Genomic DNA, 57,671 nt, shown 5'->3' with positions numbered 1-57,671 from the left:
GTATATTCAAGTCAGAAAACAAAGAGACTTACCTAAAGGTATATCCTGAACAAGGGGCTTTCACCTTGGAATATGAGCAGGAGGCAATCAACATCAACAAGTTGGACAAAGGATGTATTATCATCAATGTGGAGGAAGAGGAAGGGTATAAGGTGCTTGTACTGGATCAGACCAATAGACAGCAGGAAGCGGTGTATTGGAAAGACGAGTTCCTAAAACTGCGTGTGCGTAATGACAATTTCAATCAGACAGGCAACTACTTAAAAGTCTATAAGAATTTTGTTCAGGAGAAACTCGATGAAACGTTTGAACTGGAGAAGGCCGATAAGATTGATTTGATGAATAAATCAATGAACTACTTTAAGGAAAAGGAAACTTTCGTTCAGGAGGAATTTGAAGAGGAAGTATTGGGAAATCCCCAGGCGATAGCCATGTTCCAGGATTATAAAGCTGGTTTTGAAAATGAATTTGATTCACCCTTCCAGTCAAGTTTTGAAATAGCGGATAAAGCCGTCAAAAAGATGGAATCATCCTACAAGTCTGTATTAAAATTGGATAAGAACTTTCATATCTATGTGCATGGAAAACGGGAATACCTTGAGAAGGGATTTGATGAAGATAAAGGTATGAACTATTATAAGGTCTATTTCGAAAACGAAAGCTAATAATTTATGACAAAGCGCGATAAAATAGCTGTTTTTATTTTTGGATCATTTATTGGCCTGCTATTCGTTTTATCATTGATCGAAAGCAATAGTCTATGGATAGAGGAATTTTATGCACAGGGATTTTATCGATTTTATGGCCATATCCCGAAGTATATTTTTGGTTACATTCCCATTAGCATAGGAGATATTTTTTACGCTTTCACGATTATTTTTCTGCTCTATTGGCTAGTTAATCTTATACGCAAGGTCTGGGGTAAAAAATGGTCGGATGCTTGCCGAACCTTTTTATCTATCGTAAATCTATTGCTTGGGCTATATATCTTCTTTTATGTCTCCTGGGGTTTGAATTATTATCGGAAACCGATCAGTGTGAATGCACACCTGCAGGTTGATAGCCTGAAGCTTGCGGATTATCTCATGGTACTCGATGAATACCTGGATAGTACAAATGCTTTGCGGGAACAGGTCAATCCGGCACAGTGGGCGGATCGGAAAGATGATATACGGACGGATTTGGCAAATTGGGTAAAAAAGGATACTACTTTTTCTTCTTTTTTATCAAGAAGCCAGGTGAAGGCCAAATCGCCTTTAAATAGTGTGGTTGTTTCGTATTTCGGTGTTTCAGGTTATTTCAATCCGTTTACACACGAAGCGCAGGTAAATTATGCCATGCCAGCTTTATCTTTTCCGTTTACTTATATACATGAGCTCGCCCACCAACAGGGGGTAGGTTTTGAGGATGAAGCTAATTTTATTGCTTTTGTTCGCTTACAGCATCATCCGCAATCCTTTTATCGCTATTCAGCTTATTTGCAAACAACTTTATATATGCTGGGAGAATTGCGGGGCATGTATCCAGATCTTTCGAAGGATTATCAAACAAGATTAAGCAAGCCGGTGCTGGCGGATATAGCCGATGAACGCTTATTTTGGAGCAACTATACCGGTTGGATCAACGATCTGATGGGATTGTTTTACAATCAATACCTAACACATAACAATCAGAAGGAGGGAATTGCGAGATATGACCGGATGACAAGATTGGTGTTAGCCTATGAACTAAAAAAGAGAGGCTGTCATTGAAGTTAGTATAAAAACGCGTAGCACTAAAAAAGCATCAATGTGAGAATTGATGCTTTTTTAGCGTTATATTGTTTCGGTCTTCCTATTGGGTAGAAATCAGTTCAAAAGAACCTTCTGTACCGGCACTGCCGGAATAAATCTGCCCTTGTGGTAAACCTCTAAGACCTGTCGGTGCAGTTTTGATCCGATCATAGATATTTCTCAAGTCTGTGTTTGCATTGACCGCTCTGCCGCCTGCTACGACATCGGCATAGATATAATTTGGTGACTTCTTATTTGTCGCCTGCGGTTTTATACTTCCTGTTGCCAGGGTAACTTTCACTTTGCCACCATTTCCATTGGGGAATGTTTTGGTTCCATTAAAAGCATCATCGCCTTTTGCGATAATATACAGTGAACCCAATTTTTGAAAATTGACGTTAATATCAAAATTGGCACCATTATTCTTTCCGTCGGTTCCATAGAAAGTTGCTTTGTTTCCGATCTCAGCGTAACCAATGGTGATTTTTACATTTTTCTTTCCGTAAAAGGACAAGGTGGAGTTATCCTTCATGATCAATGTGTCAATATGGATAACTGCCGTGGAGTCTTTACTGTCAATATTTTTCTTGGCTTTTTTCCCAATTTCGAGCTTGGAAAAATGCTGTGTTTCTTGCGCTTTGCCAACAAAGGTAAACGCGACACAAAAAAGAAAGCCTAAAATAAGTTTCGATTTCATAAAGCTTTAATTATATGTAACTAATTAGTAGTTTGACAATTGAAAGCCCAAAGAGTTTAATTTTTACTAAGATATTTTACAATTAATTTAGCCGTTTTCTCCGAGGCACCCGGTGTGCCCAGTTTTTCGGCGAGGATATCGTAATTTTCTAATACACTTGCCCGATGCGCTTTGTTGTTGATCAATTCACCCACTTCATAGGAAATATCATATGCTGTGCAATCTTCTTGAATTAACTCTCTTACAGAAAGAAAGTTGTTTATTAGGTTTACCAGTGAAATAAACTTTACTTTAACCACTAATTTGGCGATCCAAACCGATATTGCATTTGCTTTATATACCACAACTTGCGGAACTTTCAATATACCTGTTTCCAGTGTGGCGGTACCGCTGGTGACTACTGCGGCTTCAGCATTGTTTAGGATATCATATGTTTGATTGAAAATGACCGGAATGTCGATACCCCTCATGAACTGTTTGTAATAAGATTCGTCAAAATTCGGCGCACCGGCGATGACAAACTGATGTACTGGAAAAAAATAGGGGAGTTCGGCCATAATGGGTAAAAGTTTGGAAATCTCCATTTCTCTACTGCCTGGCAATAAGGCAATAAGTGGTTTGTCTGTAAAACCATTTTCATCCCTGAATTTCGGATTAAAAGAATAGGCTGAAATAGCATCGAGCAGCGGGTTGCCCACATAATCGACCGGCATGCGCCATTTTTTGTAGAAATCAACTTCAAATGGTAGAATACAAAACATATGGTCGACAATTTTTTTGATCTTTTTCACACGACCCTGATTCCACGCCCAGACCTTTGGTGAAATATAATAACATGTTTTGATACCATGCTTTTTGGCAAATTCGGCAATTTTTAAATTGAAGCCTGGAAAGTCTATAAGTATAACAGCATCAGGTTTTTCGTTCAACAGATCACTTTTAACTGCTTTCAAATTTTTAGCTATTTTGCCCAGGTTTTTCAAAACTTCCACAAAACCCATAAAAGCCATCGCTGAAGTGTGTATCAATGCTTTTTCTCCAGTGGCTTCCTGCATTAGATCACCACCAACGATTTTGAATGTAGCCGTCGGATCCTCTATTTTAAGTGCTTTGATGAGATTGGCTCCATGTAGGTCACCTGATGTTTCGCCAGCAATGAGATAGTATTTCATATGTAAATGATTTATTCTTTAATGGCCAGATGGAATATCCACTTTATTTTTAAGGCTATTTATGCTTTTCAAATACGGATATTTCATCGGAATATTAATGTTGTTTCGAATTGTTAAAGATAAGATTATTCTAAGTATATGATGAATTTGAGTACATTATTCCATATCTTTATTAAAGATGATTAACTTTGGAAGAAAATATCAGGAGTATAAAAGCTAAATAGTATTTTTGTCCTATGCAACGATTATGGTCTTTAATAAGAAATAAGTATTTATTAGCCACTTTGGCTTTTTTAGTGTGGATGTTGTTTTTTGATCGAAATGATTTTGCTACACAATACAGTTATCAAAAGCAAAGAGCCAACCTGGAGACAGAACGGTCTTTTTATCTGAAGGAGAATGCAGCAATTATAAAAACGATAAACGACATTCGATCCAATCCGCAGGAGGTGCAACGTATCGCAAGAGAGAAGTATAAGATGAAGAAAGATAATGAGGATATCTATGTGGTCTCTAAAGTTGCGCCCAAAGAAACCCCTTAGTTTTTAACGGAAAAGAGCTATCCCATTATAGAGATGGCTTGTACCAAATAAAGAAAGACCATCACATGAATGCGATGGTCTTTTTCAGTATATAGAAAACGGGGTATTCTAATTTGCGGCCTGCGCTACCAAACCAAGGTATAGTGGTTTTTTCTCATCATTGATCTTGCCGATTAATATCAATGAATAGTAATAATTCTCAACCAATTTGATATCCTTGCGAGTAGCGATGGTTTTTCCGGCTTTATCTTTCGCAATAACAGTAAAGGTTCCACTTTTTTGCGCGATAAAACCTTGGTGTGCAGTCGCTGAATTTTGTGTTTCTTTTGCTCGGTTGGTCCATTCTGTAGGTGAAGTCTGGCTACCGATTTGAAGGGTTACCTGATCGGTTCCTTCAGCAAAATTAAAGAAACGTACACCAGATTCTGTGTTCTTAATATCTTTATTGACTTTATCCGTTGTGATAACCTGAACCGCTTTTGTTTTGTTTCCATAAACAAATGACGTATAAATTGTACTGTCTTTGATAGTAACTGTAGTATCAACCAAAACATTGTTATACTCTGATGATATCGCTATTTTTCTAGCCCCCGTAAATAGGCCAACTTGGCTATAGCTTTTAAAATCCAAGGGATAATATGGACTTTGTAAGGGTCCTCCGTCGGCATAATATACAACCGCATTGGCGTCAGTGTATCCATTGACCATTGTAAATAACGCACCTGGGATTCTTTGGTCGTCATTATCTTTTAAGCAACTGGATAGGAGGAATGTCGCTACTGCGATGGCAATAAAATTAAATAATCTATAGTTTTTCATAACCGTGTAATATTAAAATCTTTTTTTGTGTAAAACACATTGCGCTTGTGTTGTCTATTATACGGAGATGACCTACACTTTGCTACAGTTAGTTGTAAAAATAATAAAATTATGGTTTTATTGCTATTAGTATAGCAAGTTTAAAGATCATTCTATTCATTGAGATTTAAGAGTTGACATTATAGAGAGTTATTAAAACACATTGGCCAATAAGCATGATAAATAATGCTTATTGGCCAATGTGTTTTATTTGTAATTCTTTAATATTTGTATACCGGAACCATTACGATTTCAAAGTTATTATTATAAACTTTATTAAAGTTAGATAATGAATATACATTTTTAGCTGTTGCTTTGATGTCATTCTGCTCTGCTGAATAAAATGGAGGTGGATCTGTTCTATTTCTTCTATTTATGTCAACAGCATTTACATATTTTGTAGCAGATTCCCTTCTCGCCTTGGTCTTAAGATCTACTATAAATGAATTTATCTGAGTATCTTCCAATTTGTTCCCAGAAGTTAGTACTGCGTCGCCAAAATTAACTAGAGCATCACCTATAAAATCATTTTCTTGTGTTCTTTGAACGGTAGATGTTACTTCGTCTACCCTTTCAGCAGAAGCTCCAAATTTAAGGCCTATTTTGTTCAATATCCCTGTAGAAGGTTCTATTGAAAAATTAGTCGCAAATTTGGTAGAAACTTTTTCACTATCCATGTAAGTTGTCGCTTTATCGTTTTCTCTAACTGAAATTTTCCAAGTGTACCCCATATGTTGCAGATTCCACTCCTTAATTGGAATGTTACAGTAATAATATTTTGGTAAAACTTCCTTAAAAGTATAAACCGTTGTGTAATCGCCGGATGTAGGTCTTCCATAAGTTTGCGTTGTATACTGAACATCAAAGAGTTCTATTGCTGGGATAGACAGAACCTGTGAAGTTGCTGATCCACCCCCTTGAACATCACTGGTAACTATATCTATTTGAATGTCAAAGTTGCCTTCTGTCCACATTTTGGCAGTGGAATAGATATTTTCACTGCTATGGATCGCAAAATTTGTATTGTAAGTCGGATCTCCTTCATCTTGTATTATCTTCAATGCACCCGGGTTAATTTTTATTGCCATTATGCTCTCAGTCATTGTTTGATTTAAGCCACCCTTTGCATTTGGAGTATTGTCCAAATTATAATAGATATAATCCCTTTGCCAACCACCATTTTGAGGTAGAAATTTGTTATACGCATCGGTATGGATTTGAGGCGACTCAAAATAATAAGGGTCGTAAGATGAGCGTTGGTAAGTTGTCGAGTTTGCTGTAAGCCTGTTTGCAGATGCGTTTAATTTTGAAATTGATTCTGCTTTTGCTTCCGAATAGGGCTTAGTCGGATTATTTATGCCATCATAAGCTTCATGGACGAATTCGAGTTGAGATGAACTTAACGATGAATTGCTAGATGCTTTTATCCCGGGGGCACGCATTCTTATTCTTTCGTTATTTTTCACTACTAAGGTGGGGAATCCAGGGACTTGTCCGTTCTTTAGTGACATACCCTTTTCGCCATTTAAATACATATCAACATCTGTTCTATTTACATGCCCTACCATCGGAATTTGGCTATCAGTAGCCCAATTGTAGGGTGTAAAGCTATCATTTGGTAATGTGGGGACAAGGATTGTTATTGTAGGAAGTTCTGTTTCAACTTTTGTGATAGCTCCTTCGAAAGTTTCATTTTCAATTAAAATCTCCCTGAATGTTTTATTGTCAGCTATTTTTTCATTTTTGCATAATTCATATATAACATCAAAATCATTATCTTTCTGTTTTAATGCTTCGGCCTTTATAAAATCTCTAAGGGGTTTATTTTTGCTGACTGCCTTGGACAGGATTATTGAAAAGGTTTGTAGATTGGATTTTTCAGCAGAACTCTCAGTATTAACAGTGTTCTCTGTTTGATTTTGAATATCTTTTTTACAGGATATGTTCAAAAAGAATACCGATAGTGGCAGAATAAAAATGGATTTGTTCATATATTACGTTATTTGTTTTTTTATGTTTTGTCAGATTTATTTTTTTGTGATTTAACTATGTTTTGTTTGTTTAAAATTAAGTTTTGTGTTTTAATGTTAATACTACACAAATGTGTAGATTTTATTTTTATATTGTTTCTTTTAATGATTTGTTTTTTATCTTATTTTTATTATTAAATAATTATGCACATTTCAACTATTTCTTTGGTTATCCTTGCATACCCTAAATTCAGAAGTTCCCTATCCTCACCCTGTTGTCCAAGAAAGATACCCTATCAAAAAAAGCAAAGAGCGAAACAAAGAATTCTGGGATCTACTATAAAAACGTATTTAAGGTATATACTACAATGCGGTGTTGGTTTAATAACAAAAATATACCATCAACCTTTATATTTAATGTAGATATTAGGGATATAGAGAGAAACTTCATCTTTCCGACCAAGAGCAAGCAACATCGAAATATTAAAAAAGAGGGAAAGGAAATAGAGATCTATTCGACAAAAAAGATTGTAGTAGAACTCTATATCCATGAATATAAAAAGTGGCCTAAACAGATACCTTGAGACCAGTCAGTGGGCAACCGATTCTTTTATATGTATTGGGGACATTGGTAAGTTTGTGATCAGTAGGTTATTAGGACGTGTCAAGGGGCGCAAAAAATAGCCCGTAGTTTGTGTTGTGAAAAAATGAATCCGTCTCCTTTGTTAGGGTGGATTCAACCGCTATTATGATCAAGGTTGATTTTTATATCAAAATAATGGAGACTATTAGGACTATGGATAATTTGGCGCACTAGAAAAATATTGATAATTTTGAGTTATGAATAGTAGAATCAAGAAGATTGCAACGGGTATGTTTGAACGCTTTAGACATCGTAAAATTACGGAAGCGGAGCTGTCACAGGCAGAGTCTAAGGCAAAAAATCTAGGAAGCTATGTTGGCGATTTTAAGTTACTGATCGCCATGTGCAAGGATGCAATTACAGGAAAGTTTAAAATGAACAGCTGGAATCTATCCATTATTATCGGGACGATTATTTACGTTGTGTCCCCAGTCGATGCTATTCCGGATTTTATTGCTGTAGGTGGTTGGTTAGATGATGTTGCTATTGTTGCCTATGCTATCCGGAAACTTTCGGAAGAAATAGAACGATACAAATCAGAGCGATTGGGCTGGCAGGTCAACAAATAAAAAAAGCTACTTTGTAAAAAGTAGCTTTTTTTATGAGGTGATCGGGATCACTCTTAGTGTTTGAAATGTCTTACGCCTGTCGTTACCATCGCAATTCCTTTTTCATTGGCCATATCAATGGATAATTGATCTTTGATAGAACCACCTGGTTGCAATACAGCTGCAATACCTGCTCCAGATGCAATTTCTACACAGTCAGGGAAAGGAAAGAACGCATCTGATGCCATTGAACAACCTTGTAGGTCAAAACCAAATGAAACTGCTTTTTCAATTGCTTGCTTTAAGGCATCGACTCTTGATGTTTGCCCAACACCCGATGCTAACAATGTGCCATTTTTAGCAAAGACAATGGTATTGGATTTTGTATGTTTTACAATTTTATTCGCAAAATATAAATCTTCCAATTGTTCAGCTGTAGGTGTTACAGTTGTTACTGTTACCATTTGCTCAGGTCCTTCAATTGTATTGTCCTTATCTTGAAGAATGACACCATTCAATAAGGTTTTGAACTGTTGGCTAGGTAGTTTTACATCTTTACGAACTAAGATAATTCTATTTTTCTTGGCGGTAAGAATAGCAATTGCTTCCTCCGAATAAGAAGGTGCGATTAAGACCTCGAAGAATAAATTATTGATCTCTGTTGCTGTTGAGCCATCCACTTCGCCGTTGGTGATTAAAACCCCGCCAAATGCTGAAACCGGATCACAGGCCAAGGCATCTAACCAAGCTTGTTTAATTGTTGGTCTTGATGCAACCCCACAAGCATTTGTGTGTTTTAGAATAGCAAATGTTGGTTGTTCAAATTCGTCGATTAAAGCGACAGCTGCATCTACATCAACAAGATTGTTGTACGAAAGCTCTTTACCATTTAATTTGTCGAACATGTTATCCAGGTCGCCAAAGAAAATACCTTTTTGGTGCGGATTTTCACCATATCTCAACACCTGAGCATTTTGCTCGGATTGTTTAAAAACTTCAATCGGATTCTCTTGGTTGAAATAATTGAAGATTGCTGTATCATAATGCGACGATGTATTGAAGGCGCGTTTCGCAAATTCTTTACGTTGCTCCAAAGAGGTATTACCTTCTTGGTTCGCTAGGATTTCTTCAAGCGCTTTATAATCATTTTTAGAAGAAATGATAACAACATCATTAAAGTTTTTCGCTGCTGCACGAATCAATGAGATTCCACCGATATCGATTTTTTCGATGATATCTTGCTCAGAAGCTCCAGAAGCAACAGTTTCCTCAAATGGATACAAATCCACAATAACCAAATCGATCTCTGGTATTTCATACTGTGCTAGTTGCTGTTGGTCCGATTCAAGCGGACGGCGTGCTAAAATTCCACCAAACACCTTTGGGTGTAAGGTCTTAACACGGCCTCCCAAAATCGAAGGGTAGCTTGTCAGGTCTTCAACTGGAACGACATCTATACCTAAATCTTTGATAAATGTTTCTGTCCCACCAGTGGAATAGAATGTAACACCGTATTTGTTTAATAATTCAACTAAAGGAGCTAGGCCGTCTTTATAATAGACTGAAACCAAAGCATTTTTAATCTTTACAGGATGGTTCATTATGATGGATTTGTTTCGTGGCGCAAAGATAAGAATTTAAAGTCTTGATGTCAATAAATCAAGTACTTTTAAATAAAGACGGGCTTATTCATACCTAAGCCCGTCTTTATCTACGTTATACTAAATTGAGTTTTGTTTTCAGCTCTTCAGAAATCTGATTGGTCATATCCCAGATCGGCTCAGGTTCGTCCGTATTGTTGAATATGACCTGATCGCAAGAATCCTGAAACGGTAATAAATACTCGTTGTAAGAGGGGAGGACGTGATTCACCCATTTGTACATCACATCATCCTCAAAGTAACCACGTTCAACCAAATCGCGGTGCAGCCTTCTTCTGAGTGCGATATCCTGATCAGCGCTCAGGAATATCTTATGGTTTATAAGCGCATTTATTTCAGTGTAATAGAAAATAAAAAGTCCTTCGATAATCAATATCGGAGCCGGTTTTATCTCTAATATTTTGGGTGTTAATGAAGGATTATTAAATGTATATTCCTCTTTATAAATAGTCTCCCCATTAAAGAGTGCCTTAATATCTTTATAGAAAGCTTCTCTGTCTATGGATGTTGGGATATCGAAATTATAGAGTCTATTTTCTTCCTGCGTTTTTGTATTGGCGGGAATGTAATAATCGTCTTGGGAAATCAATGTAACTTCATCGGTTTTGAAATGTTTTAAAAAGCTATTCAAAAAAAAAGTTTTTCCAGAACCACTACTTCCGGCAATCCCTATGACATACGGTTTGTTATTCATTCTTGTTTTGCGCTGCAAGAGCTATTTTTATTATAATTAATTTTCTAAAGGTAACCCGTAGGCAATTTCTACCTGAAAGCGTTTATCTAATGCGCCAATACTTGCTGCCGCGGACTTTGATAACACCACAATAGCATTTTGGTTTTCAGCATTGTCATTAAATTTGCCGACTACTTTCGCGTAGGTAACGCTTTTAGTCATTGGGTTGGTAATTTTTAGTATTGTTCCTACAGGTGCACTTTTATGGAGCGCTAGATTGCTTGTTCCTTGGGAAGACAAACCATCGATCCAGACACCAATTCCCCGCTCAGCTTTTTCCCGTATTCCGTAGCGGTTTGTTGAAATCTGATTTTCTTCCTTATCGTCATCGTTTGTAGAATCGGGGACAACGACTTCAATACCTTTAGGTTCAACTAATTTTGGTCTTTCAGGCGGTAGCGGTTGATTTGGGATCATTAATTTCATGCCGCCGCCAATGGTGTTGCTCTTTAGGTTGTTGGCTTTTTTGATATCCTCGACAGTAATGCCAAATCTTTTGGATATGGCGTAGAGTGTTTCTTTTTCACCAACGATATAGGCTGTAAAGCCTTGTTGTGGGTCATTTGGATTCTGTTGCGCTGTGTTTACCGGTGTTTTAGTCGCGATAGGAGCGGGTTTTCGACCAGTTGGCACTTTGACAATCTGGCCAATACTTAATGTACCATTTCCATTTATTTGTGTGAGTTGACCCACGGTGGTTTTATACTTTTTGCTGAGTTGGTAATAATTATCTCCTTTTTCTATTTTGAAAAGGACAAGTTCTTCACCATTGACTATTTCTGTCCCAACGGAGTCGGGGATCGCGGTTGTAGGTATGGAAGCGGAATTTTTAGCTTCAACCTGTTGTAGAGATAGCATAGAAATTGATAAAATGGCTACCTTTTTATATGTATTTAATTCGAATAATAGTTTCATATATTTTGCAATTATACTAAATACGAAACAAACTCCCGTTTATTGTCTGTCAAAAGGAATATTTGTTTGTTAACAAGAAAATAGATGTTGAAAAACTTTAAAGGTAACTGAGTTACTGCAACTACAGATTCAATTAACCTATCTTTTGTTGATCGAACTATCCGGATTTGATAGTGATTATCTTTGTTTTTTTCATAGAAAGCCCAAATAAAATAGTCATTTAAAGCACTTAGCCAAATTTCGTCATCTATTGTGAAATCTGTCAAAAAATGGGGTATTTGACCATTGTAGATTACTGGGTAGACTATCTGGCTGTCAAAAGGTTTAAAAGCCTCTTCCTTTTTGCCTTCAATGGACATTGTCTTTAGATCTAAAAACAATTGCATTCCTTGCGCGATCATTTTGGGCCGGAGCAGTATACCATCACCGACCATTTCGAGAAAAATGTAGTTAAACCAGGTCTCGTGTTGTTGTGGCTGATAACAGTCTATAATTTGGACACCAGCATCGATGGGTGAAGTGTCCGAGATCTTTTTTAGGATGAGTTTCTGACATTGAATTCCAGCCAACACCCACTCCTTGCTGATGGCTTTGAAGTCCTGAAGGACATAATCTCCTTCAAAAGAAATCACATTGAAATAGGGTAGTGTGTCTGTTGGATTTCTGGTCTCTACTGCAATCAGTCTATTCTCGGCATCGATCTCGATCCGCCAGATGGGATAAGTAAATAGAACATTGAATGCTTTTGAGACTGTCTGATTTGTCATGTGATTTTCAACCAAGAGGACAAATTTACTAAAAGCTTTTAAATTATGGCTGCTGGGATTGTAATAAATGAAAAACGTCCAGACAAGCTGGACGTTTTTTTCTGAGAAGAATCTCTTAAAATTTAGAACCTATTGTCAAAACGACATTTGTTCGTTGATTTTTTATATCTGCGACTGGGCTCATATTGTCAAAATACTGTTCATTTATAAGATAAGGGCTTTCTTTGTAATTGATGGCATTATAAGCTCCTGTCAAATCGATATACATCCCGCGCCCTAGTTTTGCGCCTATACCCAATGAAGCGGTATAGTTTGTATAATCTGCATTTTTGTACGGATTGCCGCTATAGTTGAAACCAGCCCTACCACTAAAAACATTGTCAAACAAGACCTCACCACCGATGCGCGCATTCAATGCACCTTGATAAGAATCTTTTATTTTTTGATTCATTTCTTTCTCCAAGGTTTTGTTATAGGAACCCGCATCTTTAAAACGCATTGCTGAATAATCTACCCATTCCACATCCGCGGTAATCAATCCTCGTGAGAAGACCTGACTAGCACCTAAAGAGAGTTTATAGGGGGTGTTCATATTATACTCCAGGTAGCTATGTCCAGCGTCATCACTGGTCCGGTACTCTTTAAAGGATGTATCTTCCTCCCGCTTGAAATAACGGAATTCCGAATTGCTATATGACTCATCTCTAATACTCATAAATGTCGGCGACTTCGCTGTAAAACCCATGCTGAAAGTCGGTGTGAACTTATAGATTACCCCCAATTTGAAGTCTACACCTGTACCGTCGGTTGCTTGTACATAGTCATCAAATAGTTCATAATCCTTGCCCAACATTTCATTCTTCTTGACATTTTTTGGATCTAAGAACGTGGAACCTGGATTGCGTTTTGCTAATTTTTCGGTAGACAATGTCCTGCCATATTCAGTAAACCAGCTTGAATTGTCATAACTAAAAGCAGTAAAACCTAAAGCAGCTCCTAAGTACAATTTATTGCTATAGTTGGCACCAAAGGATAAAACGGATTCGGATTTGCTGCCTTTCTCAAGGATAGAGTTTACCTGATCAAAGCCATCCTTTCCATTAAAATTATCAAAGTCAGTAATGGGGAAATACCTTCCTTTATTGTCTGTTTCTTCATCAAATAATAAAGAGTTACCGTAAACTTCCTGGCCCCAACCACTCAATCCTCCGGGAGCAGATAGACGGTCTGAATAGGCATCTGTTATCGAACTGGTATTATTAACACCTTTATATTCCAGCAGGTTATTGTAGACATAATTGCGGTTGTAAGCAATACCAACATTGAAGTTCAACCAGCCTTTCTCCAAATTTCCACCATTTCGGTAAGTAGGTAAGTGAAAGACGATGCCGGCATTATCCAGATTGAAATTGTTTTTGCTGCTATTTGTATTCTGTCCGAAATAATCTGTTTTATTTTTATTATTAAGGTATCTACCTGTTACCGAAATGTCTGATTGGTTAAAATACCCCAAACCAGCCGGGTTGCTGGTAATTGAACTAATATCACCACCCAAAGCGGTTGAAGCATTTCCCATGGCTTTGAAGCGAGCAGTACCACCATTGTCCCCTTGGGAAAATAAAAGCACATCTTTCGTGTATTGCGCCTGAGCAGTCCCTGCTGCACCGATTAAAAATGCAGTTCCAAAAAGTAATTTTTTGATTGTCATATGCTAAAATATCGTCTATAATAAGCAGTAGCACACAGGGTAATGTATGCTACTGTAATAAGCTATTTTTATGATTAGCGTGTACGTCCACCGCTGGATCTGGTGCTACCACCACCGCCGCCACCAGAGAATCCGCCACTGGATCTGGTGCTACCGCCACCAGAGAAACCTCCACTAGAGCGTGTCGATCCACCATCATAACTTCTTGTTGGAGGAGTATAGGATGGTCTTGATGTCGAACCTGGATTGCTTGAACGAGTTTCCATGGAACGGCTCATTGGACGAGAAACATCACCTGAACTTGAACGGGTTCTTGAAGTTCCATTGGAGCTCCGCATAGTTGGGTAAGTTCCATTAGATCTATCCGATGATCGTGTTCTGCCACCATCTGTATAACCGCCTCTTGTTGAGATACCGTCCGAAGACCTTGTTCTACCATTTGATCTGTCATAGGAAGAAGAACTACGTGATATAGAACCATCAGATGATCTAGTTCGGCCACCGGCACTTGATCGCGTGTTAGCGACTGATGTAATACGTCCCCTGGAATCCCGGGCTACACCAGTACGGTCATAATTTCCCGAACTTCTGGTGCGGGAAGAAGAGGTCCGTACATTATAGTTGTCTCTATAAGCTGATCGAGATGAAGCATAATAAGGTCTTGAATTGCCCCAATAGCCACCGCCCCAATAACCGTTACCATGCCAGCCAGATCCCCAGTAGCCGCCGCCATACCAGCCACCCCAAGGGTGATAGCCGCCATACCAAGGGGATCCCCAACCCCAGCTAGAACCCCAGCCCCAGCCAAAACCAAGAGACCATGAAGAACCCCAGCCTGAATTCCAACCCCAGCCTAAACCGAAGGATGGACCATATCCGTACATACCACCAAAACCATAGCCATACCATGGATCGAAGAATGGATCAAAATAGGTCATGCCAGGGGACGCATAATAAAACCTGTTTATACGATTTGCATATTCTAGATCTTCGTAGGAATCATTGTTATAATCCTGGTCTGAATATTCGTCATCATAGTAACCGCCTTGAGCCTGTCCTCCTTGTTGAACCTGATCCGCATCTGTGTAATAGTAATCTGGACTTTGATAGACTTTCTGTCTAGCTTGTCCATTATTGCCATAGACATCGTCGCCATAGATTTGCCTGCTAGTACCGCAGGAACCTAACATAAATGCTCCTGTCATGGCAAGTGCTCCGATAAATAATCTATTTTTTTTCATAATATCCTAAATCGTTATTTTCGATTATACAGCCTTATTTACTATCTTAGACGCAAATTTCTCGAGGGGGTTTAATCGAAGTAATCAAAAATACAAATATTTTTTATTGAACGCTTTTTGTATTGGAGATACAGACGAGATTTAACGTAATAATGTTACAATAATTTATCAATTTCATATGAGTAAAGGAATAACAAGTCGTGCAGAAGATTATTCGCAATGGTACAATGAACTTGTGATCAAAGCTGATCTGGCTGAAAATTCAGCTGTACGGGGCTGTATGGTGATCAAACCATACGGATATGCTATCTGGGAAAGAATGCAAGCAATCTTAGACAAAAGATTTAAAGAAACAGGCCATAGCAATGCTTACTTCCCTTTATTCATACCCAAGTCGTTTTTTTCTAAAGAAGCTGCCCACGTGGAAGGCTTCGCTACTGAATGTGCTGTGGTCACACATTATAGATTGAAAAACGATGGTACCGGTAAGATTGTGGTGGATGAAGATGCAAAGTTGGAGGAAGAGTTGATTGTACGTCCGACTTCTGAAACGATTATATGGAATACGTATCGTGGTTGGATCGAATCTTATCGTGATCTGCCAATTTTGGTCAACCAATGGGCAAATGTGGTTCGTTGGGAAATGCGTACACGTCTTTTCTTACGTACGGCAGAGTTTTTATGGCAGGAGGGGCACACAGCACACGCAACTCGGGAAGAGGCTATTGAAGAGACAGAACGTATGCTTGATGTCTATGCTGAATTTGCAGAGAATATTTTAGCGGTACCTGTTGTACGCGGACGTAAAACTGAAAACGAACGTTTTGCTGGTGCATTGGATACCTATTGTATTGAGGCTTTAATGCAAGATGGTAAAGCTTTACAGGCGGGGACATCGCATTTCCTTGGACAGAATTTCGCAAAAGCTTTTGATGTAAAATTCACCTCTAAAGAGGGGAAACTTGAACATGTATGGGCAACATCATGGGGTGTTTCTACCCGTTTAATGGGTGCTTTGATTATGGCGCACTCTGACGATCAAGGGTTGGTATTGCCACCAAAATTGGCGCCAATTCAGGTTGTTATTGTCCCGATTTTCAAAACTGAAGAAGAAAAAGCGCAGATAGATGCATTCGTAAATCAGTTAACAAATGAACTGAAGGTAAAGGATATCTCGGTCAAATATGACGACCGCGATACACAACGTCCGGGCTTTAAATTTGCTGAATGGGAATTGAAAGGTGTGCCAGTGCGTGTCGCTGTGGGAGCAAGAGATCTGCAAAATGGAACAGTGGAGTTAGCACGTCGCGATACACAAACAAAAGAAACTGTCGCTCAGGAAGGATTGGCTGGAAATATTGAACAGTTGTTGCATGAAATACAAGAAAATATTTACCAAAAAGCGCTAAACTTTAGAACATCTCATTTTACTGAGGTGAATTCATACGATGAATTTAAAGAGGTTCTGGAAGGTAAGGGAGGATTTATTTCTTGCCATTGGGATGGAACAACAGAAACTGAGAAGCGTGTGAAAGAGGAAACAAAAGCCACAATCCGTTGTATTCCTTTGGATGCAAAAGAGGAGGAAGGTGTTTGTATCTTTACTGGTAAACCGTCTAACAGACGCGTTTTATTTGCAAAAGCTTATTAATATCTCGACCTTATGCGGATACTCATTTTAGGATGTGGATGGTTGGCAGAATCGTTTGCCATGGATATGAAACATCAGGGACATGAGGTCTGGGCAAGTACAACCCAATATGAAAAATACCATCGGCTTAAAACTGATGGTATTTTTTCGTTTATTGCTGACTTTGATAAGGGTCGTGTGTTGCCTGATGTGCTTATGCCGGGCCAGTTTGACTTTGTATTAAATAGTATTCCTGCCAGCCAAAAAAATAGTGTTTCTGGTTTAGAAACTCGTTTTTCGAATATTAAGGAATTTCTTGAAGATATCCAATGGACCAAACAAGTGTTTTTAAGTTCCGTTGGGATTTATCCGGATAAAGATGTTGTCTATCGTGAATTAGATTCAGCTGGAATTGAATTTTCCGAAAAACTTTTTTTGGCTGAGCAGTTCATGTTGCAGCTGCCCAATACTTATGTATATCGACTTGGGGGCTTATTTGGTAAAAATCGCATTTTTGCTAAATACTTTGCCAATCGTATTTGCACAACGGGTGAACAGCCGGCCAATTTTGTCCATCTCGATGATGTTGTGCAGTTGATTATGTTGGCTTCTATTAAGGATCTAAGTCATCGTGTTTACAATGTTGTGGCACCGATGCACCCCAAGAAAAAGGATGTCATCCTGGCCTCTGCGCAAAAGTATGGTTTCGATCTGCCATTGCAATTTGACCAAGGGGATCATTTTCAAAAAGTAGTCTGTGGAAGCCTGCTTCAAAAGGAGCTGGATTACCATTTTATTTGGCCCAATCCCTTGGAATTTTGAATTTGTTGAAATCCAAAAACTTTATCTTTTTAGAATAAAGTATAATTTGCTTTATAGAGAGTATAAATAATTAAATAATTTCATTATTTTAACGTCAGTTCTGCTAGGGAAATTTGTATAGAATATCGAAAGCTAAAAATCCAGCATTGGTTTTTTAGTTGATATTTTATATTTTCTAATGTATCTGTATGGATAAACAACTGGTAGATTTAATATTTTAGCGCATATAAAAGAACCATGACAAACGTAGAGCGACATCAATATATTTTAAAACAATTAAAAGAGGTAGGTATAGTCCAAGTGATTGACCTATGTGAGGAACTGGGCGTGTCTTCTGTTACCATCCGAAAAGATCTTACACTTTTGGAGGAGAGTGGTTTGCTTTTTCGGACCCACGGCGGAGCGACACAATACAATCCATATACGACGGATCGGACGGTATTTGAAAAAGAGAAACTTCGCTCGGACGATAAAAGTAGAATCGGGAAGAAGGCTGCTGAGATGATTGAGGAAAATGATTCGATTATTATTGCTTCCGGAACAACAATGCAATCGTTGGCCAGGCAGATTGTACCGAAAGGAAATATCACTGTGGTAACTTCAGCGCTGAATGTTGCCATGGAGCTAATTAAATACCCATCAGTTGAAATTATGCAGATGGGAGGTACATTACGAAAAACTTCTACTTCAGTCACTGGAAAATATGCTGAAAATTTACTGCATGATTTTTATTGTAGTAAGTTGTTTTTAGGGGTGGACGGAATAGATCTGGAGTATGGTGTGTCAACATCCAGTGCGCAAGAAGCCCAATTGAACCGTATCATGATAGATACAGCTCAAAAGGTCGTTGTGCTCGCTGATTCGTCCAAATTTGGAAGACGTAGTTTTGGGCGAATTTGTGGCTTCGAAAAAATCGATATTTTAATTACAGATGATAAAGTGAGTGCCGGATTTGTGGAATCGTTAGAGAAGTCCGGTGTGCATGTCGTGGTTGTCTAGTTTCCTATTTATCGCTTCGGCGATGAGTTAATAAGGAACAGTTGTCGCGAGTATACAGCAAACTTTGTTATAGAAATATCTAATTTGATAATGTTTTTGCGAAGATACTATAAACAGAAAGGCTTCTTAATCGAGTAAGAAGCCTTTCTGTTTATAGTATAATTTATCTTTAGCTGAGCGCGGGCTCTTGCTGACTCAAGCAATGAAAACTACCCAGTCCCCAGATAATGTCTACCGAATTAATTCCGATAACTTTTCGTGTCGGAAAGCATTCCTGAATAATATCCAATGCTCTTTGGTCATTAGCGTCATTGAAAATTGGAACAACGACAACATCATTTGCGATATAAAAATTTGCGTATGAGGCCGGAAGTCTGGTGTCCTCGTAGATCACTGCTGCTGGCATCGGTAGTTCAACGATATTAAGCGATTCTCCGTTTAATAATCTGAAGGAGCGAAGTGTTTCTAGATTTTCCTGGAGGATGGCATAATTTTCATCTTCCGGATTTTCTTCGACAACAGTTAAAACAGTGTTTTCATTGACAAAACGTGTGATGTCGTCAATATGGCCATCTGTATCGTCTCCAATGATTCCGTCGCCTAGCCATAATACCTGATCTTGTCCATAGAATTCTTTGAGGTAAGTCTCAATCTGTTCCTTTGTATAATCAGGGTTTCTGTTTTCATTGAGCAGACATGCAGTTGTTGTCATCACAGTTCCGGCTCCGTTGAATTCGACAGAACCACCCTCCATAACGATATTCGGTGTGAACAAAGGAAGGTTGAACTCTTTGGCTATCCGTGTAGGAACGACATCATCCAGATCGAAAGGCGGATACTTGCCACCCCAGGCGTTATAGCCCCAGTCAACAACAGCTTTGGCGCCTGAATTTTGATTGATCAGGAAAGCGGGGCCATGATCTCTACACCAAGCGTCATTGGTTGGATTGAAATAAAATTCAATATTGCTAAAATCGGCTGTTACTTTTTTCAGTTCTGCGATGGCGAATGCCTTCATATCTTCGTCAGCAACATTAATTCGGACTTTCTGTCCAGCAGCAACAGTTTTAATAAACTCGCAATAGGGCTGGTATATGGTGTCAATTTTTCCAGGCCAAGATTCCTCTTTATGAGGCCAGCTCAACCACAAAGCTTCTTGTTTTGCCCATTCCGCGGGAAACGAAAAACCTTGTTTTTTTGGGGAGTTATCAAAATATGCCTGTGTGAAAGTGCTTTCTTGTTCCATGCTTTAAAATGTAAAAAGCCATTTTAATCTGCTCTTCTTTTGATAAATTACAAGATTAAAATGGCCAATATGATTTGATATTAGTCTTCGTCGATAAAACGTTTGGTGATTGGAGAATATGTCTCAATTCTACGATCTCTCAGGAATGGCCAGTGTTTTCTGAAATAGTCGGATTCAGCGAGATCTAGTTCAACTACTTCAATTTCTTCTTTATCGTGGGAAGCGAGGTACAACAGTTTACCTTGTCCATTTGCTACAAAGCTACCGCCCCAGAATTTCATGGCACCATCCTGTTCAAATCCGACACGGTTGACAGATACTACTGGTACACCATTTGCCACAGCATGAGAGCGTTGAATGGTTTGCCAAGCATTGTATTGATCTTTGTTGGTTTCTTCGTCCTGATCTGTAGCCCAGCCAATCGCGGTAGGGTAAAATAAAATTTCGGCACCCATTAATGCGGTGATCCTTGATGCTTCCGGATACCATTGGTCCCAACAGATTAATATACCTATTCTACCAAATTTTGTTTTAAATACTTTATAGCCTAGGTCACCCGGAGTGAAATAGAATTTCTCATAAAATGCTGGATCATCTGGGATATGCATTTTACGGTATTTGCCTAAATAGGAGCCATCAGCATCTAATACGGCAGTCGTATTATGATAAAGACCTTCAGCTCTTTTTTCAAATAATGAAGCGATAATAACGACTCCTGCTTCTTTTGCAACAGCGGACAGGGCATCTGTGGATGGACCAGGGATAGATTCAGCCAGTGCGAAATTGTCATAATCTTCTACATCGCAGAAATATAAAGAGGTAAAGAGTTCTTGCAGACACACAATTTGCGCACCTTTTGCAGCGGCTTCTTTTACTTTAGCGATAGCTTTTTCGAGATTCTCTTGTTTGCTTGCGGTACAGCTCATCTGTACAACTCCAACTTTTACTTTGCTCATTCCTTCATGCTTATTTAATTCGAGCACAAAGATACTATTCTTAATTTAGATTTGATTGTCGAGACAAACAAAAAGAGCTCTTAGAGCTCTTTTCTTAATCTTGCGACTGGTATGTTTAAAGCTTCGCGATATTTGGCTACCGTTCGACGAGCAATATTGTAACCTTTTTCTTTGAGAATTTCGGTCAATTTCTCATCGGCAAGTGGTTTGCGCTTGTTTTCTTTCGCAATACACTCTTCGAGTATTTTCTTAACCTCTTTATTTGAAACCTCCTCTCCGGAGTCTGTTTGTATTGCCTCGGAGAAAAATGATTTTAATAGAAATGTTCCAAATTCCGTTTGTACATATTTAGAGTTTGCTACACGGGAAACGGTTGAGATATCCATGTCGATCTTATCGGCGATATCTTTTAAGATCATGGGTTTCAATTTACGGTCATCTCCGGTAAGAAAATAATCGTATTGGTACTCCATGATCGCATTCATTGTCTTGAGCAGTGTCTGTTGGCGTTGTTTGATTGCATCAATAAACCATTTTGCTGAATCGAGCTTTTGTTTGACAAACTGTACCGCTTCTTTCATCTTTTTATCCTTTTGATCGGATTTTTCGTAATGTTCAAACATGTGCTGATAGTCCCGGCTTATGCGAAGTTCTGGTGCATTACGTCCATTCAGGGTTAAATGTAGGATGCCATCATTGTTGCTGATATGAAAGTCTGGGATAATATGGAGTTGTTTTCCGGCTACAGCCCCTGAGTCACCCGGTTTAGGGTTGAGCTTTAAGATTTCATTAACGACATTTTTCAGATCCTCAGAAGATATGCCTAACGATTTCTCTAGTTTGTCATAGTGCTTTTTTGTGAACTCATCCAGATAATTGGAGACAACTTTTATAGCAAGTTTGATGGTCGGGTTGTTCATGTCTTTCTTTTGTAATTGTATCAAAAGACATTCTTGTAAATCTCTTGCCCCAATACCTGCGGGTTCAAAATCTTGGATCACTTTTAGCATTTCTAATACCTCATGCTCTTCGGTCATTACATTTTGACCGAAGGCCAGGTCATCTACCAGATTGATGATCGGACGTCTTAAGTAGCCGTCGTCATCTAGACTGCCGATAATCTGTTGGCCCACTAAAAAGTGCTTATCATCTAAAGCGAGAAGGTCTAATTGTTGTTGTAATTGTTCATAGAATGAATGTTGAATAGCAACGGGCATTTCTTTTCTTTCATCATCGTCATCACCGTAATCATATCCATTTCCGTAATCTTTGTAGTCGTCTTCTTGTATATAGTCCTCCAAACTGAAATCATCTGAATCGAATCCTTCTTCGTTGTCGAAGTTGTCATCCGGATCTTTATCTGGATATTCTTCTATTGGATCGGTCATATTAGTCAAGCTACCATCTTCTAATGCGGGGTTTTCTTCTAATTCTTCTTTTATTCTGGCATCTAATGAAACTGTTGGTACCTGCAACAATTTAATAAATTGAATTTGTTGTGGAGACAGTTTTTGTAATAGCTTTTGTTGTAATGTCTGTTTTAACATGCTAATAGTTGACTAGTTTACATCTAAATTTAAACAAATATCATTATTATTTTAAAATAAAATAGATAATAAATCAAAAGTAGGTATAATATTTGCGGAACCCATCGGCTAACTTATTGATCTAAACAATGTCCTTCTTCATTTTTTTTGCTGTTTTAATTCCATAAATTGAAAATAGCAAGTTTTGTACGGGGTATTTTTGCCGAATGTCTCTGCCTGAATACATGTTGGTTTTTTATTGTTAAAAAATGTAAATAGTTGATTAGGGACATTTATTTAGTTGTATATTTAGCCCCTGAAACAGATATAAACGCATATTGGGCGGGGGATAAAACCTTTTGTTGATTCAATATGTTGAATATAAGATAAATTTCCATTTATGTTTAGACGTATTAAGAATCGGATTCTTCGTTATCTCGTTATTGCAATATATTTCGTTATAGTTTTGGTTTGTGCTATACAACTTAATTTTTTGTGGCTTTTTGGCTACTCGCCTACAAAAAAAGATATCATTATGCCAAGTGTCAATATTTCGACAGAGTTGTATACTGCCGACAGTGTATTGATTGGGCGATATTTTGACGAGGATAGAAATCCAATCCCTTTTGACAGTATTCCTAAAACTGTTATTAATGCATTGATCGCAACAGAGGATGTGCGTTTTTATTCGCACAATGGTGTTGACTTTTTGGGACTTGGTTCGGGGATTGTTTCAACATTAAAAGGGGATAAGCGTGGGGCGAGTACGATAACGCAGCAGCTTGCAAAGAATCTTTACCGCACCCGTTATAATAAGGCCGGGGGGCTATTGACACGTTTGCCTGTTGCGGGCTTGGTTGTTACCAAATTTAAAGAGTGGATGACTGCTTATAAACTGGAACAACGGTATACGAAGAACCAAATTTTAGAAATGTACCTCAATACAGTTTCTTTTAGTAATAATGCGTATGGAATAGAAACCGCTGCAAAACGTTATTTTTCAAAAGGAGCAAATCAATTGAATCAAAATGAAGCGGCTGTATTGATCGGTATGTTAAAAGGAACGACCTTATATAATCCGATCAGAAATCCGGAAAAAGCATTTGACCGCAAAAACACGGTATTGAGCCAAATGCATAAGGGGGGCTTTCTGAAAAAAGAAGAGTATGATGCGTTGGTTAAGGAAAAGATAATTTTGAATACCAATAATCAAGATGTAAATGCTGGTGGGGATTCATATCTGCGTACAGCTGTGGCTAAATGGTTGGAAAAATGGTCCGAAGAGAATAATTACGATATCTATACCGATGGTTTGAAGATTTATACAACCATCAACTCCAAGCTTCAGAAGCACGCTGAGGAGGCTGTAGCAAAACAGATGGCTGAATTACAGCAACGTTTAAATAATACTTGGGATGGTCAGGAGCCTTGGCGGGATCTTTCTGGAAAAGTGATCCCAAACTTTTTGGAGAATTTAGCTAAGAAAACACCTTATTATGAGTTTCTGAGTAAAAAATATGCCAATACTCCGGATAGCATCAACTTCTTCTTAAATAAGAAGAAAAAAATGGAAGTCTACAATTGGAAGGATAAGGGTAAGATTGAAAAGGAAATGTCTACAATGGATTCCCTGAAATATTATGCGATGATGTTGAATGCCGGGATGATGTCGATGGATCCTTATTCGGGTGAAATTAAAGCTTGGGTAGGAGGGATAGATCATCAATATTTTAAATACGATCACGTGATGCAGGCGAAACGACAAGCGGGTTCGACATTTAAACCTTTTGTTTATTTGGCAGCTTTAGAGTCTGGGATGTCACCTTGTGATAAGATTACGGATAAACCTGTTACAATAAAGATTGATAAAGGGGATTCTGTTGAAGTATGGGAGCCTAAAAATGCGGATTGGAATTTTTCCTATCGGGAGATGTCTTTGCGTCATGCGATGGCGAGATCCATCAATTCGGTTACTGTTCAGTTGACGGATATGGTGACACCTGCAAAAGTAGTGGATGCCGCTCAGCGTTGTGGTATTACAAGTAAACTGAACCCTGTGGCTTCTGTTGGATTGGGCCCTAATGATGTATCAGTATTTGAGATGGTCAACGGTTACTCGACGATGATGAACCATGGCGAGCGAGTTACGCCAGTACTGGTTTCTAAAATTGAAGATCACGATGGAAATGTGATTGCTACTTTTCAGGCGGAGCGCAAACAGGTGGTCGATAAGCAAGATGCTTGGTTAATGACCTATATGTTGCGTGGTGGGATGGAAGAGCCAAGAGGTACATCGCAGGGTTTGTGGGAATGGGATCTTTTTGATAAAGAAAATGAAATTGGCGGGAAGACTGGAACTTCTTCAGAATATGTTGATGGTTGGTATATGGGGGTGACCAAGGATTTGGTCACTGGAATCTGGGTTGGATGTGATGAAAGAAGTATACACTTCAAGAATTCACATACTGGGGAAGGTTCGCGGACGGCTTTGCCTATATTTGGTGTGTTTTTGGAATCTGTTTATAAGGATAAGCAATTGGGCTATACACAGGGCAAATTTCCAGAATCTACAGTCGAAATTACGAAATCCTATAAATGTGAGACACCGCGTTATAGTGAGCCGGAACCAGAACAAAGTGATTCAACAAATGTTGAGGAACAGACGGACGAGGGTTTTATTGGACCTGAAGAAGAGTCTACTGAGGGGGCTACCGAGCAAAATAACAATGGTGGTAGTGTCGGTGAAAACACAGGGGCGATGGAGAATACCTCGTCAACTTAAATTTAGTAAAAGCGTTTATCCTCTTTTGGATCTATAACAGCATAACAAATAACAAGCTGCCTAATGAAAATTGGGCGGCTTTTTTATTTCTATTATGTATTGTTAGGCCGCGTAATTGGTGTTTTCTTTTGGGTAAGCATGGTGTTGCTGCGGGTAGAGGTTATTCCAATTCGGATTATTCTTGCGAATAACTCGTTCTATTTGCATACGTGTGAAATTTTGCAATTCGTTCATTCTCTTTTTTGCACAGGCTAATTTTGAAAAAGCTTCAGAATAGATGATTCTGTTTAAATGCGGACCCTGTTGAAGAATAAAGCTATTGGCTTGTTGAAGCTCCACTACAGTGCTAAACATATTGGATGTGAAGTCGATTTCGAAGTATCTTCTATTGTTGTCTGTTACTATATATACAATAAAATTGCTCATAATGCTAAATTATTTGGATGTTTGAATTTTATTTACTAATTTTATTGGCACAATATTACTAATAAATTTAGTTTTTGCAAAATATTTTTTTGAAAAAATAATATGTCAAATATTTCGTCCAACTTGAAATTCCTTCGAAAAGGAAAGAAAATTACGCAGCAGCAATTTGCTGATATCATGGAGATTAAGCGCGCTTCTGTTGGTGCTTATGAAGAAGATAGAGCGGAGCCTAAATATGAATTGCTAAAAAAAATTGCCGAGTTTTATGGGTTAACCATGGATGAATTGGCGAATGATGTGATTGATGAGAAGTGGAAGCCGGTACCTAAAAGCAATGCATCTAATCTCAGGGTATTGAGTGTGACTGTTGACGGCAATGACCGCGAAAACATTGAGCTCGTACCGGTTAAAGCAAGCGCGGGTTACCTGAATGGCTATGGTGATCCGGAGTATGTCGCTGAGCTTCCAAAATTTTCATTACCCATGTTTGGACAGGGTACTTTTCGGGCTTTTGAGATTAAAGGTGATTCGATGTTGCCTTTGCCCTCAGGATCCATTATTGTGGCGGAATATGTCGAAAATTGGCATGACATAAAACCGGGACATACTTATGTCGTTGTATCTCGGGAGGAGGGAGTTGTCTACAAGCGTATTGCCTTTAAATTTAAAGAGGATAAAGGTTTAAAGCTTGTTTCTGATAATAAAACCTACGAACCATACTGGGTTGAGACCCCTGATATTTTAGAGGTGTGGCGGGCGAAAGCTTTTATTAGTACTCAACTGCCGGAGCCAACTCCTGAGCCAACAATGGAAACATTAACCAGTATGATGGCACAGATGCAAAAAACAATTAATGCAGTCGTTGATAATTCAAAATAATAGAAAAATACTTCCGTTGCTGTTTGGGTATTTGTTTTTTATTTTATAAAATACTATATTTGCATATCTGAAAGGAAGGGGGCTCGTATTGCCCCCTTTTTTTAATACAATTAATTTAGCATTCTAGGCAGTAGAACAATGCAAGATGTAGAAAAAAGAGTCATTGAACTCATAGCGGAAAAAATAGCAGATCGCGAGGATTTGTTTATTGTTAGTGTAAAGATGCGTCCAAATAAGATTTTGGAGATCCTCTTAGATGGGGATAACGGTGTTAGTATTGATGATTGTGCGCAAGTGAGCCGCCATGTCGGTTTTCATTTGGAGGAGGAAAATGTCGTTGATAATGCCTATCGTTTGGAGGTTTCGTCTCCGGGTATTGATTCAAATTTCGTCAATAATCGGCAGTATCAAAGAAATATAGGTCGTACTGTACAGGTTAAGTTGGACGATAATACGAAAATTGAGGGAACGTTATTGGCGGTGGATGAAACAAAGATCAGCATTCTTCAAAAAGTAAAAGAAAAAGGTAAAAAAGCGCAAGAGGTGGAAAAAGAACTTCCTTTTGATCAAATAAAAGCAACAAAAGTGGTAATTTCATTTTAAAAATAATGAGTAACAGCAACATCAATCTGATAGACTCTTTTCAGGAGTTTAAAGAGTTTAAGAATATCGATAGACCTACGGTCATTACAGTATTGGAAGAGGTTTTTCGTAGTATGATCCGTCGTCGTTTCGGTACGGATGAAAATGTGGATGTTATCGTGAATCCAGATAACGGGGATTTGGAGATTTGGAGAACGCGTGTCGTTGTTGAGGATGAATTTTCTGAGGATGATGATCTTGAAATCGAGTTGGCGGAAGCGAGAAAACACGATGAGGACCTTGAAGTAGGCGATGATTTTATCGAACAGATCACTTTGGAAAGCTTTGGACGTCGTGCTATTTTGGCTGCTCGTCAAACGCTTGTTTCTAAGGTATTAGAACTTGAGAAAGACGAAGTCTTCAAAAAATATAAAGATAGAGAAGGGGAATTGGTTATTGGTGAGGTTTATCAGATCTGGAAGAAAGAGATCTTGGTGTTGGATGAAGATGGCAATGAGTTGATTTTGCCTAAATCAGAGCAAATCCCTGCTGATTATTTCAAAAAAGGCGATGGTATCCGCGCGGTAGTTCATAAAGTGGATATGATGAACAACAATCCAAAAATCATTATCTCACGTACTGCACCAGCGTTTTTACAACGTTTATTTGAGCTTGAGGTTCCTGAAATCTTTGATGGTCTGATTACGATCAAGAAAATTGTCCGTGAACCAGGGGAGCGTGCTAAAGTGGCGGTTGAGTCTTATGATGACCGTATCGATCCGGTTGGAGCCTGTGTGGGTATGAAAGGATCACGTATTCATGGTATCGTTCGTGAATTGCGTAATGAGAATATTGATGTTATCAATTTCACTACAAACCATTCGTTATATATCGCACGTGCTTTGAGCCCTGCTCGGATCAGTTCAATTAAGATTGACGAAGAAAACAAAACTGCTGCTGTATACTTAAAATCGGATCAGGTTTCGTTGGCAATTGGTCGTGGTGGACATAATATTAAATTGGCTGGTAAATTGACTGGTTATGAGATCGATGTTTATCGTGAGAATGATGAATTTGATGAGGATGTGGATATCGAAGAATTCAGCGATGAAATTGAAAGCTGGGTTATTGATGAATTGAAGCGTGTAGGTTTGGATTCTGCAAAATCTGTTTTATCACTCAGCGAAGAAGAACTTGTTAGACGTACCGATTTGGAAGAAGATACCATTCGTGATATCCTACGTATATTGCAAGCTGAATTTGAATAAAATTCAGCCTGTTAATTTTTTTCTATCTAACATTCGGAATAAATTGTTTATGGATGGAAAAAAACATATTTTTGTAATTATATTAAAATAGTTTATATTATAGATGACTGAAGGAAAAGGAACAAACTTGCTTAAAGCAGCAAAGGAACTCAACATCGGGATACATACTGCCGTGGAATGTTTAGTGAAAAAAGGATATGATGTAGAAGCAAAGCCTAACACTAAATTGAGCGGAGAGATGTATGGTGTGCTGTTAAAAGAGTTTCAGGGAGACAAATCACTGAAAGATGAAGCTAAACAAATTGTTATTGGCAAAATTCGTCGTGAGGAGTCGCCGTCCACTTCTCCTAAAGAATCGTCTAGAAATGAGGATTTTGAAGAACATGAGGAGCCAAAAGAAATCTTGGTTAAGAATACTGTAGAAATCCCATCTGTCAAAGAAGTCACTCCTGCCAAGCCTGAGGAACCTGTTCATCAAGGAGGTATGAAAGTGGTTGGCAAAATTGATCTTGATGCCTTGAATAGAGGTGGTCACAAGGGTAAAAAAGAGGAGCCTTCAAAGGAGGAACCTAAAGTTACGCATGACGCACCAGTAGAGACTAAGGTCGTAGAGAAAGTAATAGAGCAGAAAGAAGCCGAAGTTAAAGCTCCGGTCATCGAAGCGAAAAAAGAAGAACCAAAGGTTATAGAGCAAAAAGCCGAAGTAGTGGCACCTCGGGTGGAAGCTCCCAAACCTGAAGTAGATAAAACTGAAGTAAAAGCAACTCCGGTTGTAGAGACAAAAACCGAACCTGTGAAGGTAGAAGAAAAGAAAAAAGACGAAACAGCACCTAAAGCTGCTGTACCAGTAACTCCAAAAGTGGAGCCTGTGAAAAAAGAAGGCGATGATATTATTTCTGCTCGTGCAGAAAGATTGACAGGTCCTAAAGTAATTGGTAAGATTGAATTACCTTCTGCTAGACCTTCGCACAAACCTGTGGCATCATCTTCAAATGCTGGAAACAATAATGAGAAACGTAAGCGTAAGCGCACGAATCCTAATGGTCCAGTAAATCCGAATGCGGGACAAGGTCAAGGTCATAACAACCAGAACCGTGGTCCTCGTGATGGAAACAATAACCACAACCGTGACCAACAAGGGAACAGAGGTGGCAATCAAGGAAACAACAACAATCCGAACAACCGTCCGGGACAAAACAACCAGCATCCAGGCAGACCGGGGCAAGGTGGAAACAACCAGCACCAAGGTAGACCAGGACAAGGTGGAGCAAGACCACAACATGGCCGTTTTGACAATAGAGGGAAAGGAAGACCTGTTGAGAATAAAGAGGAACCTTCTGAAAAGGAAATCCAAGATCAAATCAAAGCAACACTTGCTCGTTTAAGTGGAGCGGGTAAATCCGGTAAGTTTGCACAACGTGCGAAGTTGAGACGTCAGAAACGTGATGATGTCGCTCAACATGCGGAAGAAGCTGCAATGGAGCAAGAGTTGATGGCGAAGGTATTGCGTGTAACAGAATTTGTTACTGCAAATGAGCTCGCAAATTTGATGGACGTTCAAGTCACACAGATTATCGCAACTTGTATGAGTTTAGGTATGTTTGTGTCTATCAACCAACGTCTAGATGCGGAAACTTTGACTATAGTAGCAGATGAGTTTGGCTATCAAGTTGAATTTATTAAACCTGAAGATGAGGAAACTGCGGAACTGGAAGAAGCAGATACTGAGGCGAATTTGGTGCCTAGAGCTCCAATCGTAACCGTAATGGGACACGTTGACCACGGTAAAACATCTTTGTTGGATTATATCCGTAAAGCAAACGTTACTTCTGGTGAAGCCGGTGGTATCACCCAACATATTGGTGCATACGCGGTGAAATTGGATGATGACCGTAAAATTACATTTTTGGATACACCGGGTCACGAAGCCTTTACGGCGATGCGTGCACGTGGTGCCAAAGTAACAGATATCGTTATTATCGTTGTGGCGGCGGACGATGCAGTCATGCCACAAACGAAAGAGGCGATCAATCACGCGCAAGCAGCAGGTGTACCAATTGTCTTTGCATTTACGAAAGTGGATAAACCGGGTGCAAATCCTGATCGTATCCGTGAGCAGCTTTCTGCGATGAATATCTTGGTTGAAGATTGGGGTGGTAAATTCCAAGCACAGGAGATCTCTGCAAAAACTGGGGAAAATGTTGATCTTCTTTTAGAAAAAGTTCTTTTGGAAGCTGAAATGTTGGATTTGAAAGCTGATCCGAAAAAACGTGCTGTTGGTTCGGTGATCGAGGCAGCGTTGGACAAAGGCCGTGGTATTGTAACTACAGTATTGATCCAAGGTGGTACTCTTCGTGTCGGAGATCCAATTTTGGCAGGTTCGCATTCTGGTAAGGTGAAAGCACTAACCAATGAAAGAGGTGAACGTGTTAAAGAAGCGGGACCTTCTGTACCTGTACAGATTTTGGGTATGGCTGGAGCACCTACAGCTGGGGATAAGCTTTATGTTCTTGAAAGCGAATCTGAAGCTAGAACGGTAGCAAACAAACGTCTTCAGTTACAACGTGAACAAGGTATGCGTGCAACGAAACATATTACCTTGGATGAGATCGGCCGTCGTTTGGCTATCGGTAACTTTAAGGAACTTAATATTATCGTGAAAGGTGATGTGGATGGTTCTATCGAAGCATTATCAGATTCATTGTTGAAATTGTCAACAGATGAGATCCAGGTGAATATTATCCATAAATCAGTAGGTGCGATCTCTGAATCCGATGTATTATTGGCATCTGCTTCTGACGCCATCATCATTGGTTTCCAAGTACGTCCAACACAAAATGCACGTAAATTGGCTGAGAATGAGCAAATCGACGTTCGTCTATACTCTATCATCTATGATGCTATCGAAGAGATTAAATCTGCGATGGAAGGTATGTTGGCTCCGAAATTTGAAGAGAAAATTGTTGCTGAGGTTGAAATCAGAGAAACATTTAAAATCTCTAAAGTGGGTACCATTGCGGGATGTATGGTTAGAGAAGGTAAAATCAATAGAAATAATGATATCCGCATAATCAGAGAGGGTGTGGTTATCCATACAGGTAGATTGGCTTCCCTGAAACGTTTTAAAGACGACGTGAAAGAGGTTGCACAAGGTTACGAGTGTGGTTTGAATATTGACCGTTTCAACGACATCCAGGTAGGTGATATCGTAGAGGCTTACGAACAAGTAGAAGTAAAACGTAAATTGTAATTTTCGATTTACGACATAATAAAAAAGCGTTGATGAAAATCAACGCTTTTTTTGTTTTAGCGCTCGTATAGCTCTATCGGAAGTTGATCGGGATCGGCAAAAAAAGTGAACCTTTTTTGTGTTAGTTCGTCGATCCTTATCCCTTCATGTACGATACCTGCCTGTTCTAATTTATGTATTTCTGTATCCAGATTATCGACTTCAAAAGCTAAATGTCTTAAACCAGCAGCTTCAGGAAAACTCGGTCTAGTAGGGGGAGAGGGAAAGGAAAATAGTTCAATGATGTAGGTTTCGTTGAGTTTTAAATCCAATTTGTATGAATCCCGTTCTAGCCGATAATGTTCCTGCCAGATTTCAAGGCCGAGGACCTCGGTATAGAATTTTTTTGACCGCTGATAATCGCTACATATGATCGCAATATGGTGTATTTTGTTTAAGCTTAATTTCATTTTGCTCTTTCGTATTGTTTTGGCCAGTGGATATCTACGGATAATTCTTTTGCAAAGTGTAATGGAAGATGTGGATCATCTAAAAAACTCCGAGCGATCATAATTAAATCCGCCTGATCTTTCTCAATAATATCGGCGGCCTGAGTCGCTGTTTTAATAATGCCGACAGTAGCAGTTTTGCTTCCGGTTTTCTCTTTGATCGCGAGGGCGAATGGAAGTTGATAGGCGGGGCCAACATCAATTTTTTGATGGGAAACTGCTCCACCACTCGATACATCAATGATATCAACTCCCTGCTCGGTCAAGAGCTGTGATAGCGCTATGGATTGATTCAGATCCCAGCCATCCGGTGCCCAATCTGTCGCAGAAATACGTACCCATAAACTTTGCGTCGATATTTCCTGTTTTACCCTTTTGATGATCTCCAGCAAGAAGCGTATTCTATTTTCAAATGGACCACCGAACTGGTCTGTTCGTAGGTTGCACAAAGGGGAGAGAAACTGATGGATGAGGTAACCATGTGCTGCGTGGAGTTCGATGATTTCGTAACCAGCTTGAATAGCTCTTTTGGTAGCTTGTCCAAACTGTTCAATGATTTCTTCGATCTCATTTGTTTTAAGCTCTTTGGGGACGTAATCTGTCGAATGGAAAGCCAGTGCCGATGGAGCGACAGTTTGCCATCCTAGGGCTTCTGAAGGGGCAAATTGACCACGACCAAGCCAAGGTTTGTTGCTACTGGCTTTGCGACCTGCATGCGCGAGCTGGATACCGGGGATCGCATTATTTGCTTTGATAAAAGCTGTTATCTCTTTTAGTTTGTCAATATGTTGATCATCCCATATCCCAAGGTCTCCATAGCTGATTCTACCTTCGGGTGCCACGGCTGTTGCTTCCTGAATGACTGCTGCTGCGCCTCCAATGGCAAATTGACCGAGGTGGACAAGATGCCAGTTGTTTGCAAAACCATCTTCAGCAGAATATTGGCACATAGGGGAAACGACTAAGCGATTTTTCAGGTTTAAGGAACCGATGTTTATCGATGAAAATAGTTTACTCATAATTTTCTTGTTTATTTATATTAGACCGATGTAGTGGGCTCCTGTCTAAATATGGTCGTGATAAGCTCACAAATAATTCTATTGCGAGCCTTCAGGGTTGTAAAAGGCTCACAATAGTGGTTTTTATGGATTTGTAGACCATAAAGAGGCTGATTTTAACATCGCTCTTCTAGGCAATTTTAAATTCGCGATAATTAGTTCCGCGAAATCTTCCGGTTGTAATACTTTTTCGGGGTCGCCGTCCGTCAGACCGAGATCTTTGGACATATCCGATGCAATGGTACTTGGCATTAGGGTACAGACTCGAATGTTATTTTTACGTACTTCACGCATCAATGAATCTGCAAATCCAATAACACCAAATTTTGAAGCACTATATGCTGAGGTCGTAGCTGCACCATTCAATCCAGCTGTAGAAGAGACCATGACAATATCACCCTGATTTTTTTCAATTAGTTGTGGCAGGACAGCTTTTGTAACAAAATAGGTTCCCAATAGATTAACATTGATAATCTCAGTCCAGTCTTGCACGTCCATATCCATTACAGAGGAGAAGGAAGATATACCCGCATTGTTGATAAGAATATCAAAGTGGCCAAAGGTTTCATTGAGATTATTAATTCCCTGCTGTACCGCTTCGTTATCTGACACATCAAATACAGCATAAGTAACTTGTGTGCCTAACGTTTTAAGCTCATCGGCAGCCAGCTTCAATGCTGTTTCGTTTCTTCCTGTGATCGCAACGTGTACGCCTTCTTTAGCTAACGCAACAGCAATGGCTTTCCCAAGCCCCTTTGCTCCACCTGTCACTAAGGCCCTTTTTCCTGTTATATTTTCCATAGTATAAAAGTAAGCATGATCTCATGAATTACTGTCAAATGAACCTCAAAAGACAGCCTATTTCACTTTTTTAATGATATTTTCTATAATCGGATAGGTATTGGCCCGCACTTCATCAAATTGATCTACAGGACGCCATTCTGCCTTTGTAATGTCTTCAGCTGTTTGTGGTATTAATTTCGGAACTTTATTAACGCCCATTTCATACCAATTGGTTGCCTTTAATACAAATTCTCCATTACGTAGATAGTATGTATGGTAGGATGTGATGATTTTTTTACCTAAATAGTTGATTTTAATACCACATTCTTCTTCTACTTCACGTACAGCGGCTTCTTTCATCTTCTCATTGTCTTCCACTTTGCCTTTCGGAAGGTCCCATTTACCCAAGCGGTAGATAAAAAGGTAATCACCATCACCATTTTTAACCAATCCACCAGCAGCTTTAATGATTTTTAACTTGCTTTTTAGGTTTTGAAATACCGTTTCGAAATCTCTATTAACGTAGAGATATGTCTTTGGAACTTTATCAATTTCAGATTGTTTGAAAAGTTTTTGAAGTTCAATGTCTTGAATACTAATTGTTTGCGTGTTTTCGGTTTTCGAAGGAACAAAATCGGCTAAAATTAGCACGGTTTCGTTCATATAAATTTTATAAATTTGCGCCATGAATAATTTAAATGAGGTTGAACAAAAAGTTGCTGAATCCTTATTGCAAATTAAAGCAATAAAATTGCAACCTAAAAGTCCTTTTACTTGGGCATCGGGTTGGAAGTCTCCAATTTACTGTGATAACCGTATCACTTTATCTCATCCAGCGATACGTACGTATATTCGTCAGAAGCTTTCTAAGCTTATTCAAGAAGAGTTTGGATCTGTAGATATGATTTCTGGAGTAGCTACGGCAGGTATTCCACAAGGCGTGTTGGTAGCACAGGATTTGGGCTTACCATTTTCTTATGTTAGAAGCTCAGCTAAAGATCATGGACGTCAAAACATGATCGAAGGTGAAGTCGTTAGTGGGCAACGTGTAGTTGTGGTTGAAGATCTAATTTCGACAGGAAAAAGCAGCTTGATCGCGGTCAAAGCATTGCGTGAAGCGGGTTGTAATGTTGTTGGATTGGTTTCCATATTTACGTACGGATTACAACAAGCGACTGATAATTTTGCTGATGCAAAATGTCCTTATTTCAGCTTGTGTAACTACGATGCGCTGATTCAAGTCGCAGCTGAAAATGGCTATGTCTTGGATGAGGATGTTGAAATTTTGAAAAAATGGAGATTGAACCCTGAAGGATGGGGTGAAAATTTTCAATAAAGATGAATAATTTACCGTTATGACTACTATTCAGAACACAACAGAAATCAACAGAAATGTCAGCGAGGTATTTGCTTTTTTGACTGATCTCAATAATCATGAGCAGTTAATGCCTGAAAATATCTATAATTGGTCTTCAACGTCGGATGAAGCGCGATTTACCATTCAAAATATGGCAAAATTAGCGCTAAGAGTGGAGGAGCGTGTAGAAAACCAATTGATCAAACTGATTCCTTCTGAAAAAGCGCCTTTCGAGGTTACATTGCGTTGGGAGGTGCAAGCAGTATCAGAAACTGTGACCAAAGCTACGTTTATAATTGATGCAGATCTGAATATGATGATGAAAATGATCGCATCAGGGCCACTTCAGAAACTGATTGACTTTCAGGTAAACAAACTTAAAGCTGTACTGGGATAGTAGGTCTTATTACGGAATATAACATAAAAAAAGCTCGATCTAACGATCGAGCTTTTTTTATGTTATTATGCGAGTCGCTCATTTACTTTTTTCCAATTGACGACATTCCACCAATTTTTAATATAGTCTGCTCTCTTGTTTTGATAATGTAAGTAATAAGCATGTTCCCAAACGTCGAGTCCCAAAACTGGGATGCCTTTTACTTCAGCAACATCCATTAATGGATTATCCTGATTTGGGGTAGAAGTTATTTTCAGGTTCCCCGAATCATCAAGAATCAACCAGGCCCAGCCTGAACCGAAGCGGCTTGTCGCTGCGGCAGCGAATTGCTCCTTAAATTTATCTAATGAGCCAAAGGACTTATTGATCATCGTCAACAATTTTTCTGATGGTTGACTAGCTTTGTCGGACAGGCTTTCCCAAAAGAAATTGTGATTCCATGCACCGCCAGCGTTATTTCTGGCTTTCGGGGAATATTTGGATATATTAGCTAAAAGCTGTTCCTCTGAAGTTTCTTTGATCGCCTCAGCAACAATAGCTTCGTTGACAGCATTGATATAGGCCATATGATGCTTTGTATAATGGATTTCCATCGTCAAGGCGTCAATATTGGGCTCCAATGCGGCATAACTGAAAGGTAACTTTACTTGGGAAAACTTTAAGGTAGCGGCATTTAATTCAGTTGCTTTCGCGGAAGCAATATCTTGTAATATTGATCCAGATACAGCAATACCCAATGTGGCTTTTGCTGCATTTTGAAGGAAGTTTCTGCGTGTTTGCATATAATCTTATTATAATAAGTTTCGATATAAATATAACGTGAAATTCTACAAATATTGTACAAGAATTGTCTGCCAATTGTAATACAACAAAATTGTTATAAAAGGTATCTGAAAAAGCCTATTTCCGTTCTGGTTTTTACATTTGTGTAAGCCAAAATTCGACAGTATATTTGAATTATGTACGCATTACGAATAGCAAAGATAATTCCCCAACCCAATAATAATATTACTTTTCAATTGGAATCTCTTATCGGAGACTATCCTAGATACAAAGCGGGGCAATTTATTACACTTTCATTTATGTTTGGTGATCGGGAGGTTCGTCGTTCCTATTCTTTTAATAGTTCGCCGGATTATGATGAGCCATTAAGTATTACAGTAAAACGTGTGGAAAATGGAGAGATCTCAAGATTGCTTCATCATACTATTGCGGAAGGGGATATTGTTCAGGCCATGGAGCCACAGGGATTATTTACATATGAGCCTGATGCACATAAAGTAAGAACCTTGTTTTTATTTGCAGCAGGTATTGGTATAACGCCTTTATATTCTATTCTTAAAACAGCGCTGCTTGTTGAAGATAAGTCTAAGGTGGTACTGGTGTATAGCAACAGCGCCTCTGATCAGACGCCATTTCGTGAGGAGCTGGAGGAATGGGCCATGAAATTCCCTGATCGCTTAACGATTGTCTGGATTTATTCCAACAGTAAATATCTGATGAAAGCCCGCCTGAATCGGGATTATATTCTTTCCATTGTCAAGGATCATCTTGCGGGGGAAAAAGAGGAAGCTCTATTTTATACCTGTGGACCGGTGATTTATATGGATTTATGTCGTTTTACACTTTTGGGTATGGGCTTCGATGCCAATCAGATTAAGAGAGAAACATTTTTATTGCCCGAAAATGAAGAGGATGATGACGATGAATCTGAAAAGGAAATTGATACGACATCCTATCGAATCAAATTACATTTTCAAGGCGAAAGCTATGATCTTGAGGTCCCGTATAATAAATCTATTCTGGATGTCGGACTGGAGCATAAAATCAAGCTACCCTATTCTTGTAAATCTGGCATGTGCAGTACATGTATCTCACAATGTTCCAAGGGGAAAGTCCGAATGGATTATAACGAAGTGTTAACCGATCGTGAAATGGAAAATGGGCGTATCTTGTTGTGCACGGGCCATCCTACTGTTGAAGGAACAGAAATTGAGGTACTTTAAAAAACAGGCTGTATTTATCTCGTTTGTTTGATTAATTGCGTGTATTCCCGAATAATATTTTAATATATTATTTATTATTATCTATTTGTTCTGCTATGTGCTGCAATTAAAATTGCATATAAAAGCAAATTTAGCTAAGTTTGGGTATAACCGTATTTTATATCCAACTATTATGGGAAAATTACTCTGGAGCCCGATAGAAGAACAAAAATCTCAATCTGAGATCAATAAATTCAAACAGTATATCGAACAGCGATATTCATTATCCTTCGCGCCTTATCATGATCTATGGGCATGGTCAACGTCAACTATTGCCGATTTTTGGCAGGATGTTGTAACTTACTTTATTATAAAATTTTATTCAGGTTTTTACAGGGTATTAGCTTATCCAGCGAACAGCAATAGTTTTTTTGGATCGAAGTGGTTTAGTGGATTGACATTAAATCATGCTGAACATGTATTTCGCTGTGAAACGGGGGCAGATACCAACGCATTTGCACATTCCAATGGGTACCTTCAGCGTTAATTTCACAACCATCACGTTACATATATGCAACGGTGGAGATGGTAAGCAAAGAGGATGTGGCCAATGTTATTCAGTTGATTTAGGAAACCCTATTAATGATAAAATCAAACATCAGTTTGAAATACTTTTAACCCAATAACGCTAATAATGATAGATAAAACAGTAAAAAATGTACAAGAAGCCTGCAATGGCATCGAAGACGGAATGACCATAATGTTAGGCGGTTTCGGGCTTTGCGGTATTCCCGAAAATTCTATTGCCGAGCTGGTAAAAAAAGAAGTGAAAGATTTAACCTGTATTTCTAATAATGCGGGTGTTGATGATTTTGGTTTAGGCTTACTTTTACAAAAAAAGCAAATCAAGAAAATGATTTCATCTTACGTTGGCGAGAACGCTGAATTCGAAAGGCAGCTTCTAAGCGGCGAATTGGAAGTAGAACTAATCCCGCAAGGCACTTTGGCGACACGTTGTATGGCTGCAGGATATGGAATGCCAGCTATTTATACACCAGCAGGCGTTGGAACCGAAATAGGTGAGGGCAAAGAAGTGAGAAACTTTAAAGGCAAAGATTATCTTTTGGAATATGCTTTCGATGCCGATTTTGCTATTGTTAAAGCCTGGAAAGGCGACAAAGCAGGCAATCTTATCTTTCGTTCTACAGCTAGAAATTTTAATCCTATAATGGCTATGGCCGGTAAAATAACCATTGCCGAAGTCGAGGAACTGGTAGAGGTTGGCGAACTAAATCCAGACGAAATTCATACTCCAGGAATTTATGTTCACAGAATTTTCCAGGGAGAACATTACGAAAAGAGAATCGAGCAAAGAACCGTAAGACCTAAAAACTAAATTATGGCATTATCTAAAGAACAAATTGCACAACGTATTGCAAAAGAAATTAAAAATAATAGTTACGTTAACCTAGGTATCGGAATTCCAACTTTGGTAGCGAATTACATTCCAGAAGGTGTGAATGTGGTTCTGCAATCCGAGAATGGACTTTTAGGAATGGGGCCTTTTCCTTTCGAAGGTAGCGAAGATCCAGATTTGATTAATGCGGGCAAGCAAACCATTACCACATTGCCGGGGTCTGCAATTTTCGATTCAGCACTAAGTTTTGGGATGATTAGAGCCCAAAAAGTAGATTTAACCATTTTAGGTGCCATGGAAGTTTCCGAAAGTGGTGATATTGCTAATTGGAAGATCCCGGGAAAAATGGTGAAAGGAATGGGCGGTGCCATGGATCTTGTCGCCTCGGCTAAAAATATTATCGTTGCCATGCAACAAGTTAATAAAAGTGGTGAAAGTAAACTCCTCGCAGAATGCACACTTCCATTAACAGGTGTAAAGTGCATAAAAAAAATTGTCACTGAATTAGGCGTTTACGAAATTCTACCAGAGGGAGGTTTCCAGCTTTTAGAAAGAGCTCCAGGTGTAAGTGTTGATGAAATAAGAACTGCAACAGCTGGAAAATTAATTGCCGACGAAAATATACCCGAAATGGTTTTTTAATGAAAAAAGTGTTACAAATAAATGGATTTATAGTGCTGTAACCAAAATTGGGGCTGGCTGAATTTGAAATCATCAGTAAAACATGGAATATAAGGTATAAACAATGAAAGGTTCTTAGAGTCCTTTAAATAAAGCCCTCCTGTATCATTCGATACAGGAGGGCTATTTAATTACTGGGGCAGCTATTATCGTCTACACGTTTTTTGTATTATACTTATACCTGAATTACCCCAACATTGTATCGCTCGACAATGGGCTTTTCGTTAGCGGCTTCAATTCCCATGCTAATGACTTTTCTGGTTTCATCAGGGGCAATAATTCCATCTACCCAAAGTCGGGCAGCGGCATAATAAGGACTTAACTGCTCATTATATCGGTCTTCAATGGATTTCAATAGTATATTCTTTTCTTCTTCATTGATTTCCTTCCCCTTAGCTTTTAATGCTGATTCCTGGATCTGAAATAGCGTTTTGCCGGCCGCGGCGCCACTCATGACGGCCATTTGGGCGCTTGGCCAAGCATAAATCAACCGAGGATCATAAGCCTTACCGCACATTGCGTAATTTCCCGCTCCATAGCTATTTCCTACGATGAACGTAAATTTGGGTACGACGGAATTTGCCATTGCATTAACCATTTTGGCGCCATCCTTAATAATTCCACCTTGTTCGGATCGGCTACCGACCATAAATCCAGTGACATCCTGAAAGAAGACAAGCGGAATGTTTTGTTGGTTGCAGTTCATGATAAAGCGTGCGGCTTTGTCTGCTGAGTCACTATAGATAACGCCACCCATTTGCATTTCCATTGCATTACCAGGTTTCTTTGCTTTAATGATTTCCCGTTGATTGGCGACGATACCTACAGCCCATCCATCTATACGTGCAAGTGCGCATACAATGGTTTTGCCGTAATCGGGTTTGTACTCCTCCAGTGTTTCTGCATCAACAATCGCATCGAGGATGTCCTGCATGCGGTAAGGTTTGGTTCGATCCTCTGGAAGGATTTCTATAATTTTTTCGGGGTCTGTTTTTGGAGGCTGGCTTTCCTTTCGATTGAAATTTGCTTTTGCATGCCCGCCGATTTTATCAATTACGTTTTTAATTGCTGTGAGGCAACTTTGATCGTCGGGGAATTTGTTGTCTGTGACACCCGATATTTCGGAATGTGTGGAAGCGCCACCGAGTGTTTCGGCATCTACAGTTTCACCAATAGCTGATTTAACCAAATAGGGTCCAGCTAGGAATACAGATCCTGTACCTTCAACAATGAAAGCATAGTCTGACATGATGGGTAGGTAGGCGCCGCCTGCGACACAGCTACCCATGATCGCGGCAATCTGCGGAATACCCATGGAGGACATGCGTGCATTATTACGGAATATTCGTCCAAAGTGTTCTTTGTCGGGGAAGATTTCATCTTGCATCGGTAGAAAAACGCCCGCGGAATCCACCAGATATATTATCGGAAGGTTGTTTTCCATGGCGATTTCCTGTGCACGAAGATTTTTCTTTGCCGAGATCGGAAACCAGGCTCCAGCTTTTACTGTGGCGTCATTGGAAACGATAACGCAAAGTTTGGATTTAACATAACCCAATACCGCTGCACAGCCGGCATTCGTGCAGCCTCCGTGTTCAGTGTACATGCCCTCTCCAGCAAACATGCCTATTTCGAGGTATTCCCGGTCTGGATCTAGTAAGTATACTATTCTTTCCCATGCCGATAGCTTACCTTTCTCTTTCAATTTTTTGATTTTATCGATGCCACCACCGAGTTTTAAATTTTCTCTTTTTTGGCGAAGTAATGCGAGCAGCTCCTTCATAGTTTATAATTCTGGTTTAAAAAGCGATATGATTAAGAATTTCTTATTTTTAGATAAATTTAAAATAAAATTTTAAAATATTTGCAATTTTATTCCTAAATATTTTGATATATTTGAATTGTATTACCGATTGTAAATTTAATATTCATACTTATGTTTATTGAAAATAAACAACAAATGGATATGATCAGACAGAGTGCACGAGATTTTGCACAGTATCATATCAAACCTTATGTGATGGAATGGGATGAAGCCCAAATATTTCCAATAGAAGTTTTTAAAAAATTAGGTGAACATGGTTTCATGGGCGTTATCGTTCCCGAGGAATACGGCGGTTCGGGCCTAGGTTATCAGGAGTATATCACCGTGCTGGATGAAATCTCCAAAGTTTGTGGATCGATCGGACTTTCGGTGGCGGCACATAACTCATTGTGTACCAATCATATTTTGAGTTTTGCTAATGAAGAACAGAAGAAACGCTATCTTCCGAAACTGGCTACTGCGGAATGGATTGGTGCTTGGGGCCTCACGGAGACTGGCTCAGGCTCGGATGCCGGTGGTATGACCACCTTTGCCGAAAGGGATGGAGATTATTATGTGCTGAATGGTTCGAAGAATTTTATTACACATGCCATTAGTTCGAGTGTCGCTGTTGTGATCGCTCGGACAGGGCAAAAGGGTGATAAAAAAGGAATGTCCGCCTTTATTGTCGAAAAGGATACGCCAGGGTTTACTGCAGGAAAAAAAGAGAATAAATTAGGCATGCGTGCTTCGGAGACGGCATGTTTATTTTTTGATAACTGTAGGATTCACCGTGACCAGCTCATCGGTGAGGAAGGTCAAGGATTTGTGCAGGCGCTAAAGCTTTTGGATGGCGGGAGAATCTCTATTGCTGCCCTTTCTTTGGGTATTGCACGTGGTGCATATGAATGTGCGTTAAAATATGCACATGAAAGAGAGCAGTTCGGCAAGAAGATTTACGATTTTCAGGCTGTTTCATTTGCCTTGGCGGATATGGCTACCCAAGTAGAGGCGAGTGAGCTATTGACCCGTCAGGCGGGGTATCTCAAAGATCATGGTGAACGCGTATCCAAAATTGGTGCGATGGCCAAGCTGTATGCTTCTGAGGCGGCAGTAAGTGTTTCAAATGAATCTGTACAGATTTTTGGTGGATATGGTTTTACAAAAGATTATCCTGCGGAAAAGTTCTTCCGTGATGCCAAACTATGTACAATAGGCGAGGGAACATCCAGTATTCAGAAGATGGTGATTGCCCGCGAAATTGAGAAAGATATTTTATAGTATAATATGAAAGATCAGGTTGTATTGGTCGATTGTCCACGAGATGCCATTCAGGGGCTACATAATTTTATTGCAACAGATAAAAAAGTCAAACATATCAATACGTTGATAGAAAGTGGCTTATTTGATGTGATTGATTTTGGTTCGTTTGTTTCTCCAAAGGCGGTTCCGCAATTGGCTGACACAAAAGAAGTCCTGAATGGCGTTTTGAAGAATGATCGGGTAAAGTTATTGGCAATTGTCGCCAATCTGAGAGGCGTTCAAGAGGCTGTTCAAGAGGAAAAAATAGATTTTATAGGTTATCCATTTTCTATATCAGAAACATTCCAGTTGCGCAATACAAATAGAGGGCTGGACGATTCTTATCAGCAATTGAAGGAAATGAAAACCTTGGCTGACACCTATGGTAAGAAATTGGTAGTGTATATTAGCATGGCTTTTGGTAATCCATATGGTGATCCCTGGTCAGTAGATCTGGTTGAAGAATGGATCGACCGGCTTATGCAGCTTGGTGTAGCTGAATTTTCTTTGGCGGATACGACTTCAGAGGCGAGTGTTGGGCAGATTGCCGATCTCTTTGGTCTTGTCCGGACGCGTTATCCGCGGCTCGCTGTAGGGGCGCATTTTCATGCTAGGCGGGAAGATAGCCTTGCAAAGGTTCAGGCTGCTTACGATGCAGGCTGCCGTAAGTTTGAAGGGGCATTATTGGGTTACGGTGGATGTCCATTTGCCAAAGATGATTTGGTTGGAAATATTCCATCAGAAATTTTGCTGGATCTTTTTGATAGGGGGAGTTTGATGGAGAAGATGGCCCTGGAGGAGAGCTTTAGACAGATGATCTTGTAGATAGAATAAATGGAAAAATTGAATTTCATAAAGGTGCAACGCGAACAGCATGTGCTTATATTGACGCTGGCGCGATCGGAGAAAAGGAATGCTTTTAGTCCGACCATGGTGAGTGAGATTGCCTATGCTTTGGCAGTGGCTAATGCGGATCCAGAGATTCGTTTGATACAGGTTGAAGCTGAAGGGCCCGTATTTTGTGCCGGGATGGATCTGAAAGCTTTTGAAGATCCGTTGGTTGATGAGGCTAATCCTCGGATTCCCAAGGTCGAGAAATCGCTGGCCGAACTGTTTGCTAATTTAGATAAACCGTCGATATGTGTCGTTCGTGGCGATGTGATTGCAGGTGGATTTTTAATTGCCTTATCCTGCACTTATTTGTTTGCCATGCCGCAGGTGCGATTTTCGTTACCGGAAGTGAAGATCGGCCTTTTTCCTTTTCAGGTATTGGCGTTGCTCCTAGAGTATATGCCCGAGCGGAAAGCAATGGATCTTTGTATTCAAGGTCGGTCTTTCTCGGCAGAAGAGGCACTGGAAAAGGAGTTGCTTTATGCAATTTTAGAGCCAGAGGAGGCCGAATTAGATGCATTGAAAAGAGCTATTGTAGAGAATGCGCCCTTGGCTATCACAAAGGGTTTTGTGGCGCTTCGTAAATTGAAAGAAAATTCGTTGGTGGATAAATATGCGTTTCTTTTGGATGAGCTTGCTAAACTCCGTCAGACAGCCGACTTCAAAGAAGGGATGGCGGCAATGCGTGATAAACGAAAGGGAGAGTGGAAGAATAGCTAATCAAAAAGAACGGAAGCTTGGTCGACTGGTCAATGGAGAAAATTCCCAGGGAATAGAACTTAATACGATCAATAAAGCAAGACCAAACCAAATGAGTAAAATTTTAAAACGTCGATCATCTGTATCGGCGTTTTTGCTTTTTAGACTTCCAATGAGCAGAAATATTGCTGCGAGAATCATCATGCTGCTATGCTCCATTCCGAAAAAACGGATCTGTCGTAAGTGTACAGCTGTTTTGAAATGTGTCAGAAAATACTGTGTGATCGGACTTAATATATAGAGTATGATACCCATTAATGCTTGCATATAAAAAGCAATAATGACCGCCTTTTTTAAGAAATTATCGGTAGGGGTGAAGGGGAGTCTCTTCTTTTTTTGATAGGCAAAACGTAATAAACTAACTATAAGAATGATCAAAACAATCCATCGCCAGGTGGAATGCAAAGCTAAAATAAAGGCGTAAATAGAAGTCATAGCGATACAAAGATGAACATAAAATACATTAAAAAACATTTCAGTCACTTGATTATTGTGACAACAGCAAAGCAGATTCGGGTTAAAAATGATTGCTGAGTTCTATCATTGAATGAGAAGATGATAAAAATGAGGCTTGAATTTAATGTGATTTTTTTGTTTATGTAGTGTTTGTAGTGTTTTGATTATTAATTATTTAAAATCTATATAATCCCGGTATTAACTTAAGGTTAATTGGTTTCTGAGTGCTGCAAACGCGGTTTTTGGCTAGATTGTATAGGGAAATTAGCTCAAAAGTGTAGTGGCGAATTCCAATTTTAATTCACTTTAGTGATTAGGGTGCGTAATGTGTGGTTTTTGATGCTTTTTAAGCGATTTGAGAGGTTTTTTGCTGGTAATCGTATCTTCCTTCATCGGGACGAAAAAGTGTTCTCAAGGCGCTAATTTTAAGTTTTTTGTGTTGCGGCGGTTTTAGATATGCGCGAAAATAGCGTATTCTGATCTTATTTTTTCATTATGAATTTCGTAATTTGTTTGTTTAATTGTCTTTTTATCAGTATGTATATGTTATTTATATGAACTTATTGTTTGTTGTTTTTGCTGATTTTTAGGTGTAATAAAGGGGGGAGACCTAGCGACCTTATCGCCTTTAGAGGGGAGCCACAGATTTATTTTTTTTAAATATTTTTTGGAAATATCGGGAAGTAGTATCTATATTAGTGTATTAATTAAATAATACAGTAGTATGATTACTATCCAAAATCTAAATTTCAGTTATAGTAAGTCCAGGCCACTCTTTCTTCAAATGGATCTCACCTTGAAGCAGGGGCATATCTATGGATTACTTGGAAAGAACGGCGCGGGTAAGTCTACCTTGCTAAAAAATATTGCCGGCTTGGTATATCCCGTTTCGGGGATGGTTGAAGTCTTGGGACACAACCCAACTCGAAGGGAGCCTTCTTTGTTGCGGGAGATCAGTTTTATTCCGGAGGAGTTTTATTTGCCTGCGGTAAAATCAGAACAATTTTTAAAAGCCAATGCTGGGTTTTATCCCAATTTTGACCGGGAACATTTTTATCGCTTGATCAAAGAATTTGAAATTCCGGTAGAACAAAAATTGGCGGAGATGAGCTATGGTCAGAAAAAGAAATACATTATTTCCTTCGGTTTGGCTTCCAATACGAAAATTATCATTATGGATGAACCTACAAACGGGCTAGATATTCCTTCTAAAGCGCAGTTTCGTAAAATTATGGCTTCGGCCATTACAGACGACCGTTGCGTAATTATCTCAACCCATCAGGTACGTGATCTGGATAATCTGATTGATGCGGTCATTTTGCTTGATGAGCATAAGGTAGCGTTGAATGCACCTGTTAACCTGATTACCGATAAGCTCTGTTTTAAAAAGATGAAGGAACTATCTTTTGATGTGCTGCATGCGGAGGAGGCGCTTGGAGGTTTCAATGTGATTCTTCCAAATACACTGGCGGAAGATTCCAAACTGGATCTGGAGTTGTTGTTCAATGCGGTGTTACAGCAAAAGGAAAAAATTACAAACCTCATTAAAGTCGATGAATATGTCAGACCTGTTTAATACTACACGTTTTTTTGCACTGATCCGTAGGCAATGGGTCGGTTTTGGACGAATATATCTGATGTCAATAGGTGTAATCGCAGGCGTAATCTTTTGTTTTTATGCTTTCAATGTGGGGACTAATTATGATCATCTTCAGCATGATTTTGCCAATGTTTATTCGATATTGAATTTTAGATCACCTTTATTCTGTGTATTGGGATTGTTTTTTGTGACTGTGATCTCGAGCAGTTATTTTGCTGATCTTGGACGTAAGACAAAAGCTATTTTTGAATTGATGATACCTGCTTCGCAATTGGAGAAATTTTTGGTCGGTATTTTCTATACAGTGATCATTGGGATCAGCTCATATCTACTGATCTATTATCTGATCGATCTAGCCTTCATTTCCTATTTGCGAGGTTTTGGTCCTTCCGTTAGAACGGAGGTAAATGAACTTGGTGAACAGGTTACGGTGGAGTTCTGGCAATATTTTTTTAGCGTGGATTATCCGAGCGGCGCGTATTATGCCTGTTTTTTACCTGTCGTATTGAATGCCATATTTTTACTGGGGGGTATTGTTTTTAAGAGCTATCAATATATTAAGACCGCGATCTCACTGTTGCTTTATTGCGTGGTTTGGATGTCTTTTTTTGTGTATCTCATGAAAACACAAACGGAAAATACAGTGGGGCGCATGGATGATAATTATTGGTCAGATTCAAACCACATCTTTGGGCTAATTACAATGACAGGAATAGCGCTCACATTGATATTCTGGGGGATTGCCTTTTTAAGGTTAAAAGAGAAGGAGATTTAATATGGAATTTAATGCCAACAAAGCGATTTATCTACAGATTGCGGAATATGTATGTGATCATATTTTAATGGAAACCTGGAAAACGAACGACAAGTTGCCCTCGGTGCGGGAGCTGGCAGTTCAATTGGAGGTGAATCCGAATACAGTTATGAGGACCTATGATATGCTGCAACAGAAGGAGATTATCGCGAATAAACGCGGAATCGGTTTTTTCTTGACCGGGGATTCTGTCCGGAATGTTAAATCTTACCGGAAGACGGTTTTTTTGGAAGAGGATCTTCCATTGTTCTTTCGGAATATTTATTTATTGGAAATTGGTCTAACTGAATTGGAGCAACGTTACAGACAGTTTGTTGAACAGAATTTTAATTAAAATGAATCATGAAATTAAGTACTAAATTATTGATAGGGCTCGCAATATTCCTTTTTGTTGTTCCGACATTGGTGGCCTCTTATTTTGTTCGGATCAATAGGGTAGATGCAAACGTTTATCATGCAAATGTGGAAAAGGAGGTGTCAAACCCTGGTGCGGCAGATGTTTATTTTCGGTCGTTTCCTATAGGTAAATTTGATAAACTGCAGATCCTTGGTTCAGATGCCAGGGGGATCAATTTATATGTGGTGAAAAGTGATAAGTTTATGCTGAAGGTGAATAAGAGCCAGGCGGATTTTATAAAAGCCAAGGTAGATGCTGATGGTTTTCTGGTGCTGGATTTTTTGGAAGGTGGTGACAAGTATTATAAGTCGGTCTATATATTTACACCTGATCTGAAAATATTAAAATTGAAGAAAGCCGATGTGAACGAGTTTTCTGCGAAACTTGATGAGTTCACTATTGTTGGTGATAGTGTTGAGAATTTTTCTTTAAGTGGAGAAACGGCCATCAATACGCTTAATTTGGTTTTGACAAATTCGCATATAGATGATTTTGGCTACCGTGACGACAAAAATACGGCACCTGTCAGTCATTTACACGTTGATATCACCAACACCAATCTAGGGTTGCCTCGGGTTGATTACAAGATTGCTGATATTCTTGCTAAGAATTCGGAGATCTATTTTAATAGAAAAGGTGATAAATCTAAGGTAGATGTTTTGGATATCAAAACGGAAGGTGTTTCTTCTGTCCGGCTTGATAGTTTGCAATGGAATACATTGAAAGGACGTTTGTCAAATGATACAAAAATTGATTTGCCAGTGCATGCATTGCGTAATCTGATCAAATAGTCTTTCGTATTGATTTTGTTTGCCAAGGTCTTGCGAACAGGCATTTGCTGTGTAAAAGCTCAAAATTCAAACAATTGGAATTTTGAGCTTTTTGGTATATCCTGACCTATGGGTTAATAAGCGCTGCGACCTGTTGGTCACTTGTGACGCCAGGTTCCAGTGCTATCAGTTTAAAATTGCGGAAATGAATCTCCGATCCTTCAGATTCGAGGCAGAGGTAGCCTTTTTTTACAGTTGAATTGCGTATTCCGTTGACAAATTTCCCGTTGACAGCTAATTTGATTGTGCCGTCAACACATATGATTGTGTATTTGTTCCATTCGCCTTTCCCCTTAGCTCTGTTTTCTATGGATTTGCTACGTGTACCACGGGGGGTGTCCGGTATTGTGGTAACGCCACCGACACCAAATAGTTCGCCATGCACGTAGGCAATTGGTGCTTGTTTGCCATCAATATGATTCTGATTTACCCAGTCCAATTCAAGCATTTGTACTTCTACGCCTCCAGGTAGCCTGCCGGATGGATCAGGTTTGGCATCTGACCAAACGAAGATTCCTGAATTACCGCCAGCGTATTGATGGTTCCATTCGACATGGATAATAAAGTTTTCGTACTGTTTTGAAGAGCGTACTACACCTATTGGTTTTCCCTTGCAAATGAGATTCCCCTTTTCGATACGCCATGTTTCAGGGTCTGTATTGACATTAATCCAGTGAATTTTTTCTGCGTTCTTCTTGTTTAATACCCAATCGTCCCATTGGATTTCCTGACCAAAATTGAATAAGGTGTTGTCTTGGGCAAGGAGGATGTTATTGTTAAGCAGTAAAATGCAGAAAATAGAATAAATAAGTCTTTTCATAAGGTTTTGGAGGTTAGCTAAACTTTGTCTTTCCAGGTGTAGCAACAGGAGGTCCGTCTATGTTAAGTTCCCAATTATAAGACGATAATTCCGGGCCAAGACTTTCTTTCGAATTTATTACTTGATCAAAGGTTAGGTTTTGACCTGTATAGCCTGCCATGCGTGCCCAAATAGCCAGCAATGTGCTGTTGGTCATCCACTCGCCATCATTGATCGGTTTGTTACTTCTGATTGCCGCAAATAACTCATCATGTTGCGTTTGGTACATATTGTTTTTTGCTCCGGTGTAATTCCAGTCCATTTTTCCAGTTATTGTATGTTTTCCGCCAATGATGACTTCGGCCGCACCTTCTGATCCTAACATGCTTACTGAGTTTCTAGGGGTGGCTCCAGCTTGTTGTCGACAGAAGTGTGTTCCGATAGCTCCATTTGCGTACTTAAATTCTATCGCAAAATGGTCGTAGATATTTCCATATTTTGAATCTACACGGACTTGTCTGCCGCCTGTACCCATCGCTGAAATAGGCATAACGTCACCCATGGCCCAAGACATCATATCTAAACTGTGTACTGCTTGTTCTACGATAAAATCACCAGAAAGCCAGTTGTAATAAAACCAGTTTCTCATTTGTTGGGTCATTTTATTCCATTCTGGACGTGGATCGATATAGGTCGCTTCGCCACCATAGCGAAATGTACTAACTGATCTTACCTGGCCTATTGCTCCTTCTAACACTTTAGTAAATGTAGCTCGGTTTGGAAGATCATAACGGAAGCAGAAGCCAGAAACAAGTGATAAATTTAATTCTTTTGCTTTTTTTACCGACTGTAATACACTCTGTAGCCCTGGTACGTCAACGGCCATAGGTTTTTCACAGAAGATATGTTTTTTTGCGTTAACAGCAGCTTTTAAATGCAGTGGCCTAAATGCCGGTGGAGAGGTTAACAATACCACGTCTACATCACTATTGATTACTTTTTCGAAGGCATCGAAACCTAAGAACTTGTTGTTTTTGTCAATTTTTACCTGTTTTGGGCGAACTTCCATCAAAGCGGCATAGGATTCGTCCATGCGGTCCTGGAAAACGTCTGCCATAGCCGTAATTTGACAATTTGGATCAGCCTGTAAAGCTTGGATCGCTGCGCCAGTGCCTCTGCCGCCGCAGCCTATAAGCCCTACTTTAATGATTTGATCTTTTGATTGGTTTGTAAAGGAGAACAACGAAGAGGTTGGGAGGGAGCTTCCGAGGGCAATGATACTGGATTTTTTTAGGAATGATCTCCTTGAGTTGTTTCCTGGATGGTTATCGGAATTGAATGACATATTGTATTTAATGTTTATAAATGAATATAATGGTGTTAAGTTGTTAAATGATGTAACGTTTGTTTCATATTGGTCTAAAAAGACACTGCCTATTCACGAGATACAGAAGTTGATTTTCGATGTTCTATTTTACAGTCTAAAAAGTAAGTTTCAAATTCGAAATAATTTTTTTTATTTCTATTTTTTAACATCTCTAACAACAGTTCTACAGATCGATCGGCCATAAGACGTGTTGGTTGGGTAATAGTTGTCAAGGACGGGTTTAAGCTATTCGCAAAAGGTGTGTTGCTGAAGCCGATTAAATTCATGTTTTCTGGAATCTTTACGGCTAACTTATTTAATATATGTAAGACCTTTAATGATAAAGTGTCCGTGGTCGATAGCAGTGCATCTGGATGTATGGGGTTGCTTAATAAGCTGCTTATTTTTCTTTCGAGCTCTTCATCAATATCATCTTTGGGACTTGAATAAGATATTTCCACAATATTTTGTTCGTTATAAGGAATCGAACAGTTGAATAGTGCATCTTTGTACCCCTTAATCCTGCTGGCATTACCTCCGATATCTTTACATAGCAGTAAAATGATGTTTTTACGGCCATTTTTTATCATTTCTTCGGTAGCTTGATAGATTACCTTGTTGTTTTGTATGCCGATTTTAAAGGTGTTAAGTTGATGATTTATTCGGTCAAAAATAATGATTGGGCATATCTGCTCCATGATATACATCAACAGGGATAAGCTGGAGTCGTTTTTTACGGGTGAAATGATGATACCATCGATATTACTTTGTACGCAGAGTTCCAGTGCTTCTTTCTCCTTTTTTTCATCGTTGAACGTCTGGAGTAAGATTAACTGGTAATTTGTTTGGGATAATATCAGGGAGATTTCTTCGTAGAAATCGAAGAAGAACGAGCTTGAAATAAAAGGGACAATAATAGCCAGTGTATTTGAGCGTCCAGTTTTTAGGCTTTTGGCTGAAAAGTTTGGAATATAGTTAATCTTCTGCGTGTAAGCTAGGATCATTTTTTTTGTTTCCGCACTGATTTCATGACTATCATTAAGCGCCTTGGAAATGGTCCCCGGTGAAAGGTTTAATTGCTTTCCAATCTCTTTTAAGGTAATTCTTTTCATGTTCTCTTTCCTCTCCATTTCTTATCATTATCCATCCGCTATTCGCTGTTGAATAGGGTTAGAATTATTTTTTTGAATGCTGCTTCGCAGGTTGAATTGTATTCAGATGATGAATTATTAAATTATAAAGATAACATAAAAAAGAGGTTTTCAAATGGGGTTTGCAAAAAGCGGCGGTAATTCAATGTAAAAAGCCTTATTTACCGGAGTTGAGGTGGAAGGGCTAGGGAAAAGGAGAGTGACGCGGGCATGAACATAGGATCTGGCATCTTTCAATTTTCATGAAAGATGCCAGATCCTATGTATTATTTGGACCCGCCGAAAAGCTTGCTGATTAGCCAGATGACAAGCGCAACGACAACTACAACAATGAGTATACCTGTCCAAACACCGGCTTTAAAAATACTCTCTATCACAGAGCAGCTTGTCATTAATAAAAGCGTACTTGACATTAAGGAGAAAGGCACTATTTTTTTCATAATGGATCGTATTAATTATTCGTTTTCTATATAATAACGACAATTTAAACTGCAAATAGTTTTCAATATATCTTGCGAATAGCTGAGTCCCACGGTTTCTGTGTGCTTTGTAGAATATTCGATGGATCTAATTTGGTCAAGCCCTTCTTTCGAATCCTTATATCCTTAAACAAGAAAAGCTAATCTTGCGATTAGCTTTTCTCTTAGTGATCCCGCTGGGATTCGAACCCAGGACCCATACATTAAAAGTGTATTGCTCTACCAGCTGAGCTACGGAATCCTTTCTGTTTTTGAAAGTGATGCAAAGGTATAATTTCTTTCTATATGCTCCAAATTATTGGTTTTAAAATTTGGTTTATCGGCGGTAACTGTCTAATAAATAAAAAGATTATTTTTTGCTAGCCCCTCTTTTTTGCATGAATTATCCTATTTGCACCATTGATATCCTTGATAAGCTGAACATGATGAAAACCTTTTTTCTCTATGAGCTCCTTTGTTTCCGGTCCCAGATATTGATTAATCTCAAAATAAAGATCGCCATTAGGTACCAAATGTTTTAATGCAAATGAGGAAATTACATCATAAAAGATCAATGGTGCACTTTCTTCAATGAATAAAGCGAGCTCAGGTTCGTAAGCTAATACGTTCTGTTGCATGTACTGTTTTTCATTTGGCGTGATATAGGGGGGATTGGAAACGATAATATCGTATTGTTGGTCTGAAAAGACGTAATCCCATTCTAGAATATCCGCATTGATGAAATGAATGGTTTCCCCTAGTCGTTGCGCATTTTTTTTGGCGGTATTGATGGCTTCTTTGGAAATATCTACTGTGGTCACCTGGGCCTGATTTAGGTGCTTTGATAAAATAATAGGAATGCATCCCGAACCAGTTCCGATATCAATGACCTTTAATCCCGATAAGCTAGCGTGTTTTTTTATGATCAAATCAACAAGCTCCTCTGTTTCTTGTCTCGGTATCAGAACGGATTCATTCACTTCGAAAAATTCCCCATAGAAATCGGCCTTATTTAAAATATATTGAATAGGCCTATTTTTTTTGAGATCCTGAACAATGTTCAGCAAACGAATAGCATCCGTTTCAGATACTAAATCACTTTTTTTCAATTGATAAGCTATTCTTTTTATACCCAATAGTTCTTCCATAATAAGTAGAAATATAGATTTTATTTCTTCCTTGTCATAGATGGAATTTAATTCGTGTTGAAACGTTAATTCGAAATCTTGAAGTATTCTCATGCGTCAAAGGTACGATTTTCATAGATTTGCATTATGAATATGCACAGGCAATATATGCAACGCTGCTTGGATCTCGCTCAGCTAGGAGCAGGATCTGTCAGCCCAAACCCCATGGTGGGTGCAGTTATCGTTCATGACGACCAAATTATAGGCGAGGGGTATACTTCTCCTTACGGAGGTCCTCATGCTGAAGTTAACGCCGTAAGTCAGGTGTTGGACAGGTATGGAGATACTGCGAGGGAATTATTGGGTGCAAGTACATTTTATGTGAGCCTTGAGCCCTGCGCACATTATGGTAAAACACCTCCTTGTGCGAATATGATCGCTGATCTTAAACCGCTGAAGGTTTTTGTGGCTTGTTTGGATCCTTATGCAAAGGTCAATGGGAAAGGTATTGAAATATTAAAAGAGGCTGGTATTGAAGTTGAAATTGGACTTTTAGAGAAAGAAGCGATCTGGCTCAACCGCCGTTTTTTTACACGAATTAGCCAACATCGCCCTTATGTTATTTTAAAATGGGCCCAATCTAAAGATGGCTTAATAGGTCAAGAGGATAAACAGGTTTGGATTAGTAACGCCGCTAGTCAACAATTGACTCATCGTTGGCGCGCAGAAGAGGGTGCAATTTTAGTGGGAACAAATACTGTCCGGATTGACAATCCCAGTTTGACCGTTAGGCATTGGAAAGGTAAAAATCCAATCCGTGTGTTGATTGATCGAGATTTAGTCATTTCACCGGAGGCTAAGATTTTTGATGAAAAAGCTGATGCCATTGTTTTTAATGCAAAAAAAACTGACTGGCAAGGCCATATTAAACATATTGAACTTGAAAACTATGGTCTATATTTACCACAAAGTATTCTTTATCAATTGTACCTGATGGATGTGCAATCTATTATCATTGAAGGCGGAGCGAAGACCTTACAAACATTTATTGATGCTGGTCTCTGGGATGAAGCACGGGTATTTCAATCTGAGACAGAATTGCATACTGGTGTACCTGCTCCAAAATTGAATGGCAGGATTCTTGAAAAGCAAATGATTTCCAATGATTTGCTTGTGGTTTATGTGAAATGATCCCGATAAATTGTATATTTAGGAAATTATAAACCTTTGATCTGCAGGATCTAATTTTTTAGAATACAATTATGGTGGTTACAGAAAACTTAATGCAGTTTATCTGGAAACTACGGCTATTCAATACAATAGGATTGCTATCTAGTGATGGAGAGCCGTTGACTGTGATAAACCTTGGTCAGCATAACCTGAACGCAGGACCAGATTTTTTAATGGCTCATGTTACACTTGGAGACAAGGAATGGCATGGAAATATTGAAGTCCATATTCGTTCGTCGGACTGGGATCGACACCAGCATCAGGAAGATGTTGCTTATAATAATGTCATACTTCATGTTGTTTGGATAAATGATAAAATCATACACCGCAGGGATGGAAGTGTTATTCCGACGATCTTGCTTTCGGAATATGTAGATCCACATTTACTCAATAAATATTCGACGATGATGAATGCGACAAATTGGATTCCTTGTCAATCGCAGCTTAGTTCTGTTGATTCGTTAAAGAAGACGATGTGGTTGGATGCCTTATCTTATGAGCGCTTGGAAATGAAAGTTCAGGTGATCTTTGATTTGTTGGATGATTATGAAAATGATTGGGAGAAGGTTTTCTGGATCTGGCTGTGTAGATGCATGGGGCTAAAGGTGAATGCTGAAGTATTTCAGGAGCTTGGAGAGAAGCTTCCATTGCCCTTATTACATAAATATCGTTCTGATATATTGAAGATCGAAGCGATTTTTTTTGGAACGGGTGGCTTTTTACTCAGTGAAGGAGATGATGAATATACTAATTTACTCTATGAAGAGTTTATTTATCAGCAGCGTGTTCATAAAATTGCGGTGGTAAACGGGGGATGGAAAAAGTTGAGAATGAGACCTTATAATTTTCCTGAACTTCGAATCGCGCAGTTGGTTACATTGTTTAGTCAGAAATCATTGAGTCTTTCAACGGTTTTAAGCTTGGAGAATGTGGAGGATGCAAGATCGTTGTTTGGTATAGAACCGTTAAATGAATACTGGAAGTGTCGTTTTTCATTAGGAGGAAATACGTCCAGTGAACATTCCGGGAAAATAGGAAAGGGTACCATCGATATTCTCCTTGTCAATGCGGTAGTGCTCTTTCTTTTTGCTTATGGGAAATACTATGGGATAGAGAAATATATCGACAAAGCTATCCACTTTATGGAGACGCTACCTGCTGAAAAAAATACGATCGTAAAACGGTTTGAAGAATTCGAATGGGCTGCCGAAAATGCCTCTCAGAGCCAGGCAATATTACAGTTGAAGAAATTATACTGCGACAAGAAGCAATGTCTTCATTGTAGGATTGGTGCCGAAATTTTGCGAAGCGGTTAATTTGCCAGTATTTCGGCGATTTCTTTATATCCTTTTTCCAAAGCGAGGTTTGCTGGTGTAAATCCTGCTAAGTTGACAATTTGGGTGTCTGCACCAAATTCCAATAAGGCTACAATGAAGTCGATATTTCCGTGTTGGGCAGCAAAATGTAGTGCAGTTTCACCTGTTGCTTGGACTGCATTAACATCAGCATCGGCTTCAATAAGCATTTTACCGATTTCCTCATTATTATTTGATGCAGCAATATGTAGTGGGGAAGCAAGCTGTTCGTTTCTACTGGCGATATTTGGGTTTACCTTCTTGGATAATAATAGACGGACGATATCAGCTTTGTTGAAATAGGTTGCGAGTGTCAATGGTGTAAAACCATGGGAAGACCATTCGTTGACAACAGATGGGGCTTGTTGGATAATTGCTTCCACGTATGCGGTTAATCCTGCAGCACAAGCCTCATGGATGGTCATCGACTTGGTGTGTTGTAAAAGTATCCGGATAATTTGTGGTTTGTTATAATAACATGCTAATAATAAGGGGGAAATGCCATGACTGGTAGTTTCTTGTAGTAATTCAGGGTTTCCGATCAATAATAGATCGATGTCGTGACTTTTTCCTTCTTCAATATATTGTTCTAAAACAGAAAGATTCATTTTCAAATATAATTGCGTAACTCTTCTACTAAAATAGGTTTTATTAATGAAAATAACTGTTTGAATAGCGAATTTATTTCCTAAATCAGCCTGCTATAAATGGCAGAAAAATGGCCGGGGATATAAATTTTTAGAAGAATTGGGATGGGAATAGGATTGAAAAGGGCATTTTTTGAAAATTTATATACACAAATGTGTAGTAATTCATATAATATTTTTGAAAATTAAAAAGTAGATGTACTTTTGTTAAGCCCCTCCCAAGGGCATGTTTTTCATAGGTAGATGTAGGGTCGAGTGTTTCTCACTTCGACCCTTTTTTTATAGCTTTGTTTTATATTTAAAGGAAATGTCCAAAAGAAAAATTGTTGTTGCTATTACAGGAGCTAGCGGCTCTATATATGCGAAGTTGTTGCTGGAAAAACTGAATTCACTAAAATCTCAGCTAGCTGAGGTTGGTATCGTGATGTCTAATAATGCGAAGGATGTGTGGCGGGCCGAATTGGGCGACGAGAGCTATCAAGATGTGCCTTTCAAGTTCTACGATAAAAATGATTTTTTTGCACCATTTGCATCGGGTTCGGCGCGTTTTGACACCATGATTGTCTGTCCATGTTCTATGGGAACCTTATCAAGAATTGCTTATGGAACTTCTTCAGATCTTACTACCCGTGCAGCGGATGTAATGTTAAAGGAAAGACGGAAGCTTATTTTGGTTACAAGGGAGACACCATTAAGTATTATCCATATTCAGAATATGAAGCTGGTTACGGAAGCTGGTGGAATTATTTGTCCTGCTTCTCCATCTTTCTATAGCCTTCCAAAAACTTTAGAGGAGTTGGCTGAGACAGTGGTCGATCGAATTTTAAGTTTAGCGGGATTTGATTTTAAACATTATCAGTGGGGAGAAAATTCATAATGAATGTTCACTGAAATCTATTTTTAGTGTTCTATAATAAAATTGTATT

The 57,671-nt window shown here is 39.0% G+C and carries 55 protein-coding genes and 1 tRNA gene (1 of these 56 only partly in view); 28 read left to right on the top strand and 28 right to left on the bottom strand.

Annotated elements, in window-relative coordinates; genetic code table 11:
* A protein-coding gene (locus DFQ12_RS08105; protein ID WP_120258446.1) for a nucleoid-associated protein crosses the window boundary here: on the top strand, positions 1-665 show its 3' portion. The gene continues 394 nt to the left of window position 1, outside the view; 665 of the gene's 1,059 nt are visible here — the last part of the coding sequence; its start codon lies beyond the left edge, outside the window; it ends in the stop codon at positions 663-665.
* 6 nt (positions 666-671) lie between these two features.
* Positions 672-1,751 carry a DUF3810 domain-containing protein gene (locus DFQ12_RS08100; protein WP_120258445.1) on the top strand — a complete coding sequence of 360 codons (1,080 nt, stop codon included), beginning with the start codon at positions 672-674 and terminating at the stop codon, positions 1,749-1,751.
* Between the two features lie 82 nt (positions 1,752-1,833).
* Here the strand turns inward: DFQ12_RS08100 and DFQ12_RS08095 are convergent, their stop codons facing one another.
* Positions 1,834-2,469: a hypothetical protein gene (locus DFQ12_RS08095; RefSeq protein WP_120258444.1), complete on the bottom strand. Its 636-nt coding sequence runs from the start codon at positions 2,467-2,469 to the stop codon at positions 1,834-1,836.
* Between the two features lie 56 nt (positions 2,470-2,525).
* Positions 2,526-3,641, bottom strand: coding sequence for a lipid-A-disaccharide synthase (gene lpxB / locus DFQ12_RS08090; RefSeq protein WP_120258443.1), 1,116 nt, complete (start codon positions 3,639-3,641; stop codon positions 2,526-2,528).
* Positions 3,642-3,877: 236 nt separating this feature from the next.
* On the opposite strand from lpxB, the gene DFQ12_RS08085 reads away from it, so the two are divergent.
* Positions 3,878-4,183, top strand: coding sequence for an FtsB family cell division protein (locus tag DFQ12_RS08085; protein WP_120258442.1), 306 nt, complete (start codon positions 3,878-3,880; stop codon positions 4,181-4,183).
* Positions 4,184-4,291: 108 nt separating this feature from the next.
* On the opposite strand, the gene DFQ12_RS08080 is transcribed toward DFQ12_RS08085, so the two are convergent.
* Both DFQ12_RS08080 and DFQ12_RS08075 read right to left on the bottom strand, forming a co-directional pair.
* Entirely contained in the window at positions 4,292-5,002 is a 711-nt protein-coding gene (locus DFQ12_RS08080; RefSeq protein WP_120258441.1) for a DUF4397 domain-containing protein, read from the bottom strand.
* A gap of 260 nt (positions 5,003-5,262) precedes the next feature.
* Positions 5,263-7,032, bottom strand: a complete 1,770-nt coding sequence (locus DFQ12_RS08075) for a hypothetical protein (protein ID WP_120258440.1) — start codon at positions 7,030-7,032, stop codon at positions 5,263-5,265.
* Between the two features lie 819 nt (positions 7,033-7,851).
* On the opposite strand from DFQ12_RS08075, the gene DFQ12_RS08065 reads away from it, so the two are divergent.
* Positions 7,852-8,223, top strand: a complete 372-nt coding sequence (locus DFQ12_RS08065) for a YkvA family protein (RefSeq protein ID WP_120258438.1) — start codon at positions 7,852-7,854, stop codon at positions 8,221-8,223.
* A 53-nt stretch (positions 8,224-8,276) separates the two neighbouring features.
* Here the strand turns inward: DFQ12_RS08065 and purH are convergent, their stop codons facing one another.
* The 6 genes from purH to DFQ12_RS08035 form a co-directional block, all read right to left on the bottom strand.
* Entirely contained in the window at positions 8,277-9,803 is a 1,527-nt protein-coding gene (purH, locus tag DFQ12_RS08060; protein ID WP_120258437.1) for a bifunctional phosphoribosylaminoimidazolecarboxamide formyltransferase/IMP cyclohydrolase, read from the bottom strand.
* A 115-nt stretch (positions 9,804-9,918) separates the two neighbouring features.
* Positions 9,919-10,557 carry a uridine kinase family protein gene (locus tag DFQ12_RS08055; RefSeq protein WP_120258436.1) on the bottom strand — a complete coding sequence of 213 codons (639 nt, stop codon included), beginning with the start codon at positions 10,555-10,557 and terminating at the stop codon, positions 9,919-9,921.
* 36 nt (positions 10,558-10,593) lie between these two features.
* On the bottom strand, positions 10,594-11,511 hold the full coding sequence (locus DFQ12_RS08050) for a LysM peptidoglycan-binding domain-containing protein (protein WP_120258435.1): 918 nt from the start codon (positions 11,509-11,511) through the stop codon (positions 10,594-10,596).
* A gap of 11 nt (positions 11,512-11,522) precedes the next feature.
* A complete protein-coding gene (locus tag DFQ12_RS08045) occupies positions 11,523-12,278 on the bottom strand; it encodes a hypothetical protein (protein ID WP_120258434.1) in 756 nt (251 codons plus the stop codon).
* Positions 12,279-12,393: 115 nt separating this feature from the next.
* Complete coding sequence (locus DFQ12_RS08040; protein ID WP_120258433.1) at positions 12,394-13,986, bottom strand: OmpP1/FadL family transporter; 1,593 nt, start codon at positions 13,984-13,986, stop codon at positions 12,394-12,396.
* A gap of 74 nt (positions 13,987-14,060) precedes the next feature.
* Positions 14,061-15,227 carry a hypothetical protein gene (locus tag DFQ12_RS08035; RefSeq protein ID WP_120258432.1) on the bottom strand — a complete coding sequence of 389 codons (1,167 nt, stop codon included), beginning with the start codon at positions 15,225-15,227 and terminating at the stop codon, positions 14,061-14,063.
* Between the two features lie 178 nt (positions 15,228-15,405).
* Here DFQ12_RS08035 and proS point away from each other — a divergent pair, with 178 nt between their 5' ends.
* The 3 genes from proS (at position 15,406) to agaR (ending at position 18,678) form a co-directional block, all read left to right on the top strand.
* Positions 15,406-16,878, top strand: a complete 1,473-nt coding sequence (gene proS / locus DFQ12_RS08030) for a proline--tRNA ligase (RefSeq protein ID WP_120258431.1) — start codon at positions 15,406-15,408, stop codon at positions 16,876-16,878.
* 12 nt (positions 16,879-16,890) lie between these two features.
* Positions 16,891-17,679, top strand: a complete 789-nt coding sequence (locus tag DFQ12_RS08025) for a Rossmann-fold NAD(P)-binding domain-containing protein (RefSeq protein ID WP_120258430.1) — start codon at positions 16,891-16,893, stop codon at positions 17,677-17,679.
* Between the two features lie 237 nt (positions 17,680-17,916).
* Complete coding sequence (gene agaR, locus DFQ12_RS08020; protein WP_120258429.1) at positions 17,917-18,678, top strand: transcriptional repressor AgaR; 762 nt, start codon at positions 17,917-17,919, stop codon at positions 18,676-18,678.
* 169 nt (positions 18,679-18,847) lie between these two features.
* On the opposite strand, the gene DFQ12_RS08015 is transcribed toward agaR, so the two are convergent.
* The 3 genes from DFQ12_RS08015 to rpoN all read right to left on the bottom strand — a co-directional run bounded on the left by DFQ12_RS08015 (position 18,848) and on the right by rpoN (position 22,427).
* Positions 18,848-19,924 carry an agmatine deiminase family protein gene (locus DFQ12_RS08015; protein ID WP_120258428.1) on the bottom strand — a complete coding sequence of 359 codons (1,077 nt, stop codon included), beginning with the start codon at positions 19,922-19,924 and terminating at the stop codon, positions 18,848-18,850.
* 80 nt (positions 19,925-20,004) lie between these two features.
* On the bottom strand, positions 20,005-20,880 hold the full coding sequence (locus tag DFQ12_RS08010; protein WP_120258427.1) for a carbon-nitrogen hydrolase: 876 nt from the start codon (positions 20,878-20,880) through the stop codon (positions 20,005-20,007).
* An 80-nt stretch (positions 20,881-20,960) separates the two neighbouring features.
* Positions 20,961-22,427, bottom strand: coding sequence for an RNA polymerase factor sigma-54 (gene rpoN, locus DFQ12_RS08005; RefSeq protein ID WP_120258426.1), 1,467 nt, complete (start codon positions 22,425-22,427; stop codon positions 20,961-20,963).
* Between the two features lie 514 nt (positions 22,428-22,941).
* Here rpoN and DFQ12_RS08000 point away from each other — a divergent pair.
* Positions 22,942-25,188: a penicillin-binding protein 1A gene (locus DFQ12_RS08000; protein ID WP_341867854.1), complete on the top strand. Its 2,247-nt coding sequence runs from the start codon at positions 22,942-22,944 to the stop codon at positions 25,186-25,188.
* 102 nt (positions 25,189-25,290) lie between these two features.
* Here DFQ12_RS08000 and DFQ12_RS07995 read toward each other — a convergent pair whose 3' ends face one another.
* Complete coding sequence (locus tag DFQ12_RS07995) at positions 25,291-25,614, bottom strand: GIY-YIG nuclease family protein (protein ID WP_120258424.1); 324 nt, start codon at positions 25,612-25,614, stop codon at positions 25,291-25,293.
* A 102-nt stretch (positions 25,615-25,716) separates the two neighbouring features.
* Between DFQ12_RS07995 and DFQ12_RS07990 the strand changes: the two genes are divergently transcribed.
* The 4 genes from DFQ12_RS07990 (at position 25,717) to infB (ending at position 31,593) form a co-directional block, all read left to right on the top strand.
* Positions 25,717-26,493 carry an XRE family transcriptional regulator gene (locus tag DFQ12_RS07990; protein WP_120258423.1) on the top strand — a complete coding sequence of 259 codons (777 nt, stop codon included), beginning with the start codon at positions 25,717-25,719 and terminating at the stop codon, positions 26,491-26,493.
* Between the two features lie 138 nt (positions 26,494-26,631).
* Complete coding sequence (rimP, locus tag DFQ12_RS07985) at positions 26,632-27,096, top strand: ribosome assembly cofactor RimP (RefSeq protein ID WP_120258422.1); 465 nt, start codon at positions 26,632-26,634, stop codon at positions 27,094-27,096.
* Between the two features lie 5 nt (positions 27,097-27,101).
* The gene (gene nusA / locus DFQ12_RS07980) at positions 27,102-28,343 is read left to right on the top strand and encodes a transcription termination factor NusA (protein WP_120258421.1); all 1,242 of its coding nucleotides are present in this window, start codon (positions 27,102-27,104) and stop codon (positions 28,341-28,343) included.
* A gap of 103 nt (positions 28,344-28,446) precedes the next feature.
* Positions 28,447-31,593: a translation initiation factor IF-2 gene (gene infB / locus DFQ12_RS07975; RefSeq protein WP_120258420.1), complete on the top strand. Its 3,147-nt coding sequence runs from the start codon at positions 28,447-28,449 to the stop codon at positions 31,591-31,593.
* A 56-nt stretch (positions 31,594-31,649) separates the two neighbouring features.
* On the opposite strand, the gene gloA2 is transcribed toward infB, so the two are convergent.
* From gloA2 to DFQ12_RS07955, 4 genes are all read right to left on the bottom strand, one after another.
* Positions 31,650-32,042 (bottom strand): SMU1112c/YaeR family gloxylase I-like metalloprotein, encoded by a 393-nt coding sequence (gene gloA2 / locus DFQ12_RS07970; protein ID WP_120258419.1) that lies wholly within the window; start codon positions 32,040-32,042, stop codon positions 31,650-31,652.
* Entirely contained in the window at positions 32,039-33,100 is a 1,062-nt protein-coding gene (locus DFQ12_RS07965) for an NADH:flavin oxidoreductase/NADH oxidase (protein ID WP_120258418.1), read from the bottom strand. The genes gloA2 and DFQ12_RS07965 overlap by 4 nt, the downstream gene beginning before the upstream one ends.
* A gap of 123 nt (positions 33,101-33,223) precedes the next feature.
* Positions 33,224-33,940: a 3-ketoacyl-ACP reductase gene (locus DFQ12_RS07960; RefSeq protein ID WP_120258417.1), complete on the bottom strand. Its 717-nt coding sequence runs from the start codon at positions 33,938-33,940 to the stop codon at positions 33,224-33,226.
* A gap of 57 nt (positions 33,941-33,997) precedes the next feature.
* Positions 33,998-34,609: an NUDIX domain-containing protein gene (locus DFQ12_RS07955; protein WP_120258416.1), complete on the bottom strand. Its 612-nt coding sequence runs from the start codon at positions 34,607-34,609 to the stop codon at positions 33,998-34,000.
* Between DFQ12_RS07955 and pyrE the strand changes: the two genes are divergently transcribed.
* Positions 34,608-35,258, top strand: a complete 651-nt coding sequence (gene pyrE, locus DFQ12_RS07950; protein WP_120258415.1) for an orotate phosphoribosyltransferase — start codon at positions 34,608-34,610, stop codon at positions 35,256-35,258. The genes DFQ12_RS07955 and pyrE overlap by 2 nt on opposite strands.
* A gap of 19 nt (positions 35,259-35,277) precedes the next feature.
* Positions 35,278-35,676 (top strand): SRPBCC family protein, encoded by a 399-nt coding sequence (locus DFQ12_RS07945; RefSeq protein WP_120258414.1) that lies wholly within the window; start codon positions 35,278-35,280, stop codon positions 35,674-35,676.
* A 65-nt stretch (positions 35,677-35,741) separates the two neighbouring features.
* Here DFQ12_RS07945 and DFQ12_RS07940 read toward each other — a convergent pair whose 3' ends face one another.
* Positions 35,742-36,458 (bottom strand): superoxide dismutase, encoded by a 717-nt coding sequence (locus DFQ12_RS07940; RefSeq protein WP_120258413.1) that lies wholly within the window; start codon positions 36,456-36,458, stop codon positions 35,742-35,744.
* A gap of 177 nt (positions 36,459-36,635) precedes the next feature.
* Between DFQ12_RS07940 and DFQ12_RS07935 the strand changes: the two genes are divergently transcribed.
* The 4 genes from DFQ12_RS07935 (at position 36,636) to DFQ12_RS07920 (ending at position 39,720) form a co-directional block, all read left to right on the top strand.
* Positions 36,636-37,682, top strand: a complete 1,047-nt coding sequence (locus DFQ12_RS07935) for a ferredoxin--NADP reductase (protein WP_120258412.1) — start codon at positions 36,636-36,638, stop codon at positions 37,680-37,682.
* 172 nt (positions 37,683-37,854) lie between these two features.
* Positions 37,855-38,208 (top strand): hypothetical protein, encoded by a 354-nt coding sequence (locus DFQ12_RS28645; protein ID WP_425275579.1) that lies wholly within the window; start codon positions 37,855-37,857, stop codon positions 38,206-38,208.
* Between the two features lie 147 nt (positions 38,209-38,355).
* Positions 38,356-39,057, top strand: coding sequence for a CoA transferase subunit A (locus DFQ12_RS07925; protein ID WP_120258411.1), 702 nt, complete (start codon positions 38,356-38,358; stop codon positions 39,055-39,057).
* Between the two features lie 3 nt (positions 39,058-39,060).
* Positions 39,061-39,720 carry a 3-oxoacid CoA-transferase subunit B gene (locus DFQ12_RS07920; RefSeq protein WP_120258410.1) on the top strand — a complete coding sequence of 220 codons (660 nt, stop codon included), beginning with the start codon at positions 39,061-39,063 and terminating at the stop codon, positions 39,718-39,720.
* Positions 39,721-39,934: 214 nt separating this feature from the next.
* Here DFQ12_RS07920 and DFQ12_RS07915 read toward each other — a convergent pair whose 3' ends face one another.
* Positions 39,935-41,542 (bottom strand): acyl-CoA carboxylase subunit beta, encoded by a 1,608-nt coding sequence (locus DFQ12_RS07915; RefSeq protein WP_120258409.1) that lies wholly within the window; start codon positions 41,540-41,542, stop codon positions 39,935-39,937.
* 153 nt (positions 41,543-41,695) lie between these two features.
* On the opposite strand from DFQ12_RS07915, the gene DFQ12_RS07910 reads away from it, so the two are divergent.
* Genes DFQ12_RS07910 through DFQ12_RS07900 form a run of 3 tightly spaced genes read left to right on the top strand, consistent with a single transcriptional unit; the run spans position 41,696 to position 44,476 of the window.
* Positions 41,696-42,844: an acyl-CoA dehydrogenase family protein gene (locus tag DFQ12_RS07910; protein WP_120258408.1), complete on the top strand. Its 1,149-nt coding sequence runs from the start codon at positions 41,696-41,698 to the stop codon at positions 42,842-42,844.
* A 6-nt stretch (positions 42,845-42,850) separates the two neighbouring features.
* Complete coding sequence (locus DFQ12_RS07905) at positions 42,851-43,690, top strand: hydroxymethylglutaryl-CoA lyase (RefSeq protein WP_120258407.1); 840 nt, start codon at positions 42,851-42,853, stop codon at positions 43,688-43,690.
* A gap of 9 nt (positions 43,691-43,699) precedes the next feature.
* On the top strand, positions 43,700-44,476 hold the full coding sequence (locus DFQ12_RS07900; protein ID WP_120258406.1) for an enoyl-CoA hydratase/isomerase family protein: 777 nt from the start codon (positions 43,700-43,702) through the stop codon (positions 44,474-44,476).
* On the opposite strand, the gene DFQ12_RS07895 is transcribed toward DFQ12_RS07900, so the two are convergent.
* Positions 44,477-44,950 (bottom strand): hypothetical protein, encoded by a 474-nt coding sequence (locus DFQ12_RS07895; protein WP_147420353.1) that lies wholly within the window; start codon positions 44,948-44,950, stop codon positions 44,477-44,479.
* A gap of 745 nt (positions 44,951-45,695) precedes the next feature.
* Between DFQ12_RS07895 and DFQ12_RS07890 the strand changes: the two genes are divergently transcribed.
* Genes DFQ12_RS07890 through DFQ12_RS07875 form a run of 4 tightly spaced genes read left to right on the top strand, consistent with a single transcriptional unit; the run spans position 45,696 to position 48,573 of the window.
* Positions 45,696-46,547 (top strand): ABC transporter ATP-binding protein, encoded by an 852-nt coding sequence (locus DFQ12_RS07890; RefSeq protein WP_120258404.1) that lies wholly within the window; start codon positions 45,696-45,698, stop codon positions 46,545-46,547.
* A complete protein-coding gene (locus DFQ12_RS07885; RefSeq protein ID WP_147420352.1) occupies positions 46,531-47,346 on the top strand; it encodes a hypothetical protein in 816 nt (271 codons plus the stop codon). The genes DFQ12_RS07890 and DFQ12_RS07885 overlap by 17 nt, the downstream gene beginning before the upstream one ends.
* A gap of 1 nt (position 47,347) precedes the next feature.
* Positions 47,348-47,719 carry a GntR family transcriptional regulator gene (locus tag DFQ12_RS07880; protein ID WP_120258402.1) on the top strand — a complete coding sequence of 124 codons (372 nt, stop codon included), beginning with the start codon at positions 47,348-47,350 and terminating at the stop codon, positions 47,717-47,719.
* An 8-nt stretch (positions 47,720-47,727) separates the two neighbouring features.
* Positions 47,728-48,573: a hypothetical protein gene (locus DFQ12_RS07875; RefSeq protein ID WP_120258401.1), complete on the top strand. Its 846-nt coding sequence runs from the start codon at positions 47,728-47,730 to the stop codon at positions 48,571-48,573.
* 106 nt (positions 48,574-48,679) lie between these two features.
* On the opposite strand, the gene DFQ12_RS07870 is transcribed toward DFQ12_RS07875, so the two are convergent.
* The 6 genes from DFQ12_RS07870 to prmC all read right to left on the bottom strand — a co-directional run bounded on the left by DFQ12_RS07870 (position 48,680) and on the right by prmC (position 53,627).
* Complete coding sequence (locus DFQ12_RS07870; protein WP_120258400.1) at positions 48,680-49,432, bottom strand: 3-keto-disaccharide hydrolase; 753 nt, start codon at positions 49,430-49,432, stop codon at positions 48,680-48,682.
* Between the two features lie 13 nt (positions 49,433-49,445).
* Positions 49,446-50,756, bottom strand: a complete 1,311-nt coding sequence (locus DFQ12_RS07865; protein ID WP_120258399.1) for a Gfo/Idh/MocA family protein — start codon at positions 50,754-50,756, stop codon at positions 49,446-49,448.
* Between the two features lie 89 nt (positions 50,757-50,845).
* Positions 50,846-51,889: a LacI family DNA-binding transcriptional regulator gene (locus DFQ12_RS07860; protein ID WP_167457209.1), complete on the bottom strand. Its 1,044-nt coding sequence runs from the start codon at positions 51,887-51,889 to the stop codon at positions 50,846-50,848.
* 305 nt (positions 51,890-52,194) lie between these two features.
* Positions 52,195-52,368: a hypothetical protein gene (locus tag DFQ12_RS28270; protein ID WP_208642464.1), complete on the bottom strand. Its 174-nt coding sequence runs from the start codon at positions 52,366-52,368 to the stop codon at positions 52,195-52,197.
* A gap of 207 nt (positions 52,369-52,575) precedes the next feature.
* Positions 52,576-52,648, bottom strand: a tRNA-Lys gene (locus tag DFQ12_RS07855).
* Between the two features lie 118 nt (positions 52,649-52,766).
* A complete protein-coding gene (gene prmC / locus DFQ12_RS07850; RefSeq protein WP_120258397.1) occupies positions 52,767-53,627 on the bottom strand; it encodes a peptide chain release factor N(5)-glutamine methyltransferase in 861 nt (286 codons plus the stop codon).
* A gap of 33 nt (positions 53,628-53,660) precedes the next feature.
* On the opposite strand from prmC, the gene ribD reads away from it, so the two are divergent.
* Positions 53,661-54,704, top strand: coding sequence for a bifunctional diaminohydroxyphosphoribosylaminopyrimidine deaminase/5-amino-6-(5-phosphoribosylamino)uracil reductase RibD (gene ribD / locus DFQ12_RS07845; protein WP_120258396.1), 1,044 nt, complete (start codon positions 53,661-53,663; stop codon positions 54,702-54,704).
* A gap of 71 nt (positions 54,705-54,775) precedes the next feature.
* Positions 54,776-56,059 (top strand): DUF2851 family protein, encoded by a 1,284-nt coding sequence (locus DFQ12_RS07840; RefSeq protein WP_120258395.1) that lies wholly within the window; start codon positions 54,776-54,778, stop codon positions 56,057-56,059.
* On the opposite strand, the gene DFQ12_RS07835 is transcribed toward DFQ12_RS07840, so the two are convergent.
* The gene (locus tag DFQ12_RS07835) at positions 56,056-56,706 is read right to left on the bottom strand and encodes an ankyrin repeat domain-containing protein (RefSeq protein ID WP_120258394.1); all 651 of its coding nucleotides are present in this window, start codon (positions 56,704-56,706) and stop codon (positions 56,056-56,058) included. The two genes, DFQ12_RS07840 and DFQ12_RS07835, sit on opposite strands and share 4 nt — an antisense overlap.
* A 346-nt stretch (positions 56,707-57,052) precedes the next feature.
* Between DFQ12_RS07835 and DFQ12_RS07830 the strand changes: the two genes are divergently transcribed.
* Positions 57,053-57,622, top strand: a complete 570-nt coding sequence (locus tag DFQ12_RS07830; protein ID WP_120258393.1) for a UbiX family flavin prenyltransferase — start codon at positions 57,053-57,055, stop codon at positions 57,620-57,622.
* Positions 57,623-57,671 lie beyond the last annotated feature (49 nt).

Origin of the sequence: Sphingobacterium detergens, assembly GCF_003610355.1 — a bacterium.
In the GTDB taxonomy this organism is placed as follows: Bacteria; Bacteroidota; Bacteroidia; order Sphingobacteriales; family Sphingobacteriaceae; genus Sphingobacterium; species Sphingobacterium detergens.
Note: the sequence above shows the minus strand (reverse complement) of the source record. Positions and strands in the feature narration are given on the sequence as shown.

Excerpts from the sequence above, each read along its gene's own strand:
- DFQ12_RS08100 (WP_120258445.1), top strand. The coding sequence starts at position 672 with ATGACAAAGCGCGATAAAATAGCTGTTTTTATTTTTGGATCATTTATT.
- DFQ12_RS08095 (WP_120258444.1), bottom strand. The coding sequence starts at position 2,469 with ATGAAATCGAAACTTATTTTAGGCTTTCTTTTTTGTGTCGCGTTTACC.
- lpxB (WP_120258443.1), bottom strand. The coding sequence starts at position 3,641 with ATGAAATACTATCTCATTGCTGGCGAAACATCAGGTGACCTACATGGA.
- DFQ12_RS08085 (WP_120258442.1), top strand. The coding sequence starts at position 3,878 with ATGCAACGATTATGGTCTTTAATAAGAAATAAGTATTTATTAGCCACT.
- DFQ12_RS08080 (WP_120258441.1), bottom strand. The coding sequence starts at position 5,002 with ATGAAAAACTATAGATTATTTAATTTTATTGCCATCGCAGTAGCGACA.
- DFQ12_RS08075 (WP_120258440.1), bottom strand. The coding sequence starts at position 7,032 with ATGAACAAATCCATTTTTATTCTGCCACTATCGGTATTCTTTTTGAAC.
- DFQ12_RS08065 (WP_120258438.1), top strand. The coding sequence starts at position 7,852 with ATGAATAGTAGAATCAAGAAGATTGCAACGGGTATGTTTGAACGCTTT.
- purH (WP_120258437.1), bottom strand. The coding sequence starts at position 9,803 with ATGAACCATCCTGTAAAGATTAAAAATGCTTTGGTTTCAGTCTATTAT.
- DFQ12_RS08055 (WP_120258436.1), bottom strand. The coding sequence starts at position 10,557 with ATGAATAACAAACCGTATGTCATAGGGATTGCCGGAAGTAGTGGTTCT.
- DFQ12_RS08050 (WP_120258435.1), bottom strand. The coding sequence starts at position 11,511 with ATGAAACTATTATTCGAATTAAATACATATAAAAAGGTAGCCATTTTA.
- DFQ12_RS08045 (WP_120258434.1), bottom strand. The coding sequence starts at position 12,278 with ATGACAAATCAGACAGTCTCAAAAGCATTCAATGTTCTATTTACTTAT.
- DFQ12_RS08040 (WP_120258433.1), bottom strand. The coding sequence starts at position 13,986 with ATGACAATCAAAAAATTACTTTTTGGAACTGCATTTTTAATCGGTGCA.
- DFQ12_RS08035 (WP_120258432.1), bottom strand. The coding sequence starts at position 15,227 with ATGAAAAAAAATAGATTATTTATCGGAGCACTTGCCATGACAGGAGCA.
- proS (WP_120258431.1), top strand. The coding sequence starts at position 15,406 with ATGAGTAAAGGAATAACAAGTCGTGCAGAAGATTATTCGCAATGGTAC.
- DFQ12_RS08025 (WP_120258430.1), top strand. The coding sequence starts at position 16,891 with ATGCGGATACTCATTTTAGGATGTGGATGGTTGGCAGAATCGTTTGCC.
- agaR (WP_120258429.1), top strand. The coding sequence starts at position 17,917 with ATGACAAACGTAGAGCGACATCAATATATTTTAAAACAATTAAAAGAG.
- DFQ12_RS08015 (WP_120258428.1), bottom strand. The coding sequence starts at position 19,924 with ATGGAACAAGAAAGCACTTTCACACAGGCATATTTTGATAACTCCCCA.
- DFQ12_RS08010 (WP_120258427.1), bottom strand. The coding sequence starts at position 20,880 with ATGAGCAAAGTAAAAGTTGGAGTTGTACAGATGAGCTGTACCGCAAGC.
- rpoN (WP_120258426.1), bottom strand. The coding sequence starts at position 22,427 with ATGTTAAAACAGACATTACAACAAAAGCTATTACAAAAACTGTCTCCA.
- DFQ12_RS08000 (WP_341867854.1), top strand. The coding sequence starts at position 22,942 with ATGCCAAGTGTCAATATTTCGACAGAGTTGTATACTGCCGACAGTGTA.
- DFQ12_RS07995 (WP_120258424.1), bottom strand. The coding sequence starts at position 25,614 with ATGAGCAATTTTATTGTATATATAGTAACAGACAACAATAGAAGATAC.
- DFQ12_RS07990 (WP_120258423.1), top strand. The coding sequence starts at position 25,717 with ATGTCAAATATTTCGTCCAACTTGAAATTCCTTCGAAAAGGAAAGAAA.
- rimP (WP_120258422.1), top strand. The coding sequence starts at position 26,632 with ATGCAAGATGTAGAAAAAAGAGTCATTGAACTCATAGCGGAAAAAATA.
- nusA (WP_120258421.1), top strand. The coding sequence starts at position 27,102 with ATGAGTAACAGCAACATCAATCTGATAGACTCTTTTCAGGAGTTTAAA.
- infB (WP_120258420.1), top strand. The coding sequence starts at position 28,447 with ATGACTGAAGGAAAAGGAACAAACTTGCTTAAAGCAGCAAAGGAACTC.
- gloA2 (WP_120258419.1), bottom strand. The coding sequence starts at position 32,042 with ATGAAATTAAGCTTAAACAAAATACACCATATTGCGATCATATGTAGC.
- DFQ12_RS07965 (WP_120258418.1), bottom strand. The coding sequence starts at position 33,100 with ATGAGTAAACTATTTTCATCGATAAACATCGGTTCCTTAAACCTGAAA.
- DFQ12_RS07960 (WP_120258417.1), bottom strand. The coding sequence starts at position 33,940 with ATGGAAAATATAACAGGAAAAAGGGCCTTAGTGACAGGTGGAGCAAAG.
- pyrE (WP_120258415.1), top strand. The coding sequence starts at position 34,608 with ATGAATAATTTAAATGAGGTTGAACAAAAAGTTGCTGAATCCTTATTG.
- DFQ12_RS07955 (WP_120258416.1), bottom strand. The coding sequence starts at position 34,609 with ATGGCGCAAATTTATAAAATTTATATGAACGAAACCGTGCTAATTTTA.
- DFQ12_RS07945 (WP_120258414.1), top strand. The coding sequence starts at position 35,278 with ATGACTACTATTCAGAACACAACAGAAATCAACAGAAATGTCAGCGAG.
- DFQ12_RS07940 (WP_120258413.1), bottom strand. The coding sequence starts at position 36,458 with ATGCAAACACGCAGAAACTTCCTTCAAAATGCAGCAAAAGCCACATTG.
- DFQ12_RS07935 (WP_120258412.1), top strand. The coding sequence starts at position 36,636 with ATGTACGCATTACGAATAGCAAAGATAATTCCCCAACCCAATAATAAT.
- DFQ12_RS28645 (WP_425275579.1), top strand. The coding sequence starts at position 37,855 with ATGGGAAAATTACTCTGGAGCCCGATAGAAGAACAAAAATCTCAATCT.
- DFQ12_RS07925 (WP_120258411.1), top strand. The coding sequence starts at position 38,356 with ATGATAGATAAAACAGTAAAAAATGTACAAGAAGCCTGCAATGGCATC.
- DFQ12_RS07920 (WP_120258410.1), top strand. The coding sequence starts at position 39,061 with ATGGCATTATCTAAAGAACAAATTGCACAACGTATTGCAAAAGAAATT.
- DFQ12_RS07915 (WP_120258409.1), bottom strand. The coding sequence starts at position 41,542 with ATGAAGGAGCTGCTCGCATTACTTCGCCAAAAAAGAGAAAATTTAAAA.
- DFQ12_RS07910 (WP_120258408.1), top strand. The coding sequence starts at position 41,696 with ATGTTTATTGAAAATAAACAACAAATGGATATGATCAGACAGAGTGCA.
- DFQ12_RS07905 (WP_120258407.1), top strand. The coding sequence starts at position 42,851 with ATGAAAGATCAGGTTGTATTGGTCGATTGTCCACGAGATGCCATTCAG.
- DFQ12_RS07900 (WP_120258406.1), top strand. The coding sequence starts at position 43,700 with ATGGAAAAATTGAATTTCATAAAGGTGCAACGCGAACAGCATGTGCTT.
- DFQ12_RS07895 (WP_147420353.1), bottom strand. The coding sequence starts at position 44,950 with ATGACTTCTATTTACGCCTTTATTTTAGCTTTGCATTCCACCTGGCGA.
- DFQ12_RS07890 (WP_120258404.1), top strand. The coding sequence starts at position 45,696 with ATGATTACTATCCAAAATCTAAATTTCAGTTATAGTAAGTCCAGGCCA.
- DFQ12_RS07885 (WP_147420352.1), top strand. The coding sequence starts at position 46,531 with ATGTCAGACCTGTTTAATACTACACGTTTTTTTGCACTGATCCGTAGG.
- DFQ12_RS07880 (WP_120258402.1), top strand. The coding sequence starts at position 47,348 with ATGGAATTTAATGCCAACAAAGCGATTTATCTACAGATTGCGGAATAT.
- DFQ12_RS07875 (WP_120258401.1), top strand. The coding sequence starts at position 47,728 with ATGAAATTAAGTACTAAATTATTGATAGGGCTCGCAATATTCCTTTTT.
- DFQ12_RS07870 (WP_120258400.1), bottom strand. The coding sequence starts at position 49,432 with ATGAAAAGACTTATTTATTCTATTTTCTGCATTTTACTGCTTAACAAT.
- DFQ12_RS07865 (WP_120258399.1), bottom strand. The coding sequence starts at position 50,756 with ATGTCATTCAATTCCGATAACCATCCAGGAAACAACTCAAGGAGATCA.
- DFQ12_RS07860 (WP_167457209.1), bottom strand. The coding sequence starts at position 51,889 with ATGAAAAGAATTACCTTAAAAGAGATTGGAAAGCAATTAAACCTTTCA.
- DFQ12_RS28270 (WP_208642464.1), bottom strand. The coding sequence starts at position 52,368 with ATGAAAAAAATAGTGCCTTTCTCCTTAATGTCAAGTACGCTTTTATTA.
- prmC (WP_120258397.1), bottom strand. The coding sequence starts at position 53,627 with ATGAGAATACTTCAAGATTTCGAATTAACGTTTCAACACGAATTAAAT.
- ribD (WP_120258396.1), top strand. The coding sequence starts at position 53,661 with ATGAATATGCACAGGCAATATATGCAACGCTGCTTGGATCTCGCTCAG.
- DFQ12_RS07840 (WP_120258395.1), top strand. The coding sequence starts at position 54,776 with ATGGTGGTTACAGAAAACTTAATGCAGTTTATCTGGAAACTACGGCTA.
- DFQ12_RS07835 (WP_120258394.1), bottom strand. The coding sequence starts at position 56,706 with ATGAATCTTTCTGTTTTAGAACAATATATTGAAGAAGGAAAAAGTCAC.
- DFQ12_RS07830 (WP_120258393.1), top strand. The coding sequence starts at position 57,053 with ATGTCCAAAAGAAAAATTGTTGTTGCTATTACAGGAGCTAGCGGCTCT.